At 53.7% G+C, this 57,671-nt stretch carries 31 protein-coding genes, 1 tRNA gene and 7 pseudogenes (1 of these 39 running past the window's edge); 21 read left to right on the top strand and 18 right to left on the bottom strand.

The features are described 5' to 3' along the window. The 8 genes from uca to AC1Z24_RS06075 form a co-directional block, all read left to right on the top strand. On the top strand, positions 1-87 hold the end of the coding sequence (gene uca / locus AC1Z24_RS06110) for an urea carboxylase (protein ID WP_483744937.1). The gene continues 3,579 nt to the left of window position 1, outside the view; only the last 87 of its 3,666 coding nucleotides appear in the window; the start codon falls outside the window, past its left edge; the stop codon is at positions 85-87. Positions 88-126: 39 nt separating this feature from the next. Beyond that, the gene (gene atzF / locus AC1Z24_RS06105) at positions 127-1,935 is read left to right on the top strand and encodes an allophanate hydrolase (protein ID WP_483744936.1); all 1,809 of its coding nucleotides are present in this window, start codon (positions 127-129) and stop codon (positions 1,933-1,935) included. 108 nt (positions 1,936-2,043) lie between these two features. Further along, positions 2,044-5,349 carry a dermonecrotic toxin domain-containing protein gene (locus AC1Z24_RS06100; RefSeq protein WP_483744935.1) on the top strand — a complete coding sequence of 1,102 codons (3,306 nt, stop codon included), beginning with the start codon at positions 2,044-2,046 and terminating at the stop codon, positions 5,347-5,349. Positions 5,350-5,482: 133 nt separating this feature from the next. Then, positions 5,483-6,964, top strand: coding sequence for a sensor domain-containing diguanylate cyclase (locus AC1Z24_RS06095; RefSeq protein WP_483744934.1), 1,482 nt, complete (start codon positions 5,483-5,485; stop codon positions 6,962-6,964). Continuing rightward, a complete protein-coding gene (locus AC1Z24_RS06090; protein ID WP_483744933.1) occupies positions 6,961-7,194 on the top strand; it encodes a cysteine-rich CWC family protein in 234 nt (77 codons plus the stop codon). Before AC1Z24_RS06095 ends, AC1Z24_RS06090 begins: the two co-directional genes overlap by 4 nt. A gap of 4 nt (positions 7,195-7,198) precedes the next feature. Beyond that, positions 7,199-7,891 (top strand): pseudouridine synthase, encoded by a 693-nt coding sequence (locus tag AC1Z24_RS06085; RefSeq protein ID WP_483744932.1) that lies wholly within the window; start codon positions 7,199-7,201, stop codon positions 7,889-7,891. 304 nt (positions 7,892-8,195) lie between these two features. Further along, complete coding sequence (locus AC1Z24_RS06080) at positions 8,196-9,089, top strand: alpha/beta fold hydrolase (protein WP_483744931.1); 894 nt, start codon at positions 8,196-8,198, stop codon at positions 9,087-9,089. A 244-nt stretch (positions 9,090-9,333) separates the two neighbouring features. Beyond that, positions 9,334-9,407: transfer RNA gene (locus AC1Z24_RS06075), tRNA-Gly, on the top strand. Positions 9,408-9,693: 286 nt separating this feature from the next. On the opposite strand, the gene AC1Z24_RS06070 is transcribed toward AC1Z24_RS06075, so the two are convergent. Continuing rightward, on the bottom strand, positions 9,694-10,521 hold the full coding sequence (locus tag AC1Z24_RS06070) for a hypothetical protein (RefSeq protein WP_483744930.1): 828 nt from the start codon (positions 10,519-10,521) through the stop codon (positions 9,694-9,696). 344 nt (positions 10,522-10,865) lie between these two features. Between AC1Z24_RS06070 and AC1Z24_RS06065 the strand changes: the two genes are divergently transcribed. After that, positions 10,866-11,513: a TetR/AcrR family transcriptional regulator gene (locus tag AC1Z24_RS06065; RefSeq protein WP_483744929.1), complete on the top strand. Its 648-nt coding sequence runs from the start codon at positions 10,866-10,868 to the stop codon at positions 11,511-11,513. Between the two features lie 103 nt (positions 11,514-11,616). On the opposite strand, the gene AC1Z24_RS06060 is transcribed toward AC1Z24_RS06065, so the two are convergent. Next, on the bottom strand, positions 11,617-14,490 hold the full coding sequence (locus AC1Z24_RS06060; protein WP_483744928.1) for an AAA family ATPase: 2,874 nt from the start codon (positions 14,488-14,490) through the stop codon (positions 11,617-11,619). A gap of 280 nt (positions 14,491-14,770) precedes the next feature. Here AC1Z24_RS06060 and AC1Z24_RS06055 point away from each other — a divergent pair, with 280 nt between their 5' ends. Then, complete coding sequence (locus AC1Z24_RS06055; protein WP_483744927.1) at positions 14,771-15,835, top strand: tyrosine-type recombinase/integrase; 1,065 nt, start codon at positions 14,771-14,773, stop codon at positions 15,833-15,835. A 109-nt stretch (positions 15,836-15,944) separates the two neighbouring features. Here the strand turns inward: AC1Z24_RS06055 and AC1Z24_RS06050 are convergent, their stop codons facing one another. Continuing rightward, a complete protein-coding gene (locus AC1Z24_RS06050; protein ID WP_483744926.1) occupies positions 15,945-17,195 on the bottom strand; it encodes an RES family NAD+ phosphorylase in 1,251 nt (416 codons plus the stop codon). 300 nt (positions 17,196-17,495) lie between these two features. Between AC1Z24_RS06050 and AC1Z24_RS06045 the strand changes: the two genes are divergently transcribed. The 4 genes and pseudogenes from AC1Z24_RS06045 (at position 17,496) to AC1Z24_RS06030 (ending at position 20,346) form a co-directional block, all read left to right on the top strand. After that, positions 17,496-17,990, top strand: coding sequence for a hypothetical protein (locus tag AC1Z24_RS06045; protein ID WP_483744925.1), 495 nt, complete (start codon positions 17,496-17,498; stop codon positions 17,988-17,990). A gap of 245 nt (positions 17,991-18,235) precedes the next feature. After that, positions 18,236-18,428: pseudogene (locus AC1Z24_RS06040) on the top strand (DUF7740 domain-containing protein). 261 nt (positions 18,429-18,689) lie between these two features. Beyond that, positions 18,690-19,112 carry a hypothetical protein gene (locus AC1Z24_RS06035; RefSeq protein WP_483744924.1) on the top strand — a complete coding sequence of 141 codons (423 nt, stop codon included), beginning with the start codon at positions 18,690-18,692 and terminating at the stop codon, positions 19,110-19,112. A gap of 301 nt (positions 19,113-19,413) precedes the next feature. Continuing rightward, positions 19,414-20,346, top strand: a complete 933-nt coding sequence (locus tag AC1Z24_RS06030; protein ID WP_483744923.1) for a hypothetical protein — start codon at positions 19,414-19,416, stop codon at positions 20,344-20,346. Positions 20,347-20,367: 21 nt separating this feature from the next. On the opposite strand, the gene AC1Z24_RS06025 is transcribed toward AC1Z24_RS06030, so the two are convergent. Continuing rightward, positions 20,368-22,458, bottom strand: coding sequence for an acyltransferase family protein (locus AC1Z24_RS06025; RefSeq protein WP_483744922.1), 2,091 nt, complete (start codon positions 22,456-22,458; stop codon positions 20,368-20,370). A 547-nt stretch (positions 22,459-23,005) separates the two neighbouring features. On the opposite strand from AC1Z24_RS06025, the gene AC1Z24_RS06020 reads away from it, so the two are divergent. Next, complete coding sequence (locus AC1Z24_RS06020; RefSeq protein ID WP_483744921.1) at positions 23,006-23,461, top strand: transcriptional regulator; 456 nt, start codon at positions 23,006-23,008, stop codon at positions 23,459-23,461. A gap of 240 nt (positions 23,462-23,701) precedes the next feature. Here AC1Z24_RS06020 and AC1Z24_RS06015 read toward each other — a convergent pair whose 3' ends face one another. Then, positions 23,702-24,166 carry a hypothetical protein gene (locus AC1Z24_RS06015; RefSeq protein ID WP_483744920.1) on the bottom strand — a complete coding sequence of 155 codons (465 nt, stop codon included), beginning with the start codon at positions 24,164-24,166 and terminating at the stop codon, positions 23,702-23,704. Beyond that, positions 24,163-25,299 (bottom strand): hypothetical protein, encoded by a 1,137-nt coding sequence (locus AC1Z24_RS06010; RefSeq protein ID WP_483744919.1) that lies wholly within the window; start codon positions 25,297-25,299, stop codon positions 24,163-24,165. The genes AC1Z24_RS06015 and AC1Z24_RS06010 overlap by 4 nt, the downstream gene beginning before the upstream one ends. Positions 25,300-25,562: 263 nt before the next feature. Here AC1Z24_RS06010 and AC1Z24_RS06005 point away from each other — a divergent pair. Together AC1Z24_RS06005 and AC1Z24_RS06000 are read left to right on the top strand one after the other, a co-directional pair. Next, positions 25,563-25,706, top strand: a pseudogene (locus AC1Z24_RS06005) (IS5/IS1182 family transposase); the annotation flags it as partial. Between the two features lie 424 nt (positions 25,707-26,130). Continuing rightward, positions 26,131-27,786 carry a tail fiber protein gene (locus tag AC1Z24_RS06000; RefSeq protein ID WP_483744918.1) on the top strand — a complete coding sequence of 552 codons (1,656 nt, stop codon included), beginning with the start codon at positions 26,131-26,133 and terminating at the stop codon, positions 27,784-27,786. Positions 27,787-28,219: 433 nt separating this feature from the next. Here the strand turns inward: AC1Z24_RS06000 and AC1Z24_RS05995 are convergent, their stop codons facing one another. Further along, a complete protein-coding gene (locus AC1Z24_RS05995) occupies positions 28,220-28,588 on the bottom strand; it encodes a histone-like nucleoid-structuring protein, MvaT/MvaU family (RefSeq protein WP_483744917.1) in 369 nt (122 codons plus the stop codon). A gap of 212 nt (positions 28,589-28,800) precedes the next feature. Further along, on the bottom strand, positions 28,801-29,976 hold the full coding sequence (locus tag AC1Z24_RS05990; RefSeq protein WP_483744916.1) for an AAA family ATPase: 1,176 nt from the start codon (positions 29,974-29,976) through the stop codon (positions 28,801-28,803). A gap of 396 nt (positions 29,977-30,372) precedes the next feature. On the opposite strand from AC1Z24_RS05990, the gene AC1Z24_RS05985 reads away from it, so the two are divergent. Beyond that, complete coding sequence (locus AC1Z24_RS05985; RefSeq protein WP_483744915.1) at positions 30,373-30,738, top strand: hypothetical protein; 366 nt, start codon at positions 30,373-30,375, stop codon at positions 30,736-30,738. Positions 30,739-30,967: 229 nt separating this feature from the next. On the opposite strand, the gene AC1Z24_RS05980 is transcribed toward AC1Z24_RS05985, so the two are convergent. Next, the gene (locus tag AC1Z24_RS05980; RefSeq protein ID WP_483744914.1) at positions 30,968-31,972 is read right to left on the bottom strand and encodes a hypothetical protein; all 1,005 of its coding nucleotides are present in this window, start codon (positions 31,970-31,972) and stop codon (positions 30,968-30,970) included. 146 nt (positions 31,973-32,118) lie between these two features. Between AC1Z24_RS05980 and AC1Z24_RS05975 the strand changes: the two genes are divergently transcribed. After that, positions 32,119-32,319: a hypothetical protein gene (locus tag AC1Z24_RS05975; protein WP_483746763.1), complete on the top strand. Its 201-nt coding sequence runs from the start codon at positions 32,119-32,121 to the stop codon at positions 32,317-32,319. Between the two features lie 42 nt (positions 32,320-32,361). Here the strand turns inward: AC1Z24_RS05975 and AC1Z24_RS05970 are convergent. Further along, a pseudogene (locus AC1Z24_RS05970) lies at positions 32,362-32,493 on the bottom strand (HAD family hydrolase); the annotation flags it as partial. A gap of 414 nt (positions 32,494-32,907) precedes the next feature. On the opposite strand from AC1Z24_RS05970, the gene AC1Z24_RS05965 reads away from it, so the two are divergent. After that, positions 32,908-33,249 carry a helix-turn-helix domain-containing protein gene (locus AC1Z24_RS05965; protein WP_483746542.1) on the top strand — a complete coding sequence of 114 codons (342 nt, stop codon included), beginning with the start codon at positions 32,908-32,910 and terminating at the stop codon, positions 33,247-33,249. Between the two features lie 137 nt (positions 33,250-33,386). Here AC1Z24_RS05965 and ltrA read toward each other — a convergent pair whose 3' ends face one another. The 6 genes and pseudogenes from ltrA to AC1Z24_RS05935 form a co-directional block, all read right to left on the bottom strand. Beyond that, positions 33,387-34,808 (bottom strand): group II intron reverse transcriptase/maturase, encoded by a 1,422-nt coding sequence (gene ltrA / locus AC1Z24_RS05960; RefSeq protein ID WP_483744913.1) that lies wholly within the window; start codon positions 34,806-34,808, stop codon positions 33,387-33,389. 482 nt (positions 34,809-35,290) lie between these two features. Then, positions 35,291-49,975: a calcium-binding protein gene (locus tag AC1Z24_RS05955; protein WP_483744912.1), complete on the bottom strand. Its 14,685-nt coding sequence runs from the start codon at positions 49,973-49,975 to the stop codon at positions 35,291-35,293. A gap of 101 nt (positions 49,976-50,076) precedes the next feature. After that, positions 50,077-51,003 (bottom strand): annotated as a pseudogene (locus tag AC1Z24_RS05950) (HlyD family type I secretion periplasmic adaptor subunit); the annotation flags it as partial. Between the two features lie 20 nt (positions 51,004-51,023). Beyond that, a pseudogene (locus AC1Z24_RS05945) lies at positions 51,024-52,238 on the bottom strand (cysteine peptidase family C39 domain-containing protein); the annotation flags it as partial. A gap of 269 nt (positions 52,239-52,507) precedes the next feature. Beyond that, positions 52,508-52,627: pseudogene (locus AC1Z24_RS05940) on the bottom strand (hypothetical protein); the annotation flags it as partial. Between the two features lie 42 nt (positions 52,628-52,669). Next, positions 52,670-53,026 (bottom strand): annotated as a pseudogene (locus AC1Z24_RS05935) (integrase core domain-containing protein); the annotation flags it as partial. A gap of 413 nt (positions 53,027-53,439) precedes the next feature. Here AC1Z24_RS05935 and AC1Z24_RS05930 point away from each other — a divergent pair. Further along, a complete protein-coding gene (locus AC1Z24_RS05930; RefSeq protein WP_483744911.1) occupies positions 53,440-53,964 on the top strand; it encodes a tetratricopeptide repeat protein in 525 nt (174 codons plus the stop codon). 71 nt (positions 53,965-54,035) lie between these two features. Here AC1Z24_RS05930 and AC1Z24_RS05925 read toward each other — a convergent pair whose 3' ends face one another. Both AC1Z24_RS05925 and AC1Z24_RS05920 read right to left on the bottom strand, forming a co-directional pair. Beyond that, a complete protein-coding gene (locus AC1Z24_RS05925; RefSeq protein WP_483744910.1) occupies positions 54,036-55,457 on the bottom strand; it encodes an HlyD family type I secretion periplasmic adaptor subunit in 1,422 nt (473 codons plus the stop codon). Beyond that, positions 55,450-57,606 carry a type I secretion system permease/ATPase gene (locus AC1Z24_RS05920; protein ID WP_483744909.1) on the bottom strand — a complete coding sequence of 719 codons (2,157 nt, stop codon included), beginning with the start codon at positions 57,604-57,606 and terminating at the stop codon, positions 55,450-55,452. The genes AC1Z24_RS05925 and AC1Z24_RS05920 overlap by 8 nt, the downstream gene beginning before the upstream one ends. Between the last annotated feature and the right edge of the window lie 65 nt (positions 57,607-57,671).

Genomic DNA, 57,671 nt, shown 5'->3' with positions numbered 1-57,671 from the left:
ATGGCCGGTGTGGTCCGGGAAATCCGGGTGCAACCCGGTTCGGCGGTGCGTGCCGGGCAACGGGTCGTCGTACTCGACAGCGAATGACACGGATTACTTCTTATGACTTTTCAACGGAATTTTGCCATGAGCCATGACTTGCCCAACCTGCAACTGGATACCGTGCGCGCCGCCTACCGGTCCGGCGAGCTGACCCCGCGTCAGTTGATCCTGGCCCTGCAGGAAAAAGCCGCAGCGCTGAACCCTGAGTACCACCTGTTTATCTACCTGCTCAGCCCCGCCGAGCTGGAGCCTTATCTCAAGGCACTGGAAGGCAAAAGCATCGATGATCTGCCGCTGTTCGGCGTGCCGTTCTCGATCAAGGACAACATCGACCTGGCCGGTATTCCTACAACCGCCGCGTGCCCGGCCTACGCCTACACGCCAGAACGGTCGGCCACCGTGGTCGAGCGCCTGCTCGCCCTGGGTGCAATCCCAATGGGCAAGACCAACCTCGATCAGTTCGCCACCGGCCTCAACGGCAGCCGCTCGCCCTACGGCGCATGCCCCAACAGCGTGCTCAAGGACTACCCGTCGGGCGGCTCCAGCGCCGGCTCGTCCCTGGCCGTAGCTCTGCAAGTCAGCAGCTTTGCCCTAGGCACCGACACCGCCGGCTCCGGACGCGTGCCCGCCGCGCTGAACAATCTGGTGGGCATGAAGACCAGTGTTGGCCTGATCTCCACCGGCGGCGTGGTCCCGGCCTGCCGCACCCTGGATTGCGTCACAACCTTTACCGCAACCGCAAGGGAAGCCAGCCAGCTTCTGGGCTTGACGGCGCAACCCGACCCGCGTGACGCCTACAGCCGGAGCAACCCGCTGTGGAACGCACCGTCAGCCTTCGGTGCACCCAAGCCGTTTCGCTTTGGCGTACCTCGTGATGAAGACCTGGAGTTTTTCGGTTGCACCGAAGGGCCACAACTATTTGCCGACGCCATCGCCCACTTAACTGCCCTCGGTGGCGAGGCCGTGCCCCTCGATCTGTCGCCGTTCCTCGAAGCCGCACGGCTGTTATACGAAGGCCCGTGGGTTTGCGAGCGCTACAGCGTGGCCGGTGAGTTGATGGAAAAAAATCCCGACGCCGTGTTGCCGGTGATCCGTGCGGTACTGGCCAAAGCCCCAAGCGTGACCGGGGTCGCCACCTTCCGTGCGCAATACCGTTTGCAGGAACTCAAGGCCATCTGCGACAAGGCCCTGCAAAGCCTGGATTGCGTCATCACCCCAAGCATCGGCCGCCCGGTCAGCTCCGCCGAACTGCAAGCCGAGCCTGTGCTGCGCAACTCGGAACTGGGCTACTACACCAACTTCGTCAACCTGCTGGATTACGCCGCCGTCGCCGTCCCTGGCGGCTTCATGGCCAACGGCCTGCCCTGGGGCGTGACCCTGTTCGGTCGGGTCTTCACCGATCAATACCTGCTCAGTCTGGCCGACGCCCTGCAACGCCAGACTGCCTTGCCGTTGATTGGCGGACAGGCAATCACGCTGAACAAACCGGCGACCGGCGCGCAGCATGACAGGGCTCGGCTGGTGGTCTGTGGCGCGCATCTGGATGGTTTGGCGCTGAACTGGCAACTCAAACAGCGTGGCGCCCGCCTGCTGGAAAGCACCCTCAGCTCACCCGACTATCAGCTGTATGCCCTGGCAGGCGGCCCGCCGCTGCGTCCTGGCATGGTCCGGGTCGATCAGGGCGGCGTCGCCATTGCCGTGGAAGTCTGGGAACTACCGAGCAGCGAACTGGGTTCGTTCCTCACCGGTATTCCTGCGCCACTGGGGCTGGGCAAGGTGCAACTGGCCGACGGCCGCTGGGAAACCGGCTTTATCTGCGAACCCTACGGCCTGCAAGGTGCAACCGATATCAGCCACCTGGGCGGCTGGCGTGCTTACCTGCAACAGCGCTGAGTCCTACGCGGCGCGTCCTTGGGCGCGCCGAACAAAATACATAATTAGCCTTTTTCGTGCGTGTCGAGCGCCATAGTTCAGGACCATTTCTCACCGTCATCGGCCACCATGCAAGAACACTGGAAACCCACGCCCAAGGATCGGGCACTGCACCTGCTTGGCGAACACAGCCTTGAACTCGACCCGCGGATCGACCCGTCAACCGCCCAAGGCCCAAGCACCGACGCACTTGACCCGGATCAGTTGCGCGCCCTGCAACGACTCAAATCCCTGCGCAAAAGCCCCGGTTTCAAGCTGATCGCCCACTCAGTGCTGTTCCTGCAGGCCTGGCAACTGGACATGGATTACCCACCGTCCCTGCGCGCCTATGTGCGCAAACGCCTGCGGCACATGCTCGAAGACCACAGCCCTGACTCCCCCTCGCCCGACGACACCCACATCACCTTCATCACTGAGGACGATCCGGCTATCAGCACCGACGGCAGCGAACAGTTCAGCCTGCGCCTGTCCCTGACCGAACTGGGCATGACCTGTTTCGACACGCCCAGCTTCGTCGCCCTGACCCGTTGCCCGGTCGAAACCGAAGACTTATCTCCTGCAATTCCTGGCCTGCCCGCCTCAAAACTGATCGAACTGCTGCGCGACAACACCTGGCAGGCCGACTATGAAACGTGCTTCCAGAACTTCTGGAACCACCATGAAAAGACCTACCGCGCGTTAAGCAAACTGGCATTTCTCGATCAACTGGCCCGCCAGCTCGCACGCAAAAGGATCAGTCGCGACGGTTACCTGCTGGCCCTGGATGCCATGGGCCTGAACAGCTTCCCGACCTCACCCGCCTGCCTGACCGAAGTCGCCCGCGGGCAATTGGCCGAACTGCACATGTTGTCGGTGAACGGCACTCCGGTGCCGGGCCTCTTCCAACTCAGGTCGAAAAACACCTCCCACTGCTTCATTCATGTACTTGGCAGCAAGAGCGTCATCGAATACATCAGCGACGACCCCAGGCAGATGGCCGCAAGGCTGCTTGAAGCCCTGCGAGCGGCACGCGGTCTCGTACCTCTGCCAGATGACTCAGCCATCACCGAATACCGCGCGACCCTTGTGCAGGGTGATCTGTTCGATAACCTGAGCCGCCTGCAGAAACAACGCTCACTCACAGAAGACAGCGGTGATTCCCTGGAACCGCCGAGCAGCGTCGAACTGCTCAGGCCCATCAAGCGCAGCATGGCTCTGATCAGCGCCGTCGATCTGTGGAATGTGCAGCCGGATATTCTCAGGCATCTTCCCGCTGTACAGCGCAGCGCCGCCAAGGCCATGCGCAGCGCCCTGTTTGATCGCTACGGCCTGCTGCTCAACCCCTATCATGTCTTTATCCGTTATCTGCCGGGCACCTCGACCACACCCCTTGGCAACGCGCGCCTGCCAAGCAACTTCGTGTATGTCCCCGATACCAAACCCATCAGCCTGGGCAGGGCGCTGATCAACAATTACCGGGTCGAACAACCCCTGGGCTACCTCGACAACGGCGGGCGCAGCGTGGTTTACCTCGACGCCACCGGCAAAGGTGAATGGGCGGCCGAGCGCGCCCTGTCGATCAGCCCCGAGGCCATAGAAGACACGGTCAAGAGCGTCGACTTTCTTGCCTTGATGTCCGCACAGGTCATTCACTTCTGGGAGCAGCACAAAGACAGTATCGAGCAGGCATTTCAGGCAGGACTTGTCGCCCAGGCGGTCATCGCACTCAAACGTGGCAATCTCACCCGCAGCGGATTCGACACAGTGGTCCAAGCCCTCGCAGGCAACGAAAGGGCGCAGTGGCAGGCACTAGGGTTCAACGTCTTCAGCCTGTTGTTTGAAGGCGTCGAACGGCAATACTGCGCCGGGTTGCTGGTTCTTGAAGAGCACGACAAACCGCGCAGAATTCTCTATCAGGCAGGCAGTGCCAAGGCGTTCATGGAATTCCAGAGCCCTGCACAACTTGTCGATCATCTACGCAGCAGTGCGGCGGACGAACAATGGCGGCAGTCGGTACTCGACTACATTCCCGCCCGCCATCACACACGCCTCGATTACCTGCTGAGGATATGGGGCGGTGTGCAGCCCTGCGACGATGCCGTCTCACTGCTCAGGCCCTGGGCCGAGGGTATCTACAACCCCGATGTGCGGGACGCCAAGGCGTACAAGCTGTATGAAACCACCCTTATTGATTCGCCCTTTGCCTTCATGCATCGGACGCTGAGGGACAACCAGTTGCAAGAAGCGCAGACGCAGATCGTTACGTCACGAGAATTGTCCCTGCGCTACTGGACCCGTCACCTCAGCCACCTGCAACTGTTGCTCGCGCCCATGTCGCTGCTGCTGACTCCAGTAGCGCTCGCGTCCCTGGCGATAGAGGTCGGGCTGCTGTCGCTGCATGCTGCTTCGGCTGCCCTGCCCGGCTATCGCGGCTCGGAAAAACAACAGGCGATATTGGCCGCACTGAGTCTGGGTTTACTGGACTTGTCACCGGCAACACCACGGCTGCTGCAAGCGCTAAGAAGGTTGCACCGGGCACCCGGCAGAACCTCCGTGGCACCGGCTTTAACCCGCAGATCACCCTCCCGGCTAAAGCCGGTCCTACAGAAAAACACCGACGAGCCCATTAGCCAGATTGAGAAGGGTGGCTTCACCGCCATCCTCAATCACTGGACGCACCCGCGCCGAACCCGCCTGGAGCGCTTCTTCCACACTGACAGCCTGCTCAAGAGCTGGACAGTTCCGGGCAATCCGTCCATACGGCGCTTGCCGGTAAAAGTCTGGAAGCTGGGGCGAAAATTTCTGCTCTGGACCTCAAACAAGCACCAGGCCACGACCCTGCTGGTCAGCACCCACGGTTACTACCTGCCCTGGAGCCGCACCGTCGCGCTGCCCAATGGCACTCATGTCTACACCTATGCGCCTCATGGTTCTGCCCTGGTCGACCCGGTCCTGCGTCAAGTCGCTCACCGCCGGATAAGGGCCTATGCGATTTCCAACAGTGCAGGCAATACGCCCTCGTCACTGCCACCGCTGGTCCTGACCGACAAAATGATGGCCGGCACAGCAAAGTCCGGCCATATGAAAAACTACGTCCTGGCGAAGTTTCAGGGCCGTTGGGAAACCTACGATGACATCAGTGATGTTGTCAGCAGCACCCATCAATCGCCGTTCAAAGGCCAGTTGCCAGCTACGCCGACGGATGTGCTGACAGTCAGAAACCGCTTCGGCATGACGGCGCCTGATCTGGAAGAGCTGTTCACGCTGCTGTTCGACAAAGGCATCCATTACGACAAGATCCTGCTGGTGCACTGCCGTTGTTCAGCGCTCGACACGCTGCTCAAGCAAGGACCGTCCTACACTGCGCCAAATCTGCCACCTCGGGTCATTCCATGATCTGGCAGGAATGCCGCCCATTATCGGATGTCATACGAAATATCGATCAACCGATAAGAAATGAGATGGCGCGAGGCGGTAGCGACGAGCTAGCATTCGCCCCTTCAAAAATGCTCACAACACCGGGTCCGTCATGCCTTTTCGCTCCTCGATCACATCACAACGCTCATTGATGCTGACGTTGCTGATTCTCCTGGGAAGCGGCTTCATGGCGACTTCGCTGCTCAGCTACAACGCTTCCCGCGACTCGATCCGCAACAACATCGTTAACACCGAGCTGCCGCTGACCTCCGATACCGTGTACTCGGAGATTCAGAAGGACCTGGTGCGGCCGGTGCTGATCTCCTCGATGATGGCACGAGACACCTTCATGCGTGACTGGGTGGTCAACGGCGAAAAAGACACCGACCAGATGACCCGCTATCTCAAGGAGGTCATGGATCATTACGGCGCCTACACCTCGTTCTTCGTCTCCAACGCCAGCCTGACCTACTACCAGGCCAAGGGCGTGCTGAAAAAGATCAGCGCCACCGAACCCCGGGACACCTGGTACTACCGCGTACGCGACATGGCCGCGCCTTATGAAATCAACGTCGACCCGGACATGGCCAACAAGGACAGCCTGACTTTTTTCATCAACTACAAGGTCATGGACTACAACGACAACTTCATCGGCGCCGCCGGTGTCGGTCTGACCGTGGATGCGGTGATCAAGCTGATCGACCGCTACCAACAGCGTTATCAGCGCAGCGTCTTCTTCGTCGACAATTTCGGCCGCCTGGTCCTCACCGGCGAAGAAGGCGGCCCCCAGGGCGCGACAGTGGGTCAGTCAATCTACCGACTGCCGGACATGCAGGACCTCAAGGACAAACTGCCCAAGCCCATCGGCGGCAGCTATGAGTATGAAAGTCAGGGCCAGAGCCATTTTCTCAATGTGCGCTACATCCCCGAGCTCAACTGGTATCTGTTTGTCGACAAGCGCGAAGACGGCGCGCTCACCGCAGTGCGGCAATCGTTGTACCTGAACCTGCTGATCTGCCTGATCGTGACTGGTGTGGTGATGTTGCTGCTGCACCGCATCGTGCGCCGCTTCCAGTTCAAGATCGCAACCCAGGCTACCCTCGACAGCCTTACCGGACTGCCCAACCGGCGCGGCTTCGACGTCATGGCCATGCGTGCGCTCAAGCAGGCGCAACGGGACGGCAAGCCACTGACCGCCGTGCTGCTCGACCTCGACAACTTCAAACAGTTGAACGATACCCATGGACATCTGGCGGGTGATGCCGTGTTGATGGGCTTTGCCGATGACCTGAAGAGCTGCCTGCGCCAGTCCGACATCATCTGTCGCTGGGGCGGCGAGGAATTCATCATCCTGCTCAAGGACAGCGACCGTGAAGGCGCCCGCCGGGTGGCAGAAAGTATTCGCGTGCTGGTCGAGCACCATGCCTACGCCTTCTCCGGCAGCACCCTGAACGTCACCGTCAGCCTGGGCCTGGCCCAGCTGCAAGCCGACGACAGCCTGCAAAGCCTGATCGCCCGCGCTGACAGAGCGCTGTACCATGCCAAGCAGAGCGGACGTAACCGCGTCAGCGACGATATTGCGCAACTGGCATGAGCACTCAAACGAGCCCTCCATCGAAGACCCCACAGAACTGCCCGGTCTGCGGTTTCAGCAACAGCTGCACCCTGGCCGACCCACGCACGGTGGCACAGCCCTGCTGGTGCTTTTCAGTCAGTATCGAGCCTGAGCGACTGGCCAGACTGCCCGCCGATCTGCGTGACAAAGCCTGCCTGTGCCCACGCTGCGCCGGCGTAGAGCAAGTCGCCGCACCGGTTGTCGAATAGCCCGATGCGCCTTGACCGCTTCCTCAGCAATCTGCCGCACATCAATCGTAAGGACGTGCGCCTGGCATTGGCCACCGGGCGTGTGCAGGTCGACGGGCAGCCCGTCAACAATCCTCATCACGAAGTGCGTGAGTTCAGTAGCGTTCAGCTCGATGGTGAAACCCTGCAAGCCGCAAAGGCCGCCCGCTACTTCATGCTGCACAAGCCCCAGGGTTGCGTCAGCGCCACCCGCGACCCTGTGCACCCCACCGTGCTCGACCTGCTCAACGAGCTGGATAAGGACGAACTGCACATCGCCGGGCGTCTGGACTTCAACACCACCGGGCTGATGCTGATCACCAACGACGGCCAGTGGTCGCGCCGCCTGACCCAACCCCAGACCAAACTGCCCAAGGTCTACTACGTCGAAACCGAGCAGGTGATCGATGAGCGCTACGTAGAAAAATTCGCCGAAGGGTTCTACTTTGCCTTCGAAAATCTCACCACCCAGCCTGCGCAACTGACCCTGCTCGGACCGTCCGTCGCCCGGCTGAGCATCGTCGAAGGACGCTACCACCAGGTCAAACGCATGTTCGGCCACTTCGACAACAAGGTCCTGCGCCTGCACCGCGAAAGCATGGGCCCACTGCTGCTGGACCCCGTGCTAGAGCCCGGGCAGTACCGAGCCCTGCACGCCGCAGAAATCCTGCTGGTCTGACGACTGGTGACCGCCCGGCAGAACGCGGCGGACAATGTACGAACGGCACTTGCGGGTTTGCAGTCCGACTGCTTGAATCCAATCGTCGGTCTCCATGTGACCGATGAGTCATGAGCACATTCTAAGAAATCCTTTTGCCACCCGAGACCCGGTCCGGATGGCAAATCGCCCGCCAATAACAATACCTGTCGGACAGCTTGTTCCGGATCGACACAGGGCCATTCCCAGGCGCATGCCTACCTGTCACGAAAAACCGTGCAATTTCGGTTGCGCGCTAATCCGTCCACGTCAGGAGACATACGATATGAGGCCAGAAATTTCTGTGCTTGATATACAGGGCCAGTTCCGGGTCTACACGGAGTTTTATCGCGCAGAGGCGGCGGAGAAGACCATTGTCATGGTCAATGGGTCATTGGCCACGACCGCATCCTTTGCCCAGACCGTCCGCAACCTGCATCCGCAATTCAACGTCGTGCTGTACGACCAACCCTATGCGGGCAAATCCAAGGCCCACAACCTGCACGAAAAGCCGCTGACCAAAGAAATGGAAGGCCAGATCCTGCTGGAACTGATCGACCACTTCGCCGCCGAACATGTGATGTCCTTTTCCTGGGGCGGCGCCGCCACCCTGGTCGCCCTGGCGAATCGCCCACGGCGTATCGAAAAGGCAGTGATCAGCTCGTTCTCGCCGGTGATCAACGAACACATGCGCGACTACCTCGAGCGTGGCGTGAAACACCTGGGCGCGCGGGATCGTTTTGAGGTAGGCAACCTGGTCAATGACACCATCGGCAAGCACCTGCCCTCATTGTTCAAGCGCTTCAACTACCGGCATGTAAGCAGCCTGGACCTGCACGAGTACGACCAGATGCACTTCCATATCAGCGAAGTCCTGACCCTCAATGAAAGCAACTACCTGAGCACCGCCAGCAACATCAACGTGCCGGTAATGTTCATGAACGGTGAGTGGGACGAATACACCGCCGCCCAGGACGCCCGATTGTTCGGGCAATGCGTGCAGAAGAGCACCTTCAGCACCATCCAGAGCACCGGCCACTTCCTCGACATGGAACACAAAGCTGCCTGCCGCGACTCACGCAACGCGGTACTGGACTTCCTTAAGACCGATCAACCCGGCAGCCAGCCAAGCCGCCACCGCCTCCATCAACCTCAGGAGCAACATGCATTTGCACTCTGAATCAACCGCCCGACCGAGCACCGGAATCATTCGCCAACGAGCCACCCAAGGCACTTGGCGAATGACTTCCGCGCGGAGGCGCCGATCAGGAGAGCGAAATTATCGCTTCAATTAACCGGCCGCTTCTGGTACAAAGTCAGCCGCTCAAAGCGGGTGTCGTATAATGGCATTACTCCAGCTTCCCAAGCTGATAACGAGGGTTCTTATTGGACACCCCCCGTTGGTGCACCGTGAAACGCGTAATGCGGGTATAGTTTAGTGGCAAAACGAAAGCTTCCCAAGCTTTAGTTGAGGGTTCGATTCCCTCTACCCGCTCCACCTTTCCTCCAGTGTTTTCGGGCATTTCAGCTCATCTCCTCTCTAATTTTCTCCTGTAAGAACCAGTTCACAGACGGCATTCCTAACGTCGCTAAAACCCTGAAAAGATCAAAAATTGGTGCACCGTCGGTTCTTTCTAATCTGACGCTTCGACAGATCACCCCCTCCTTGTAGTTATTCAATAAACGCCTAAAGGCTAAAGCCGCCTTCGTGGACAGTGGATAGGGGGTGAAAGGCATTGCCACCTCCCCCCTGCCGAAACCAAAAAGCCAGCCGCAGCAGATTCTCAATCGACCTTCACCTGGGCAGCCTTCTTTTCGCGCTCACGTTGACGAAATCGTTTCACAAAGCTGCCGTCGATCAGATCATCGACCTCCAACTCAAGTGCGCAATTGACCAGAGAAGCGGTTGAGTTATTCGACATCGAGAATGTATTCGGAATGAATCCGGATCGCCTCACTCTGTTGTCATCAAGAGCGGCCTCAAATGCTCTAAGGAAATCTGACAAGCCAGGGCGACGCGCATCAGTCGCTGCACTAGCAGCTAAAGAACGTGCGACTGTGGTTGCAGCTTGCGCATTGACTCCGATCGTCGAAACGACCTCGCTTATCGATGGCCAATATTTAAGATCATACTGATATGTTAGATTTTCCAGCTTACCTTCCACATGAGAAGAAAAGAGACCGTTATTCTCAGCGGCATCTCTTACAACATCAATAACATGGTAATAGGTATTGCTCCGAAAGCTAGATATTTCTTGAACCTCTGTTCGGCGAGAAATCAAATCGGAGAGTAGCTTTGAGGCCTCTGTAATTCGAATATTCAATTCAGTGAGTTCATCTCTGTCTTGGCGAGCATCTTTAATCTTTTCGGGATTCAATGAATAAACCGTTATGTTCAGCACATCGAAAAACGACTTGAGAGCTCTAGAATCCTCACCCAGCGACTCGTACAACTCAATGTAGACGTCAGCAAGCTCACTGGTTCTGGCGAGCAAACCTTCAATGCGCCTATTGATGGTGCTCCAGATCCCCTTCTCTACGTTGCTTTGATAGTCTTTACGAAGAATTCCTTCACATGACTCGATTGCTGCAGCGCGACTGCTACTGTCCATTTTATGCACCTGACGTATGGGATGGGTGAATGATAAGGGCTCCGTTGCCAAACGTCGGTACCTATCAGCAAATTTTTCACCGTGTTACAGGTACTCAAACCAAGAGCCTCATCCAACAATCCCATTCGCAATACCATCAGTCTGTTCACACCCTCAGGCAGCTACCGGTCAACAAGCCGCCCAGTCTCTCTGTCCAAATAACTCCTTATGCAACTAACCGCACCGAAAGTCAGCGACGAAAGGAGCCATTTCTTTACAAGTGCGTAAAGTTTATTTGCCGGAACATGGGTAGCGGATTGCAACTCTTTCAGTAACACTTAACCCACTCTGCACAGGTAAACAAAATGAACGTGGCAACCCCCTCCCCCGTCGACGACCTGCTCAATCCTAGCGAAACCGCGTCACGCCCGGTCAGGATTCTCGCGGCAGCAGGCAGGATGTTCATCGAGCATGGCTACGAGGGAGCGAGCATGGAGGATATCGCCAAAGCGGCAGCGGTCACCCGCCAGACCTTGTACAACCGGTACCCTGAAGGCAAGGAGTCGCTCTTCGTCGCCGTGGCGGAGCGGATGTGGAAGGCTTTCACAATCATGGATGTCGCAAACGATGAGCACGCACTGACCGATCCAAGGAAAGGACTCAGGCAGATCGCTACCGAGTTCGCTTGCTTCTGGTCTGGCCCGTCAGCAGCCGACTTCCTGCGCATGGTGATATTGGAGGGTCGACGCTTCCCCATGCTCGCTGACCGCTTTGACGAGGTTATCCAGGCGCCGGCTATGACCGTCATCAGCGATTACCTGGCTGAGCTGGCACGTCGCGGTATCCTGGCAGTTCAAGAGCCTGAGATCGCCGCTCGCGACTTCATGGGAATGATTGACGGTCGTGTTCTGTGGGCACAGGTGAGAGGGAACAGCGAACCGCTCGCCCGCGAAGAGATCGAGCAGATCGTAGACCGCACAGTGGACGTTTTCTTGAGATCACTCCGGCACTGAACTGAAGAACTCTCCATCCTGGTCAGGCGATTGGAGCCAGCCACTAGAACGAGATTAACACGGCCCCATAAGCGAGAGGCCCTCCCTCTGACCAACCCCGCCGCTAGCAAGCCGGCGATTGAGCGGATTGCTGCTCCCTGTTTAGCTCTCGTTGGGCGACGCTGACGAGGCAATGCTCAATGAACTGAAGCTCCTGACTGAGCTCAAAACCTCGATCCTCCAAAGCCTTCAGCCCGTCCTGGTGCGCCTTTTGAATCTCTTCCGGTGCCCTGGCCAGGCCTGCCAGCTTTCTGCGCCCCCTTTCGATTTTTTCGTTCACTTCGGCGAGGTACTTCTCACCGGACTCCTTTTTTCTTGCCGTGAACAGCTGGCATTCCAGAAAACGGACGGCATCGTAGATTTTCAAGACCTCGCTGCTGGTCTTCGAGTGCACGAAGTTCAGGCTGCCCTCATCGAAAGCATGGTGTTCTTGATTCTGACCGCCCCAGTTCACCAGATCATTCTTGATAAAGTCGAAATGTGATCGATCGTAGTCAATGAAGGGCTCCACCAACGTGAAGGTGTGCTCCAAACTGACCTGAAGGTACATGCTTTTTTTAAGCTGAGACTTGTTGAAGTTCGCGGTGACCTTGACACCATTCTCGATGCAGAACTCAAGCACCATCGACTCAAACCAGATGCGGCAGTAAAGCAGCGCCTGGCGGACGTCAAAGACCGACAACGCCACATGCACCTTCTTCTGGAAGCCACCTGCGTGATCGATGACCACGATGCCCTTGTTCGTATAGCTGAGCACCTGGCTCGTATGCTGCTCACACTGGGGATGGCGATCGGCAATGATGCAAAAACGCTCCCAGAAGAGACGATCATGGGTGGTGACCACCATCTGAATTCGACGCAGGTAGCCATCACTGAAAAACAGATCGATGATGTTGGATCGGTGATCCGTATCGATCGCGTTGACGACGTCGTCGAAGACGATGAGTGGAAAATTGTTTTTCTCGGCCATTGCCAAGAGGATAGATAAACCCAGTGCCCTCAGATGGCCCTCACTGAGTACTGCAAATGCATCGAGTGAGGATCCGTCCACATTGGTGATCTTGATCCGATAGTTGTCAGTGAGCTTCTCAAAGCTCAACGTCTCTACCTGCTCATGGTCATCGTCGTGGTTATTGATCGCTCGATAGTACTCGGCTGCCTTGGCTTCGATCCCGGTGATACGAGCTTTTTCCAACGCCAGCTTGTATTCCATAAGGTCTTGATAAAGCGTCCGGTATTCGACCTCAAGATCCTTCATCAACTGGTTGAAATGGCTATTGTCGACGACATCATTGAGAAGGATGATCTTCTGCTCTGCCAGGCGCACCGCCTGATCGTTGACGGTTTTGAATCCGGCAAGCGCGCGAGTTTTGCCGTCGAAATGCCGTTTCAGCGACTCATCAGTCACCTTCAGTCGTGCCACCATCGCATCGAGACGAGCGGCCTGAGCTTCTGCCTGGTCAACCTCTTTGAGCCTGCGATTACATGCGCGCAGGTAGACCTCAACGTCTTCCGAACCGTCAGCCCAGAAACTCAGGAGGGCGCCGAGAACAGACGGTGCCACTCCTGAACGGTCTGTAGCGATATGAAACTCCGCGAGCGCAGCCTCCAACTCATCCATTTTCAACGGGCACGGGACATCGGCATATGCGTTGCTTTTTACTGCACTAATCGCTGTAGAGATCCTTGAAGCCCAAAGGGCAATCCGGGCGTCATTTCTTTGCTTGGCATGCTTTAAGGACTCAAGAGCACCCAGCGCTTTGATCTGATCACGAGCCCTTTCGAATGGGTTCACGGCGACTTTGCTGAGCGGGGTTAGACAGGCTGGGCAATTTTCTCCCGACTGCAACTGCTCAATAGCTTCAAGCGCCTCAAAGACCGCGCGATAGTTAACGTCACTGGCCTTCAGCAGGAACGACTTCTCGATCACCGCTCTGCGGTTGAGCAACCTCTTGGCGATTGCACATACACGCCCTACCTGCTTCAACGGGATAACGACAGGGGCCTTGGCCGCCCGCAAGCGCGCAGCGCCACGGATATGCATTTCTATCGTATTACGCAGCCGTACGACCTTAGGGCGAATCTCAAAATCCTGGTCTGGCCTGAGCCCCAGCAACTGGCAGATTGCAGAGATCGCGTTGTGAAGATCCGTCCGATGCTTGTGCCGCAGCGGACTCAGGCCCATCCGGGTCTGCTCCAGGGCCGCAAGAGCCTCGGATTGGTCGGGACGCATGAAAGCTTTCAGCGTGAAACTTTCAGGACGGACGAAACGAGAGATGACTTCTTGGAGTTCTTCCAACCCAAACAAGGTGGCAAGGACGTCACTTTCGCCACTGCCTGTGTCCTTGGAACCCAGCAACGAAAACTCCTGAAGACGGTTCCGGTCGATGAAACAGCCCGACCAGCTAATGCTTGGAATGACTTTAAGCTTATCCTCTCCCATAAGCATAAGCTGGGGCTTCGACTCACCCCTTGCGATGTACTCTCTAACCTTGGTCTTGCGCCTGGCAGCTTCTTTGATATCCCCGGTCGTGGTGATCTCCAACGCCTCGCACAGGGAAGATTTTCCGCCACCGTTGGGCGCATAGAAGATGTTTTTCAGCTTACTGAATCGGATCAAGGTGCCTTTGTCGTCAGCACCAAACGCCCCAAAACCTCGAAAGTTTTTCACGCGCAGGTAATCCAACGCACCTAGACCAGACGGCGGTATCTGATCGAGTTCTGGCCTACTGTCCAGCACCTTTTTGAAACGCGCAGCAATGCGTTGGTAGTTGCGACCCAGCAACTGATCAGAGGCAGCCGTTATATGCGCTTTGATGTGGTCGGAGTAGCGCCCCTTGCTTAGGTTCGCTTGGTACATACACCAGAGAAGCGCGAGGTAAGCGTCGGTACGCCCTTCAAGGTTGTGCCTCGCAAAGCTCAAAAGATACTGACTCATCGTGCCTCCTCCCTGGTGCAGATCAGCGTATCTGGACCGCAATCACAATGCCATGACCACATAACGATCTGAGACCTGGAGAGCCCGGGATAAGCAATCGCACCAGGTGCGGCGGCTTGATCGGTTCTCTGTGCGCATGATAAGTTCTGCACATCGATTTACCTGGATCGAGCGGTCGGCCTGCATAGCCTTTGCGCGTTAGGTGTTTCTCCCCCGTATTCGCACGCACTTCGACAATAGTCAGCGGGCAGCCGACACCGCGACGTATTGGAGATTTGCCATGCGCGTCCCGATCTACCCAGACGATCTACTTCCCCAGGCAGCATTCAAAAGACTCGCGAAAAACATTCAGAAGAGGTGGCCAGGCCAGTCTGCCATCACGCTGTCTCGTGCGAGAGAAGTCCTGTCGGTCGGGCTCGGATATGCCGACTACAGAGAAGTCCGTCACTCGTCCATCACCTGCAGTCCAGAGGCACAGACGCCTTCTGAAGCGGACGTATACGTGGGCATTGCCTCTGCACTGTCCACCCTTCTTGAATCAGCAGCTGACAGTTCTGTCCAACCGAGAGCGTTGGAATCATTCGTCAGAACTCTTCCATTGAAGGCTCTCAGCACTTTCAAAGTGGCCAAGGGAGAGGCCCGATTGCTCAGTCCCAAGACAGCAAAAACCGACATCACACAGGATCAGCCGAGCCCGGTGAATGTCAGAGCTCACGACCGGGTACGCTCGGCCTCCATGGCCGCGACTATCCGCGTGAAAAAAGCCAAGAACCTCGAAAGCCCGCTGCGTTCGATGAGCGAAGACGAAATTAACGGTATGAGAAGGGTTGTCGAGGACTCAGCTAATCTTCGCGACCAGTGCATCTTTGCAATGCTGGAGTCCGGAATTCGCGGGAACGTCTTCCTGGGCGCGAAGGTTTCTGAAGTGACAGATCTCGTTGTTGAAAGTCAATTCACAGCGGTGGTCATGAAAAGTGGGCTACCGCTATTCGCTAACAAAGCGGAGGTTTTCAAACGCTATGTTAGCTCCCGAAATCTCTCCCCCACCGACTATCTCTTCCCGTCAAAACTTGACCCTAAGCACCCCATGCCTTCATGGGAATTGTTGATGATTTTTAGATCTTGGGAAAAGAAGGCGCAGTTGCCACCTGCTCAACGCACACCGCACAGCCTGCGCACTGGCTTCATCAAAAAACTCATGCTGGACGTCTCATCGCGGCCTTCAGCCTTTGACCTGATACAAGCGCAGATCGGGCACACATTCCCTTGGATGACACATTATTACGCCCAGCCTGAGGTGGCACCTTTGCAGCCGTCAGCGAAGATGAAACCTGAGGACGACTGACCAGACTGCATGTCCAAGCCCTGCCCTGCCTTAACGTGCAGGCGGGGCCCTGGCCGCTTCATAGGCACAGCGCCCATGATTATCGCTTGATCCTGCTCAACAGTCGTAGCTACCAGTCATTGTTAGCGGCCTCCTCGGCTTTAAGCGCGTCATCGCGCAACGACTGTTTACGATCGTCGTAGTCCACACCTTTGATCGAGTGATGGATCAGGCTCCCTGGCACATACTCAATACGCGGGGCATCCGAGGGCACAGGCCCCAAGATGGTGTGAACGCCATTGAACTGCCACATCATCGATTTCGGGGCACAGGCCACATGTGAGAACAAGACGATGTTGCTACCTGCGGAGTTCTGCACTGACTTGAAGATCAAGCCATCCATTTTGGGTTTGCAATAGGTGTACAGGTACTCGGCGATGACTTGCGAGATCAGATAGTTTCTCTCCGAGCCTGGCAACACGGGAGTGGTGATCTCGTCGTGCAGATATGTCAGAAAATTACGCCTACCCATCTTCTGAAAGGATTTGGGCTCGAAGAAGCTCGGCTTCGGCCCAAGGTCGGCTTTTTCAAACCTGCCGAAGTCCAGCACCTTCACCTCGTTGTTCAACCGGAACTCACCGCTCACCACAGTGCCTCCCACGGGAGGACGCAATTCGGCCATGCATGTTTTTCGATCAAAGGCGCCGTAGAACGCTGGCACACCCGCTGGGTTCATCCGCCCCTCCCCGGCTCTTTCTTTGGGCGGGGCTGCGAGATTGCGAGCAGGGTCAGCAGTAATTTCGCAGACGCTATCTGCGGTCATACAGGTGCGAGCGCGAAAGATCGGCGGAGCATTCTCTGGCGTCAGTACACGCACCACGGCATGCTCATCTGATGAGGCTGAATACTTGTCCAAACCTTCGAAGACCCAATCTAGGAAAGTCTTCGCACTCTCGTTGAAAAAGCGATTACCGTGCTTCATCCCCTCCTGAAATTTGCCCCACTCGTGGCCAAGGTCATCGGCCCTGAAAGGCGATTTCTGGTAGTTCAAGTCCCGGGAGTAGGCCGTCAGATTGCTGCACACCGCGCCCACAATGGGTTCGGCAATTTCACAAGTTAAAATTTCGCTGACCCAGTGCTCGATACTCTCATCTGACTGACCGTTAGTGACACCTGCGCTGTTCCAGTAGCACCAGGGTTCGCCCTGGTAGATGTACTTGTCCAGAATCTCTTCTGCCAAGGCGACGATCTCGGCGAGCGGTATGCACTTGCGCGTTGATTCACACAGGTCGCACGAAGTGGAGGTTCCACTGCGCTGGATTTTCCGACTCAGATAAGGATCGATCACGCATTTGAAACAGACATCAGATTTCACGGCCATGGAGGTCTCAACATATCTTCGAATAAGGTCGGCAAAGCACAGGCGCAGGTGGGGGCGTGGAATGATCGCCGAAGATCAGATGGGTACCAACGCCTGATTTGCACAAACTATTCCCCCGAGTGTCCAACAGCAAAGCAAGAACACAACGCCAGCCCAATCAAGCATGACCAGCCCACGAAGCCAAAAGGGCAGACATCCTCAGCTCGGTTAATCGACCAGTCAGCCCACGACCGTGCCGGTAGAGTTACAATCCACGATACAAGCTCCTGACGCCAAGCTGACTTGGAAACGGATCGCGGAATGGAAGAAACTATCAGCTACCTGCAAAATCGTTTCAAAGATGAGCAATCCCGGTTCGATCATTTCGAAAACAAGTGCGCAAAATTCCTAACTGCCGTCTCGATCGTGATCGCTGCACTGAGCGCATTGGCCGGCCTGAAAAATGGGCTTCTGTTTCAACTGTCTTCCCCGATCGCAGTAATGATCTTTGGCTCATTCGCTCTAGCTGCCATCTGCATCGGCTGTTCATGGGGCCACGCCTTCAGCGCCTTGCGGATCAGTGACTGCCCCGCGCTCCCATCGAGCAGAGTTACGGCTGAGTACCTCAGGATCGTTGATGCTGATCAGCAACAGCTCCACATTTACAACTGCTACATCGACACCCTGGAAAAACTCAAAGCTGCGATCGACGAAAAGTCCAAGCCGTTAGAGCTCGCCTATTCAGAGCTCGTATACGGTGCGGGTTTCATCGCCCTACTTGCAGCGCTCATTACTCTCAGAGAACTCAGCGCATGACCGATTCGAAGAAGCCTCAGAACAATCAGAAACAGACACCACCTCCGCCTCCTACGACCGAGTATCAGCGAAGATCCGAAGAGAAGGTGGTCAACCGCACCACACCGCCAGGGAAGCGTTGATAAAGCGTGCCGGCCCAGAAAAAGGCCGGCAATCTCAGACATCCAGTAACTCCTACCCTAGAGGGTTGAGGCATCTACCATGAAGAAAGCCTCTGAAACGCTCCCCAGTACCCCGGGCCCGCCATGAACCTCACCCACGCCACCCTCGTCTTGCTTTTAGCCGCAAAAATTCATGGCACAGATGCAGGTGTAAGCCGAAGCGAAAAATGTGGTCAATAAGCTGCCCCGAAGCCAGCGTGACCTCATCTGTCTGGTCATCGACAGCAAGCAGCCACTCGAAATGGTCAGGCAGATTGCATTGAATCTCGATGCCTGATCCTCTCGGCTCGCCTCAGCCATCGGGTGATCGCTGATGCAAAGCCAGCCTGCATCACGCCCCCTGTTCGCCCCCTGTTCGACCTCGACGCGATCAATCAGCTGTACAACCGAAACCTACGAAAGCGCTAGGTATGCCCTCAACGCGCGGGTGATCAATAACTCACCCAAGTTGAGTGGCGGCGAACCAGGAAGGCCGCGTACGTTAGTGAGACCGGACACTTCACGCCCGGATCAACCTCGGACAAGGGAGCAAAGACGTATGACGCCGATAAAAGGCTTCGACCCTCGCATCACTACACCTGACATGCAGATTGCGTATCGTTACATCAATAGGCTGGGCTCCCTCGGGGGCAAGATCCTGGGGCTTATCTGGGCATTGGCGACCATCAAAGTCACCCCATTGGTAGCCGTAACCGTAGGTGTCGGATTGGCGGTCTACATCGGGTACATCGGCTTTGATTACTTTCTGCGATACTCGCAGATCGCAAAGGCTTTTCCTGGGCGTCACCGCATGCGCCTTTTCATGAGTGCCTGGCCAATGCTCATCGTCATCGTGATCGTATCCGGGTTGATGTCAACAGGCCTTAGCTGGCAGCAGATCGGCGAGTACAAGCAACACGTGCTTGCCCTGGCGGCTTTTCCACTGCTCGCTTGGCTTACTCAGTTGTGGAAAGATCAGTAAACATCCTTTCGTCGGTCTAGGCTGGCATGACGTAAACAGGCCAGACATATTCTCAGATAGGATCAAAGCTGCTCTGCTGGAAGGTCGAACAAGGACGTTCGGCGTCTATCGGTCGACCCTTTCACAAGCCCTGTCACTCCAGATGCCTCACCTGAGAGCCTTGCCCTAGAACCTCCCCTCTGTACACTAGCCCCTTACCACGCATCCCGTGGAGGCTCACCGGGCAGGTACACATCTGAAAACAGCCTGCCGATTTTTGAAATCGAAATTCCGCTCAGGCAGAGACGGGTAAGGAATTCATATGGGCATTAAAATGGGCTACGCCCTTGATCAGAACGGGACTGAATGGGACGCGCAGACCTACCAAAAGGGTCAAGGCCCTGAGCCGCTCAAGTGCAAGCACTGTGGTGTCAACGTCACCCATAACCCTCCTTATCCCAAAGAGATTTACGACAAACCCGTGTTGGTGAGCGGGTATTTTCGGCTGTACCCCAAGCGCCCTCACGCTGCCGGCTGCCGGTTCGGCATCGACAGTGAAGTCGTCGAAATCGCCAAAACATCTGACGGACTCATTGAGAGCCTGCGCAACAACCGTTACCGAATGCGCCTGATCATGATCAAAGAGGCCTTGGAAGAAGCATCCAAACCCAAGAACAACGGCGGCGGCGACAACCGCGCAGGAGCTGGAAAAACTTACGCATCAAACCTTGGTCGACTGCCGGCCTATATCAACTCCGCTAAGAGAGCTCTGAAGCTGCGTGCCGCGTGTACAGATGATCAGGAGCTGCAGGAGCATTTGGAGTTGGTGTTTGAAGGAAGCGTGAACGTCGCCTGGAGCCAGTTCTATTTTGAAGCTGAGCGTCACATGGAAGCCTTCCATGCAGTCTCGCAAAATACGGTTCAGCATCCGATTGCGATTCAGGGACGGGTCAAGGAAGTGAAGTACGCGATCCAGGGCGTTGAATCCAAAAACGTCATCAATCTTCTTATGAACAAATTCCGGCCTGACCCGGACGATCCTGCTAACGGTATAGGCCTAGAGGTCAGCATCTGGGCAAGCGATGCATCGTGGTTCAAGGGCATCGAGAAGGATAACGAGATTATCGTTCTCGGCATGTGGCGGTCGAACACCAAAGCCCCTACGCCTGCCCCGCCGGGAGGGCGTTACAAGACCTTTACTACCCGCCGGCTCACTCTAACACTCGTTCTGAAGACCCAGGTCAGCAAGGTTTAATGAGGCAAGCTTGGGCCAGCATTACTTAAGTGGGTTCCCAAACGCCTGCAGATACTCCTCACCGAACCTATGAGACGCAAAATCTGTGATATGACCAATGTCCCGGTAAACCGGCGCCCCATCCAACACGGTCTTACACACGCCCTTTTCACACTGAACAGCCTTCGGATCGATGAACCTTATGCTCGGAAAATCGCGCTTCAGGTCAACGAATAGAGTTTCGAACCAATCAGCATCCTTGGGGCTTTCGGGCGTTGACACGCAGTTGGAAGATACTTCGGAGCTGCCCATCAGTTCTCGCATCTTCAGATGCTGCGACAAGCACTCGTTCACACCAGACGGCATCACTTGCACTGCCTTGACGATGACGGGGGTGGCTCCCGTTTGGATGATCAGGTCGAGCGCAGCACGCATCGAATCTTCGACTCTTTTCCTGGACAGCTCCAACGAACGCTCGTCCGTCAGGCTATACACGACGCTGTCGCCGGTGTAGTTGGGCCAGATCTGCCCAAGTATCAAGTACTTGTAGCCATTGGTTTTGACCAGGTTGAAGAACTCCACCGCTCGGTCATGGCAGGCTGTATAGATCGTGTCCTTGGACTTCCACCAGTTGTAGAGGTAGATATCTGGCAGCGCCAAGCAAGCCGAGGTGCTCAAAGCCGTCACCGATACCCCAGCGTCTTTGCCAAGCACGTCCATGAAAGCCATGTATTGATTGGAAAAAGAATCACCGATCATGAGCGCCCGATTCGCAGAATGGACGTCACCAATCACACATCGTGGATCGGACTCATCAGTTACGCCATCGATACAGTAGCGTCTGTTTTTGAGTTCATAGTCCGCCAGCTTTTTCTGGCTTTCTGCATATGCTTGGCCGAAGCGTTTAGGGAAGCCGTCTTTGGAATCAGCGATTTTATGGGCGACCGAAAACAACACTGCCGGCGTGATCACCAGGATCAGCAGCGTGGGCAGGAACCTAAGCTTTACCCTGCGCAGCGGCTTCTCGATTAATGCGTAGGAGACGAAGGCCAAAAAGAATGATCCGACGTAATACACCAGTTGCGAATACTTCGCCGAGGAAAGGCCAAGATATGCGGTCAGTGCCAGCAGCGGCCAGTGCCATAGGTACAGCGAATAAGAAATCTTGCCCAGCGTACGAGGCACCAGGCTCGAAATCAGCCATCCGTGAATGCCCTTCTCGCCGACATCCCTGATCAACAGGAAACCAGTGGCCAGGCAAACCAAAACGGCATGGTAATCCGGGAAGCCACGAAGGATCCCTGAGCGAGTGCCGCAAAACACGATGACACCCAGAGCGACGAGGCCTAAAAAGCTCGCCACGGCTCGACTTACTTTGAGCAGGTCAGCGCGCAGAATCACTACGCCAGAACCAATCGTAAGCTCAAAGATGCGTGAGATGAACGAGTAATAATTGTCGTCTGGCTGATGGGCAGAAAGCGTCAGCGCTACGCCGGCTGCAATCACAGCCGCCGAGGGCGCAATGATCTTCAAGGCAGAAGCCGAGACTCTTTTATGCAGTATCACCAGACACGCTGGGAGCAGGAAATACCACTGCCATTCGATGGCCAGCGACCACGTGTGGAGAAGCAGCAACGACGCACTGTCGTCGGCAGCGTAGGCCGTGGTCGTCCGAGCGAAATACTGGTTCGCTAGGAACATCGACGCGTACTTACCGCTTTTCAAATAGTCGGCAAAATCAGATGGCAGGTACACCAGCGCCGCAATTATCAATGTGACCACGTACACGGCGATCATCGCTGGTTGGAGTCTCCACGCCCGCCGCGCGTAGAACCGCCCAAAGCTGAATCGGTTTGCAGCCAAATCCTTGAGCACAATCGAAGTGATCAAATAGCCAGAGATGACAAAAAATACGTCGACGCCGACGAAGCCGGATGTGAAAACGGAGCTGCCGCCGTGGAAGAGCAACACCAGCAGGACTGCAATGGCTCTCAAGCCGTCGATATCGGCCCGGTATGACGGCGTTGCGTAGACAGCACGATCGTTCCCTAGCTTGTAGCTCGCTTCACCCCTGGCATTGTGACCGCTGTTCTTTACCTGAGATGGAATATACTCTTCAATTCTCGTTTCCAACGGTGACTTCCTTAATGACACATCACGAGCCTGTCCCAGGCAAAATTGAAACGAGGGAGCTCGCCGCCCAATAGAAAAATTGGCGGTTCAATATTTATCGAATACGACAAACGGATCTGTGAGCTCTAAGCCGTAGTAACTGCAAAACGACCTTTGTAAATAAATGAGAGCTGTGAGCTATTGCTAAGCAGCCTCTCTAAAATATCCAAGCGCACTGCCGCTCCCCCGTTTGAAAAAACGAGAGTTGCGCGATCCGAAAACTTAGGTGCTTAGGCTGAAAGCAGTCGCAAGTCGGTATCCTCTGTAGGTTTGTGAGCGAAAGCCAAAATGGCAGGTAGCCGAGGGGATGATTTCGTCAAGCCCATCGAGGGTAACGGCAATGCCAGCCAGCCGGGCTCGATTAGAGATGCAGAAATCGAAGGCTCGGATTGCGGTGGAACCCCTCTCTAAGCCGAAAACCACACGCTAGAACCATTTCAATAACTATATATGTTTGAGTGGATCTAATCAAACACGGCATACCGTCTCTTTTTGAAGAGACACTGAAATGTCGCTGCGAAGACCTTACGCCTCTGTCCTGCAGCTCCTGCGCACGTTAGGCAATCGCCCCCAGCATGCGATCGCTGGAAATGATGTCACTCAAGCGCATATCAGCCTGTTAGAAGCGTCGAAAGCTACGGCTACAGTCGACACGACAGCAGCGCTGGCAGACGCGCTTGGGGTTGGCGCTACGACCTTCCTGGGTCTTGTGATTGCTGCCCAGCAGCAACGAACGCCGAGAGAAGTCTTGATGGCAGCCATGCAGGATTTGGAAAGGCTGGAGCTCGCTGACAGGCTCTTGCCGGCTGAGCCTCAGAAGCTGGCACCGCCTCGTGTGACAGCTGCAAAAGAAAAGCAACTCTTGATCCAGGATCTCAAGGCTCAGGGACTTAGTCGCGGCCAGGTCGAGAAGGCTTTGGGGTATTCGAAGACCACGGTGGCGAGACTGTGGGAAGCAGAGTGAGGCACTGTGCTGGCGCCGATGCCGAGTTGACCCAGTGGCCGATGCCACACTGACCCAACCCCAATCGGCAAAAATCCAGCACTGGTAATGTTTCCCAAGTTGGGAGCCTGGGTCAGTGAAGTTTCGGTGACTGGGTCAAACCAGCTCTGGCGATAACCCCTTAAGCTAAGGAGCGGTCACATGATGAACAAGCTCCGCATACATCTGCGCAGACTGAAAATAGGTTTAGAGAAGCGTAATCTACATTTTTTGAATTTTTAGCAGATTCTCTCTAAGCTTGGACTGAAGATTAATATCATACACGAAGCGTGCATCACTCGGCCGTCCTATTACCCTCACAGATGTCAAATACGCTTTTACCGTTGTTGAGCTTTCAGGTGGAGAAAGAAAAAACTGTAACGTGACCACCCAATCAGCTAATCCGTCATTAAACGCAATAAACATGGTTTGCAACTCAGGGCTTATGCTGACTTGCGTAGGTTTATATCTTTCTAGAAAACCCACCTCAGATGATCCCCGCTCAAGCTTTTCCAGCAGTAATCGAATTGAACCTGTATCTGAACCTAACTTGAACTCACTGATCATGATGGGGGTCGGCAATGTGTACGTATCCAGGCTAAGCTCAGGAAAATTATTGAATGGAGAAGAGCAGGCAGTTAGCGCTATTAATAATGCAAGGACTGCTCCGAAACGAATATTACTCACTCATCCCCCTTACAGTTTTTATCTATTTGATTGTTGTAGTATGATTGAGCTTCGGCCACATCGATAAAAGGCGCGATTCTTTTGTAACAGTCATTTAATGCCTGAAGTAAGATATAAGTATTGTCCGAGCCTAGCTCTTTGGCCTCATTTGGATTGGCGAGAGTAAAAAGAATATCCTTAACATCTTTCTCGTTACGGTATTTTTCGAGCTTTTCGGTTTGCGCAAATGTTTTAACACTTATTGACAATCTCCTAGCAGCTTCTTCCAGCTGTTCTGCCGAGGCTTCGCCCCCACTCGAAGATAGAAGTGCAGTAAGTGCCGCAGAACGCTGCATCACTGAAGTAGGAACAATACTCTTGAATGTTCCAATCGTAATTAATACGCTAGGTACATTAACTAAGATATTCTTTGAGTAAATTCTTCTTGAGCGGGTGTTGTAGATCAAATCATCAGTTTCCCAAAAGCTCCTATCATTGCCTGCCGGACGACCTAGCACAATATATGAACCTTTCCTTAGTAGGCCAAGACCGCCTCCACCAGAATTTGTAATGGCTACCTGCGAGTAAAGCTGAACTGAGTAGTCAATGATTAACTTGTTATTTTTGTTTGAAAATACCAACTCGGCGGCTGTAAAAGCAACACCAACAAGTGGTGCTATCGCTGGATTGGATGCGAGACTACCTATATTGCCCGCAATATTGCTTGCTCTCTCCAGTGACTTCCGAGTCTCTTCATTCCGCTCTTTAGTTACATCCATGACGCGAATCCTAAAATAAGGTGCCACCCGTTCATCCCATTGAGGCTCGTAATAGATCAAGAGATTGGAAAAATTAAGCGACTGATCTGGCTGAACTCCTCGTTGATACCATACCACTATGGATTTTGTTGTACCGTCAACCGCAGACCCTACATCTAATATAACAGCATAGTCAGCTGCACCCTTGATGACGGGCTTAGTACCGTTGGACTCCTTTAATGATGCAGGCAGATCCACAGATCGCATGATTATTGATAAGGGTGAGTTCCGAGCTACAGCCTTGGCGCGTATATCTTTATTCTCAAGCGGCTCTTCAAGGGCGCTGAGCTTTTGAGCAAGATTTTCAATCTGAATAGGTTCTAAAAAAAAATACACGGTTATCCGCAAACAAAGGAGTATTTACCGCATTATTATCGCCAAATAAAGGGGCTTTTTCTGCGCAGCTAGCTAGCAAGCTTACCAATGATAGTATTGCTATATTTGTACTTATACCTTTGTTTTTTAGCATAATTGGCTCACATGATTAGCTAGCTATGGACACCGATTATCGTCTGATTTAGAAAACTAATATTGCTTTTCCAAAGTCAATATAGATGGGAATCCAACATTGTCCATCGCTGATGGCAGTTTTAGAAAATATATCGGCTCCGTACGAAATCCCCGACGCGGCGTGGGAACTGGCCGCGGATATCCTCCCGGAGCATCGGCGCACTGGCTGGCCCAAGACCGACGACCGCTTGCTGCTCAATGGTGTGTTGCGGATGCTATGCTCAGGCGCGTCCTGACGGGACTGCCCTAGCGTTTGGCCCCTGGTTAACGGTCTATGCTAGCGATCCGTCGTAATCAGAAAGGACTCTTCCTGCGGCAAAGCGCCCAGCATCCAGCAGCTCAATTTGTCCACCGATTTTGGGCTGTAAGCCTATAAACAGGGCATCGGTGTGGATGGCCTGCCACTCAGTGAGAGCTGCCAATTTTGAGATTTCCTCCACAGTGAAATCCCGGACACGTCCCCACGTACAGCTGGAAAAATCTTTTCAGCTACCTTGAATTATGGCAAAAGGCCACTATTCTGCTTTGGCCCTCCTCCATTCAAATGGATGCGAGGGGGCAAATCTCAAGTGCAAACAACCGTGATTTATAACTCCAGCTTGACTGCCATACTTGTGGCATCAAGCGCCTGAACGGAACATACGAAAAGGAAATTCTATGTCTACCTCACAGAACGCTAATCTCAGTGCTTTTCCTATAGGATCAATCGTTGCCTACGGCGGCGATTTGGCCAATTCTGCCACGCTTGCGAACCTCAACAATGAAGGTTGGCTACTGTGCGACGGCAAGTCCTACGACACCACGACCTTCGCACCATTGTTCGCCGCAATTGGCACCTCTAACGGCGGAAACGGAAACAACTTCAACGTACCAAATCTCACCAGCCGCTTTATGCGAGGTACTTCGGGCAGTGCAGCGGGTGTCGACCCAGATGCCTCCACTCGAACTCCAGCGGCGCCTGGCGGTAGCCAGGGCAACACAACCGGATCGCTTCAGAAAAGCGCAACAGCCCTGCCTAAAGCGCCTTGGACTGTTCAGCAGGCAGGATTGCACACTCATACCTGCACGCATTTAAATTCCGACATGCACATGGCATGGAGCGGTTCAACTTACACCATGGCTCGCTGGAATTCTCCGGCCCAGACCGAAAGCGCTGGTGCGCATGCGCATGACATGACGGGATTCGACACTGTTACCGCGCCAATCAGCGTTGCCTTGTTTTTCATCATCAAGGCTTCCGAGCCAAGCACGCCGACAGGAACTTTGCCAGCCGGCGCGGTCGCAGCCTATGCAGGCGTAATTTCCTCGCCACCAGGTAGCTGGCTTTTCTGTGATGGCGCGGCGTATGGTCAAAACCGGTTTCCGAACCTATTCGAGACCCTCTTCTATAACTATGGCGGTGACGGGCTCACCGTCATGAATGTGCCGGATTTTCGTGGGAACTTTCTTCGCGGCACCAATCACCTCACCAATCGCGATCCTAATGCGGCCACCCGACATGCCCTCAATACCGGAGGAAACCAGGGAGATGCGATCGGGTCGGCGCAATTCTATGCCTCAGGCAATCCCCCTGCGCTTGCGCTCGCGAGCGCTGGTGCCCACTCTCATAATATAACGCTCATCCCGCAGACAGATCATCACGCAGCGTGGGGGGCTTCAGGCTTCGCAGCCTTCAACTGTATGGTGTGGACGGGAGATAACACCACATCCTCTCAGTCCGGGGAGCATAGCCACTCGATTATTGGCGGGGACAAGGAAACACGACCAGAAAACATCTATGTTGACTTCCTCATCGCCAACGATAATTTGTCACAAGCAGCGCCCCCAATCGGCTCAATCATGAGCTTTGGCGGTGATATCACCGATCCTGGTGTCAGTGCGCAACTGATAGCTTCAGGCTGGATAGCATGCGATGGCGCTGCGCTGCGCATAGGTTCTTTCCAGGCATTGTACGATGTCATTTCAACGACTTTCGGCAGCGCGCCGCTCAAGTTTAACGTACCCGATCTGCGTGGCTATTTCGTAACGGGAGCAGGTGAGGTAGTACTTGGGACTACACTCAATACCTCCACTCTCGGAGCACCCGTCACAGCAATCACGACAAGCACCGATGGCGCGCACACGCACTCAATGCCCAATGTACCTACCGATACGCACGTGATTGATGTCGTGGCAGGTGTAGATTTGGCGGAGAATAATCCTAATGGCAGCCCTACTTCCACAGATGGTGCGCACACGCACACATTATCGGGTGGCGACAAAGAGTCTCGACCAGTAAACGTAAACGTCGACTATATCATTCGATTCAAGTGACAAAAAATCGAAGCCAACTAAAGCTTAAGTGAAAACCGATAATCCCAGGCCTCGTAATAAAAATGCAAGGCCTGGTGACTCGCTCCGTTGACCGAAAATAAAGTATACGTGACTCATTCGACCGTAAGGTATGTATGCGAAATAACACGTAGGGGATCTCGCGCCCTCCCGCGTATGTGATCTCACTCCGCAGCCTCAAAGGTCGGATTTCGATTTGCATAGAATGCATGACCCACGATGGAGCCCGACACACCCATCAGATCCAAATCTCTCGTGTTGGTCAACTCCACCTATGAAAATTTGGCAACCAGTGCCAGCTTCGAATGCCTCATTCACTATATTATACGTCTGTCTATAGCTTAAGACCATCGGCATAGCAGCCGAAACAGAAAAAGGCCGGTCTAAAGCGGCCTCTATCTATTGAAGCCGCAGACTACTGAGCGAGCCAGCTTTCAACAGTGTCAGACCCATGCTCAGCCTTCCAGGCTTTCAGCGTCTTGTGGTTACCACCCTTCGTTTCAACCACTTCATCTGTATGAGGGTTTTTGTAGACCTTCATCACACGGGCACGGCGTGTACCCTTTTCCGGCTTAGCGGCTGGTGCCGACTTACCAGCAAGCTGTGGGTCGATGACGTTGATAACATCACGCAGGCTGTAGCCGTATTCGTCGAGAAGCGAACGCAGTTTGCTCTCAAATTCCAGCTCTGTTTTGAAGCCAGAGTCGTCTTTCATGGCTTCGAGCTCAGCGAGCTGAGCGGCCAGCTGCTGTTCGAGTTTGCGGTATTCGGCTAAGCGAGACATTTAGAATCCTATTTTCGATTGGGTACACAGATCTACATATTAAGCGACGCAGAAGGGTTCGTCATTAAAGTTAGCCACGGTGTAGTGAATTTTTTTCTTTTAATCAGAGTGACACTTGTAGCCAAAACTCTTCAAAAAGACGGAAAAAATTGATCGACAACATCGCTCGCAAATCAGCTAGCCCACCTCCTAGCGAGCCCCTTAAGGCACCGTCAATGATTCGCAACAGTGGTGCTCGATGAAAGCATCCAGCAAAGCTCATCTGTTAACCTACGAATCTCATCACTCGCCACCGACTGAGGCGCAATCTCGACAAGTGAATTAAAGAAACAGAATGACTCTTCAAACACTCGACTTTGGTTATGGAGTTGAATCTCCATCAGATGCGATCGAGTCATGAAGGTTCGGAGCATTGGTAACTTCAATTTACTTATCGCTTGCAGAATCTCTGCTTGCTGCTCATGAATCATTATCGCGATGCTTCGGGCCTCATCCAACTTTTGAGAATCTTCGATATACTCTGCAAAGTCCGAAATCGCAGTGCAAGGTGCATGATTGGTGACCAGACCGCAGACCCTCGGAGCAGGCCGGTTCAGCACAGTTTTCATTAAGTCATTATAGAAATTGCGTGCGCTCCAGACCGACGCGGCGCAGCCGCTATCCAGTATTATCGCAACAAGATCAGACAGCAACTTTACTTTTTCCAAATCCCTATTCAAGTCAAGAAATATGTAGTCATACCTCATTCTGAGCTCTTCAAATGTTTTCGGTGCTACTCTTTTTGATAACAGTTTTTCGTGGGCCCTGTCTGGCAGCGAGTTGATAATAATAAAATCTGGATTATACAGGGCATACTCATATTCGTTTATCGCCTGCTCGATATGCTCTATCTCTCCAGGGTACATAAGCACATCGTCTTCTCCGATAAAATCAACCGAGCGCGCCCGTCCTTCCAGTCGAGCACGAATCCAGGGGTCTTCCTCCCCATGCATGTTGAAGACCCTATCGTTGGAGACGATGGCCACTTTTTGCCCCGTCGAGGCGAGAACCCCCGCAACCGCGACGGTGATTGGCGATTTTCCCACTCCGCCTTTGTAAGTAGTGATGCTTAAGACTTTGCAGCCTCCCGCCATAATTCTCCCATCTTGGTCAACTGGCGGATAAGGTAACCTGTGCCTCTCACAAAACGCGATCAAGCGCCCTTGAGGAATCGGGATGTGAGAAGCGTTCTCCACATCGGTTTCATAAGTTCGCCAGGTACGCTCATGGACATGCACCGACGAAGCCGCTCTACTTACGGTCAAACCACACGATTTACGAAGCTCTTTGAGCTGATGAGGCTGGATGAGGGACATAACAATATTTCCTGTTTTCGACAGGATATCCATGTGATCACACATGGCATAGACGGTATTTTCTTCCGGTTAGCGGTCATACCGAATGAAATCAGAGACCCGTTGAGTTGTTCACCTGCCCGGTATTTTGGATTCATACTGCTGGCAACAACCTAGCATCGCGGTGCCCCTCCCTGATGGCGCCAAGGAGCTGGTTTGGAATCATTGAGTCACACGAGCTGGGCCAAGCCGTGGCCCCCTAGGACGTAATCAATATCGCATCTCACGGCATAGGATGTGGCCAAAATCTCAGCAGGCTCGTGCATCGGCCCCGAGAAAATGTATTTTAGATGTTAAGAGGAGATCTCGGCTGCAGGAATGTCAAAAATGGAAGCAACCGGATCTAACGTGATAATCTGAGACCAATTTATAGCCACACGGAAGTTAGACATGATATCAAATTTTGACAGTGCACGGATCAACGATTTCAAAATAGCATTTCAGATCGGATGCTTGCTCGATGTGCGAAATAACCAACCTACTAAAACCATAGAGATCCTGAACAGGTTGATCCCATCCAACCAAAAAATCATTTTAGACATTATAGATTGGATACTAACCGACCCATTTATTCGCAGTAAATTTATAGATGCCATTTTAAAACCAAGAAAAACTGGCAAACCACCGCCAAGCCCAATTTCGATAATAGCAGGCATTATAAATGCCATCATAGATCTATCTGCAGAGCACTCTATACCACCATCCAAAGACGCCGAAGCCGAATTCTATGAATATCTTAAACTGCTGGGATATTGACATACCCCCCCCTAAATTCACGCCACATAGTCATAGCTATAGTATAAATTCCAAGTTCTCTTTCGAACCATCGAGCTCATTGATTAACAAGAAGTTGCCTAGGTAGCCCCTGCCCCGTTGATATAGAGCCTTTGCCAGCTTTAAATCATGACCGCGCTGTACGAGACAACAGCTTACTCAACATCAAAAAGCCAAGCCGACAGCCAGATTTCAGGCCGTCGGCATATCGTCACGCCCTGGATCTGAAACGATCAGGCTCGATCTGGAGTACGGGCGCAAAACCGGTGGTCTTTTTGAACGACATATTGTGGACAAAGTTTTGCATCGCATCCGAGGGGTCAATCGTGTCCATGTTCAACCTGTCGAGGGTCTCGCGAGAAAACGCAACGCTTAGGATCGGCAGCTCTTCAAGATGCCCTGTCGCAGTGTTCAGCACATCATCCAACGCAGTCACAATAACCAGGTTTTCAGGTAAGGCAGCGAGCAACTCGCGGCCTACCCTGAGCGCGCAGCTGCAGACATAATCCTGAAGCAGCTCGTTGAATTTACCTATCGGCATCTTCTTGCTGGAAAGCTTTCCACTTTGAAGCAGCGACTTGACCTCAGCGGAGATCACGCGTGTGCCATGGACGCTCAGGGCAGACTGAACCAACCCTGTCTCATCAACCGAGAACTTAATGAAACTGCCCAGATGAGATATGTCTGAGAAAGGATTTAGTAGCTTGATCGCGTCGAGCTTGGCCTGTCCCCTACCCTGCAATATGCCTTTGGCGACTTCAGACTCCTCTTGCCAGAAGTCATAGTCGGCATGCCAATCACGCGTAGCTTGCTCAAACAGATGCTTATCGTCAGCGATAGCCTTGTCGACAAGCACCTGCAGTTGATTTCGCTGATGTGCTTCCCCTCTGAATAATCGAGCAAAAAATCCCGGCCGATAACTAGCTTGCTGAAGTCGGGCTTGTGCGGCATGCGTATCTGAAAAAGTAGGTTGCCCAGGCGCTGCTCGGCTAGCCAAAGCTCTCCAATCGATAGACTCGCTGCTTTCCTTGTGTACAGAAAGCAAAAGATCGATCTGGTTTTCGTAAACTTCCACCTCATAGGCTGCCTGCTCAAGCGCCTCCATTTTGGCGAATTCTTTGTGACGTTTTTCAAGTTCGCGCTGCCGGCGCTGCGCGTTCCGTTCAGCTTGCCGCGCCGCTGCGCCCATTGAACGCAAAGTCCCTTTCCAACCCATTTCTCGATCCCTCGTAGTCGAATGGCTTCTCAATCGTGCAGGAAAGCAAGATTCGCCAGTAATGGCATATTAACGGCACAAATCAGGAAAAAAATGATTCGTAGGCTTGTGAGACGGGTTGGTGGTTAGAGCCGGAAGAGGCCGCTGTGGAACAACAGGCTACGGATGTAGCCCAACTTTCCTCCACCTATCGATTATTTTCAGGCATGAACCCGACAACACCAGATGGACGCTATTTTGTTGTCAAGGGACAGCTGTGGCGCTGCTCAAACCCGGCTTTGGACGAAGACGAACGTCAGCGTTTGATGAATGCGCTGATGGCTGCGCGCAGGGCAAAAACTCCTTGATGCCTGCCCTCTCCGTCGCTGAGCGTGGCTGCAAGTTATTGCTTATGGGCGAGAGGCGATTTCATCCAAATGAGCGAGCAAATCCAGCGGATCTTCATAGACCCGCAGAGCCCCTGCCCGCTCAAGCTCACCAATATCATAACCACCCGATAACAAACCGACGCCCGTCGCTTCGATCGTAAACGAAGATCAGGAGCTCCAGTTCTACTCTGTTGTGACGGCCTCGGCTTAGCCTGCGCGGCCATGGCACCTTGGTGGGCAACGTCATTTGCAACGTAGAATGAAAAAAAGGCGCCCACTGGCAAGCGGGTTCACTTAAGGCGTTGAAGAATCCCAGCCATCAGTGCCGGGACTTTTCGTCGTATCTTTAAAAACACTGAGAAAATGATCAGCGCATTTTAATGCGCTGCCACCCCTCATTCATCATGTATTAGTGCATTATATTGCGCTGCCGTCGTGTCTGGAGGCGGGCATGCGATGCGTTGGCAGGTAAGACATCCGTGAACCTGCCGGATAGGTTTCGCAATTCGAAGATTTTCCGTTCAATAATCTAGACTTGGCTGAAGGAATGGGGTTGATGTGAAAGAAATGACGCTTGAAGAGCGCAAAGCCTACATTCAAGCAGTGGCCGCTGAGGTCGCCCAGGGGAAATTGACGCTAGGCGGCGCCGTTAAACGTCTTCGTGAAAATCTTCTAGGCGTGAATCAAGAGCGGTTCGCGGTGGCCTGCAAAATTTCAAAGCGGGCTCTGTCGCAGCTGGAGGTCGATCGCGGCAATCCGACACTCGCGACCCTGGAAGCTGTATTCAAAAAGTTCGGTCTTACGATAAGCCTAGCTCACCTGAATCCAGCTGAGCTCAATGCCGCAGCCGCCCTAAAAAGCAAGGCTGGCTTTGGCATTCCCTTCCCTTCTCCTAGCAAACCGATTTAGACAGTTGTCGAAAAGAAGCTTTGGCGCTACTCGAACCAGCGACAAAACACGTCCTGGTTAGCGCAGATCGAGTAGGAGGCGGCTTTACAGCCGCCGTCCTCTCACACCACCGTACGTACGGTTCCGTATACGGCGGTTCAAGTTATGCGGCTAAGCCGGTTTATCGTATCCAGTACCGAGACTAACCCAAGTTGATCCCATAGCTTCTTCGGCAACGCCTGATTCATATGAGATGCTCCCGAGCTCCACCATGGGCCTCGGCCATTGAAGGCTGATTTACAGGCACGAGCTTCGCTAAGCCCCAGGCGCATCAAGTTACGCGCCCTCGTTGAGGGCCGCTTCCATTGACGCCAAAGGACGCAGCGGAGTTTGCGCCGCACCCAGCCGTCAATTTCCTCAAGTGGCCGTTTGCTCTGACTGAGCTTGAAGTAGCCTGACCACCCGCGCAGCACAGGGTTTATACGTCCGATGACAGTCGCCATCTTGCGGCCCCGCGCCCCGCGCAGCAGCTCCATGAGCCGATCGCGCAAGCGAGCCAAACTCATCGTTGCCACTCTCAATCTCGGCTGCTGATGCCAGCTCATCCCATAGCCCAAGTAATCACAGAACCACGGACGTGCCACACGGCTCTTTTCCCGATTCAGCGTCAGTTTTAGGCGCTGATTCAGGAAGCGCTCAACACCGGCCAACACTCGCTCGCCCGCACGACGAGTGCGCACATAAATGTTCGTATCGTCGGCATACCTCACGAAACGATGTCCCCGTCGTTCCAGCTCGCGGTCGAGTTCGTTAAGCAGGATGTTCGACAGCAACGGCGAGAGCGGGCCGCCTTGCGGCGTCCCCTTCTGTCGTCGGCTGACGATCCCGCCCGACATCGCTCCGGCTTCGAGGTAACGACGGATCAGTCTAAGCACGCGCTTGTCTTCGACGTGACGCTCGATCTTGTCCATCAATACGTCGTGGTTTACTCGATCAAAGAACTTTTCAAGATCAAGTTCCACACACCAGCGGTTGCCCGCTCCTACGTGGTCACGGGCCTTTTCGATGGCTTGATGAGCGCTTCTACCCGGACGAAAGCCGTAGCTATAGTCCGAGAACAGAGGATCGAAGATCGGCGTGAGCTGTTGCAGCAGTGCCTGCTGGATCAGGCGATCCACGACGCTGGGAATACCCAGTTGTCGTGTTCCGCCTTTGGGTTTGGGGATGTCAACGGCGCGCACACCCTGCGGGTGATACTCGCCGACCAGCAACCGAGCCTTGAGGATCGGCCAATACTGTTTCACGTAGCCCGCCAATTGCTCGACCGTCATACCATCGGTACCCGGCGAGCCCTTGTTGCTGACCACGCGTTGATAAGCACGCCTAAGGTTAGCGGGTGCAAGCACCCGTTCCATCAGCGTGTCCGGCTCCGCGTTCGTCCACGTCACAGACGCCGCCGATACCTGTGCGCTGTCAGCCGTCATCCTCGGATACTGTCCGGGACTCGGAGTAACAGTCTTCTCTGGGAGAAATTTCTGCATTTCGGTATTCAACGAGACTTTGACGCCTACTGGCGGCATACCTTGTTCGGCCCTTGGTGACGGGGTTATTCGCCACTTACTACGGCCTCGGCTGACTTCTGCACGCTCATCCCGTCGCCTCTCGACGCTCGGTAGCACAGTGGCAAACGCGCAGATCTCCCAGGGTAATTCGCGCGACCTTCCTGCTTATGCCTGTCGGATCTACGTCACAGCGTTCCGTGCAAGTATCGGGCTTTGGGAAAATACGCCCCCTTACCCCGCTGTGCCGCCTCATCCGCTTCCTGTTCGTCAGGCCAGCATTTTGCCTCGGGCTTCCTTCAGATTCGCAGTCACCCGCGACACCCTTGCCTCTGGCTAACACTTCCCCTTGCCGGGTGTGTAGAGGACTTTCACCTCCCAGTCACCAGCATGGCCACCACAGCCAAACTGGTTGCGCTACGCGCAACGCGCCATGCCTGGCGCACATATAAAAACGCCCCGGTAAACCGGGGCGCCTTTTACAGCTTCAAGTTAAGCCAACCCTATTTCCAACTCGCGACCAGAACCGCATCCAACTGACTCTGCTGCGTTTGAGTCAAACTACTTTCTGCACCAGCGCTTACGCCGAAAGACGCCATGGTGTCGACCAGGCTTTGCACCTGGCTGTCCAACAAGGTTTTCCCGTCTGCGGTCTTGAACTGATCCACATGGTAGTCATTGGAGGAGTACCAGTTACTGACGACGACCTTATCAGGCGTATCAACAATGCTGACTTCCAGGTCGTTGCTGCTGCGACGGAACCAGAGATCCTCAAGACTGACGCTAGCGTCGAACTGAACGGTATCAGTGCTGGCGCTCGTGCCGTAGTTGTTGATTGAGTCCTTCCCTCCACCGACGCCGAACGCGTAGGTGTCGTTGCCTTCACCGCCAGTCAAGGTATCGTTGCCCGTCCCGCCATCAAGCAGGTCATCACCGTCACCGCCAGAGAGCGTGTCATTACCCGCATCGCCCAGTAAATGATCATTGCCCCCGTCACCAAGCAGCGTATCGGCACCATCGCCACCGGACAGTGTGTCGTTACCATCTGCACCATACACAACGTCATCCCCCAGTCCGGCGCTGATCACATCGTCAGTGGCAAATCCACGCAAGGTGTCATCCGCGTCAGTACTGCGAACCACATTCGACTTGATCGTCGTTTGATCCCACTCACTACCATCAGCGAATTGAATGCGATCAACCTGATACCCAGCCGTTGCATCCCCAGTAAAATGAGACGCCACGCGCAAGCTGTCAGAGCTCCCAATGACCTGGATAAGCAGGTCATTGTTCTCACGTTTTATCTGCACATCTGCGGCGTTCAGGTCGGTGAGTTTAACCGTGTCAGTTTTTCCGACGCGAACCTCACCACCGTTATTGACGGTATCCTGACCAGAGCCTTTGCCAAACAGGTAGGTATCGTCGCCGTTACCACCGCTCAGCACGTCATTGCCTGCTCCGCCATCAAGAACGTCATTACCGTCACCACCATTAAGGGCATCGTTGCCAAAACCACCTTGCAGCAGGTCATTTCCATCGCCACCGTTGAGCGTATCGGCGCCGTCGTTACCCTTGAGGGTATCGTCCCCGCCTCCACCGTTGACAATATCGTCGCCCAAGCCGGCATCGATGACGTCGTTACTGCTAGTGCCTGAAAGCGTTTCGTCGCCTTCCGAACCTTGCAGTACCTGGAACTTGATCGCGGCCTGATCCATGAAGCTTCCGTCAGCGAACTGAATACGATCAATCTGATATCCGGCAGTCGCATCTCCCTGGAAGTGAGACACCACTCGCAGGCTGTCAGTCGTGCCGTTAACCCGAATAACCAGATCCACTCCGTCGCGAGTGACGCTCACATCAGAGGCATTCAGGTCAGTTAGCTTGACAGTGTCCTGCTTGCCTGCCCGGTTCTCATAGGCGTAGTAGATCGTGTCCTGCCCCGCGCCTTTACCAAAGATATAAGTGTCGTCTCCGGCACCACCGTCCAGGCGATCATTACCAGTCCCGCCATCAAGCACATCATTGCCATCTCCGCCGTAGAGGATGTCATTGTCTGCGCCGCCGAGCAGGGCGTCATTGCCTTCGTTACCGTTTAGTGTATCGGCACCGGCACCGCCCGAAAGCGTGTCGTTGCCAGCCATACCATTAACAGTATCGTCACCTGCACCTGCATCGATGGTGTCGTCAGTCGACGTTCCAGACAGCGTTTCATCCGCCGCAGTGCCTTGCAGAATCTGCGTCTTGATTGCGGTTTGATCCCAGAAACTACCATCGGCAAACTGGATGCGATCAATCTGGTATCCAGCCGTCGCATCGCCCATGAAGTGGTAAACGACCCTGAAGGTGTCGGTTGTTCCGTTGACCCGGATAACCAGATCATATCCGTCGCGTGACAGACTCACATCGCTGGCGTTCAGGTCGATCAGTTTCACGGTATCGATCTTGTCTGCCCGGGCTTCGTTGGCGTAATAGACACGGTCTTGGCCAGAGCCTTTGCCGAACAGGTAGATGTCGTCACCATTCCCACCATTTAACAGGTCATTACCTGCCCCACCATCAAGAAGGTCATTACCATTCCCGCCGTTGAGCGTGTCATTGCCAACTCCACCTTGCAGAAGGTCTTCACCATCATCACCGTTGAGGGTGTCCGCACCGCTGCCGCCGATTAGAGTGTCGTTACCTGCACCACCACTGATGGTGTCGTCACCGGTCTCACCAGACAACGTGTCATTACCGCCACCACCACTGACATAGTCATCACCAGCACCGGCATTGATCACGTCGTCGGTTTCGTAACCAGTCAATGACTGATTAGCGTCCGTGCTTCGCAATACTTCGGTCTTGATAAACGTCTGATCCCAGTAGCTGCCGTCGGCAAACTGAATACGATCTATCTGATATCCCGCCGTCGCGTCACCCATGAAGTGGTAATAAATACGCAAGCTATCGCTTGTGCCATTCACCTTGAGAATGAGGTCATAGCCCTCACGAGAGATGGTAACGTCACTCGCGTTTAGGCCGAGTAGTTTCACGGTATCGAGCTTGCCTGGACGTGACTCGTTAGCGTAGTAAATCGAATCCTGGCCAGAGCCCTTACCGAACAGGTAAGTATCATCACCAGCGCCGCCATTGAGGTAGTCATTACCTGCACCGCCGTCGAGAACGTCATCGCCCGCGCCACCGTTAAGGGTGTCATTACCGGCGGCGCCGTTTAGCTTGTCATCACCATCATCGCCGTTAAGCGTGTCCACACCGCTACTGCCGGATAGCGTGTCGTTACCCGCTCCGCCGTAAACGGTGTCATCGCCAGCACCTGCATCGATAACGTCATCTCCGGCGTATCCCGTAAGATACTGATCCGAATCCGAGCCTTTCAGCACCTGTGTCTTGATGTTCGATTGATCCCAAAACGAACCGTCAGCGAATTGGATGCGATCCAACTGATAACCGGAAGTCGCATCGCCAATGAAGTGATTCGAAACACGGAAACTATCGGTTGTGCCATTGATACGGATGATCAGGTCATTGCCATCGCGGGCGAGGCTAATGTCTGAGGCGTTCAAGCCATTCAGTTTCAACGTGTCTACTTTGCCCGCACGGCTTTCGTACGAAGACAGCGTGTCCTGGCCCGAGCCTTTGCCGAAGGTGTAAGTATCGTCGCCTGCACCTCCATCCAGACGATCATTGCCTGCGCCACCATCGAGAGTATCGTTACCAGCACCGCCGTTGAGAACGTCGTTGCCTGTGCCACCCTGAAGTAGGTCATTGCCGTCGTCACCGTTAAGGGTATCGGCGCCAGCGCCACCCAATAGCGTGTCATTACCGCTGCCACCACTGACCGTATCGTCACCAGCCCCGGCATCGATAACATCGTCTGTGCTGTAGCCTGTCAGAGATTGATTGCCGTCCGTTCCTTGAAGTACGCGAGACTTGATAACGGATTGATCCCAGAAGCTGCCATCGGCAAACTGGATTTGGTCAATCTGGTATCCGCCTGTGGCATCACTCTGGAAATGGTTCATGACTTTGAGGCTATCGGTTGAGCCGTTAACGCGAATAACCAGGTCAGCACCTTCTTGTGAAAGGGTAACGTCAGACGCGTTGAGATCAGTCAACTTGACGATATCGAGTTTGCCGACGCGGTTTTCATAGGCGTAGTAGATCGTGTCCTGGCCAGCGCCCTTACCGAACAGATAAGTGTCATCACCTGCCCCGCCATCAAGGCGATCGTTGCCAGCGCCACCATCAAGTGTGTCGTTTCCTGCGCCACCGCTCAGGATGTCGTTCCCGATACCGCCCTGCAGAACGTCGTTGCCCTCTTCGCCACTCAGCGTGTCAGAGCCACTTCCCCCTTTGAGCGTATCGTTACCGGCTCCGCCACTGACGATATCGTCACCTGCACCCGCGTCGATTTGATCATCCGCTTGGTAGCCAACCAGCGTCTGGTCAGCCGCTGTGCCACGCAGGACTTCAGACTTGATCGTACCTTGATCCCAGAACGTCCCGTCCGCGAACTGAATACGATCAACTTGATAACCTGAAGTGGCTTCACCAATGAAGTGATTCGAGATGCGCAAGCTATCAGCTGTGCCGTTGATATTAATGACAAGGTCACTAGCATCGCGAACCAACGTGACGTCAGAGGCATTCAACTCCGTCAGCTTTACGGTATCTAGCTTACCCACTCGCCCCTCGTAGGATGAGATCGTGTCCTGGCCAGATCCTTTACCGAACAGGTAGGTGTCATCACCTGCACCTCCGTCCAAGCGATCATTTCCGGCCCCGCCATCCAGCAAGTCATCACCGGCGGCGCCACTCAAAGTGTCATTGCCTGCGCCACCCGTAAGAACATCATTCTCACTCGTGCCTGTGAGGTTTAACGGGTCAACTGAGGTCTGGCCTGCCAGGTTGGAACTGATATCGGTTTTGTTCCAGATCGTGCCATCTTCAAACTGAAGTTGGTCAATCGCATAACCCGATATCGCATCGGTACTGAAATGCGAAGCCACTTTAAGCGTTTCACCGGTAGCTTTGATCTGGATGATCAGATCATTTGCCTCCCTGCGTAGCAGGACGTCCGCTGCATTCAATCCGTCCAGTTTCACGACATCCAGCTTACTAGCCGTCGTGTCGTTGTAGGCAGAGTTGGTAACGGTGTCTTGCCCAGACCCTTTGCGGAAAACGTAGGTATCTGACCCATAACCACCGCTCAGCGTGTCATTGCCAGCACCGCCGTCCAGCGTATCGTTACCATCTTCGCCATTGAGCGTGTCTTTGCCTTCTCCACCGAGGAGTACATCATCTCCGGCTCGGCCACTTAAAGTGTCGTTGCCGCCGGCACCTTTAAGAACATCCGCCGACTCATAACCGAAAATGGTGTCGTCGCCCTCAGTCCCGGTCAGCAGGGCGGTTGTGATCTGATCAGTTGTCAGGAACGAGCCGTCACTGAACTGGAGCTGATCAATCGCATAACCGTAGATCAGGCTGGCGTTAAAATGCTGAGTCACTCGCAGAGTCTCACCGGTTTCCTTGATCTGGATGATCAAATCGTCCGACTCGCGCCGTAGCGAAATATCCGAGAGGTTCAGCCCATCCAGCCTGATAACGTCGAGCTTATTAGCCGTCGTGTCGTTATAGGCCGAGTTGTTGATGGTGTCCTGGCCCGAGCCTTTTCGGAAGGTGTAGGTATCTGAACCGAACGCACCTGCCAAGGAATCGTTACCAGTACCGCCATCCAGCAAGTCATCTCCGCTGCCACCGTTTAATGTGTCGTCATCCGCGCCCCCTCGCAGGACATCATTACCTTCATCGCCATAAAGGTTGTCCTTACCGTCGCCACCTTCGAGGGTATCGTCACCTGTGCGACCGCTAATGGTGTCATTGCCCGCGAAGCCTTTGAGCACATCATCGGTTTCATAGCCGACCAGGGTATCGTCACCCTCCGTCCCACCTAGCATGGACAGTTTAATTTGCGAATTATCCATGACCGTCCCATCAGCAAACTGGAGCTGATCGATGGCGTATCCGGAAATAGCACTGGTGCTAAAATGAGAAGTGACTCGGAGAACTTCACCTGTCTCCTTGATCTGAAGAATCAAATCGTCGGACTCACGACGCATAAGCACATCATCAGCGTTGAGCCCCTCGAATCGAATGACGTCGAGCTTGCCTGCTGTCGTATCGTTGTAGGCAGAGTTGTTGATCGTGTCCTGGCCTGAGCCCTTGCGGAACACATAGGTATCGGAGCCAAACCCACCGCTCAGCGAGTCGTTACCCACGCCGCCGTCAAGAGAGTCATTTCCGTAACCACCATTCAGACTGTCGTTGCCAGCACCGCCGAGTAGCGTGTCATTACCCTCATCGCCGGAAAGCGTATCTTTACCATCGCCCCCATCCAGAACATCGTCGCCGCCGCGACCGCTGATGGTGTCATTCCCACCCAGCCCGTTAATTACATCTGCTGAGTCAAACCCCGTGAGGGAATCGTCCTCTTCGGTTCCGCCGAGCATTGCCGTTTTGAGTTGGTCAACGTTCAACGTTGATCCATCTGCGAACAGCAGTTGATCGACCGCGTAACCAGAAATGGCACTGGCGCTGAATTGCGAGGTAATGCGCAGTGTCTCTCCCGAGTCGCGGATCTGGATAATCAGATCGTCCGACTCACGACGCAGGGAAACGTCAGCCTGGTTAAGCCCTTCAAGCCTCACCACATCAAGCTTATTGACCGTGGTGTCGTTATAGGCCGAGTTATTGATAGTGTCTTGTCCAGAGCCGTGACCAAAGACGTAAACGTCCGAGCCATAGCTGCCGGATAGGGTATCGTTGCCTGAACCGCCATCCAGCAGATCATCACCATAACCGCCATTCAGAGAGTCGTTGTCCGCTCCGCCTTTCAACGTGTCGTTGCCATTCCCGCCCGAAAGCGAATCGTCGCCCGAACCGCCCAAGAGAAGGTCATCGCCATCATCTCCAGAGAGCGAATCCTTGCCATCCCCCCCGTCGATCTTGTCATTCCCTGCACTACCACTAAGAGTATCGTTGCCACCCTCACCGGTAATGACATCATCAGTGCTGTACCCCGTCAGAACGTCGTCAGCATCAGTTCCCAGGAGCAATGCGGCTTTGATTTGTGCATTGTCCAGAACCGTCCCGTCGGCAAATTTCAGCTGATCAATCGCATAGCCGGAAATCGCGCTAGCACTGAAATGAGAGGTAACACGTAACGTTTCACCAGACTCTTTAATCTGAATCAGGAGGTCGTCCGATTCACGTTTGATAACCACGTCCGAGACGTTCAAGCCTTCAAGACGGATGACATCCAGCTTGTTTTCAGTCGTATCGTTGTAAGCAGAGTTATTGATCGTGTCTTGACCGTAGCCTTTGCGGAAAATGTAGGTATCAGAGCCCTTGCCCCCGGCAAGCGAATCCGTACCGTCGCCTCCGTCAAGGAGATCATTGCCGTCACCACCACTCAGGCTATCGTTCCCTTTACCTCCCAGCAGAGTGTCGTTGCCGTCCTCTCCGTTAAGAGTGTCATTACCCTCTCCGCCATCCAGCGTGTCGTTGCCCGCTCGCCCACTAAGCGTGTCATTACCGGCCAACCCGCTCAGTTTGTCATCGGTGGCGTAGCCGGTGATGGTGTCATCCCCAGCGGTACCCACCAGCAAGGCAGCAGTGATTTGGGTCTTATCCCAGAAAGTGCCATCGCCGAACTGCACTTGATCAATGGCATAGGCGTCGTTGCTGAAATGCGACGAGACACGAAGGGTTTCGCCCGTTTCAGTGATCTGGACAATGAGATCGTCCCCCTCACGACGGATGCTAACTTGAGACGCAGTCAGCCCCTCCAGCTTCACAACATCGAGTTTGTTCTGATTTGCGTCTGGGGAGGCGTAGTTCGAGACGGTGTCCTGACCGGAGCCTTTGCGGAAAACATAGGTATCCGAACCACTGCCACCGCTCAATGTGTCGTTTCCTGAACCGCCATCAAGGACATCGTCACCATTGCCACCGGAGAGCGTGTCGTTGCCAGCGCCGCCAAGCAGAGTGTCGTTACCTTCCTCGCCATTCAGCGTATCTCGGCCTTCCCCTCCGTCAAGAACATCGTCGCCAGCACGACCACTGATGGTGTCGTTGCCACCAAGCCCCTTTAGCGTATCTGCAGTCTCATAGCCCGTGATGTTGTCGTCACCGGCAGTGCCTGTCAGCAACGCAGAGCTGATGAAGGATTTGTCCCAAACGGATCCATCCGCGAATTTCACCTGATCGATTGCGTAGCCATATGCAACGTTCGAGCTGAAGTGTCCGCTTACACGAACAAAGTCGTTTGTATCCTTGATTTGGACAATTAAGTCATCGCCTTCGCGCCTCATCACTACATCTGCGGGTTTGAGTCCCTCTAGAAGAAGCGTGTCCTGTTTGTCTGGATTAGTCTCGTTGGAGACGCCATTGTTAATCGTGTCCTGACCCGCCCCGCGACGGAAAACATAGGTATCCGATCCAAGCCCACCCGTTAGCGAATCATCGCCCGTCCCACCGTCGAGGCGATCGTTGCCCTCTGCACCACTTAGCGCATCGTTATCTGCGCCGCCGAGGAGCGTATCGTTACCTTCCTCTCCGTTGAGGGTATCCCTGCCTGCACCGCCATCCAGAACATCATCACCACCACGACCACTGAGTGTGTCGTTACCAGCGAGCCCGAAGAGTTGGTCGGCAGTCTGATAGCCAATGAGCGTATCGTTATCGCCAGTCGCCTTCAGCGCTTCTGTTTTTAGTTTCGCACCATCCCAGACGGTGCCATCCGCGAACTGAAGCTGATCCACCGCATAGGCGCTGTCACCATCCTGGTTGAAGTGATAATTAACGCGGATCGAATCACCCGTCGATTTTATCTGGATAACCAGATCGTTAGACTCTCTGCGCACCGAGATATCGGCAGGATTCAAACCGTCGAGCTTGACCGTATCGATTTTGTTGGCTGTGGTGTCGCCCGAGGTGTAGTTATTAATCTGATCCTGGCCCGATCCTTTACGGAACACATAGATATCAGACCCAATGCCGCCATCGAGCGTATCGTTTCCACTGCCGCCATCGAGGGTGTCATTGCCATTGCCGCCGTAGAGCAGATCGGCGTCGGCGCCGCCATTGAGGGTGTCGTTACCTTCTTCACCGTACAGCGTGTCGTTACCAGCATCGCCTGACAGCGTGTCATTCCCGGCCCGACCATAAATTGTGTCGTTACCCAGGCCACCACTGATGCTGTCGTCGGATGCATAACCCGTCAGGACATCATTACCATCAGTGCTTTTGAAGGCCGCCATGGTTTTGACTTGATCCGGCGTCCAGGTTGTCCCGTCGGCAAACCGAATTTCATCAAGCTTGTAGGCGTTATCACCATCGTTACTGAAGTAACTGGAGACGGTTATTTTGTCGGTACCTGTGCCCAGCGTCAGAACCAGATCATCGTAGGAGCGAGTGACGACGATATCGCTAGGCAAGATGTCAGATGCAAATTCGATGGCATCTGTTTTGTTGGTGCTGGTGTCATAGTTGTTGATCGAGTCCTGACCCCAGCCACGGCTGAAGCGGTAGATATCGGAGCCTGCACCACCTGTCAGCGAGTCGTTACCGATGCCACCATCCAGCACATCATTGCCGGCCTCGCCATAAAGGTTATCGTTGCCGCTGCCACCCTCAAGCACATCGTTGTCGGCACCACCGAAGAGATAGTCTTGCCCGTCGCCACCCGACAATGTGTCCGAGCCGGCATCGCCATACAGCTGATCGGTGCCCGCACCGCCATTCAGCACGTCATCGCCGGCCAGGCCATGCATTGTATCGTCGCCCAGGCCGCCGCTCAGGGTGTCGTCGGACGCATAGCCCCAGATCGAATCGTTACCATCGGTCGACTGTATGGCCATCGACTTGATCTGATCCAGAGACCAGTTAGTGCCGTTGGCAAACTTGATCGACTCAAGTTTGTAAGGAGTGTCACCATCGTTGGAAAAATAGCTATTAACGGTGATGCGGTCGGCTGTTCCACTTAATGTCAGAACCAGATTGTCCGAAGAGCGGCTGACCACAATATCATCCGGCGAAATATCCGCCGCGAACTCAATAGAGTCAGACTTATTGATGCTCGTATCGTAGTTACTGACAGTATCATCGCCCCAGCCTCGGCTGAATCGATAAGTGTCCGAACCTTCGCCGCCCGAAACAGTGTCATTGCCGGCACCGCCGTCGAGCACATCATCGCCAGCATCGCCGGTCAAATAATCGTTCCCGCTGCCACCTACCAGAGAATCGGCTCCGGCACCACCATACAGCGTGTCCTGGCCGCCGCCGCCCGACAGGCTGTCATCGCCCTCTTCGCCGGTCAGGTAATCGTTGCCGTCGCCTCCCGAAAGCGAGTCATTACCCGCGCCGCCACTCAGGGTGTCATTGCCAGCATCGCCGTTCAGAATATCGTTGCCAGCAAGGCCGTAGAGTGAGTCATCTCCCAACCCGCCGCTAATGGTGTTGTCACCAGCATCACCCCAGAGCTGGTCATTACCATCGGTTGATTGCACCGCCATCGACTTGATCGTATCCAACGACCAATTAGTGCCATCAGCAAACTTGATCGACTCAAGCTTGTACGGGGTATCGCCGTCGTTAGTGAAATATCCCGTGACCGTTATGCGATCAGTCGTGCCTTTGAGCGTGAGGACAAGATCGTTGGAAGAGCGAGTGACAACGACATCCCCTGGCAGGATATCGGCTGCAAACTCGATAACGTCCGACTTGTCGGTACCAGTGTCATAGTTGCTTACAGTGTCCTGGCCCCAGCCCCGGCTAAAGCGATAGGTATCGGAGCCTGCCCCACCTGAAAGCGTGTCATTACCGACGCCGCCGTCGAGGACGTCGTCGCCCGCATCACCAATCAGATAATCGTTGCCGCTGCCACCTGATAGAGAATCGGCCCCGGCACCACCATACAACGTGTCCTGGCCGTCGCCGCCCAATAGGCGGTCATCGCCCTCCTCGCCAGTCAGGTAATCGTTGCCGTCGCCGCCCGAAAGCGAGTCATTACCCGCGCCGCCACTCAGGCTGTCATTGCCAGCATCGCCGTTCAGAATATCGTTGCCAGCGAGGCCGTGGAGTGAGTCATCTCCTAGCCCACCACTGATGGTGTTGTCCCCTGCATCCCCCCAGAGTTCATCGTTACCATCAGTTGATTGCACCGCCATCGACTTGACCTGGTCGAGCGACCAGTTGGTGCCATCGGCAAACTTGATCGTCTCCAGCTTGTACGGAGTGTCGCCGTCGTTTGTGAAATAGCCAGTAACCGTGACGCGATCAGTCGTGCCTTTGAGGGTGAGGACAAGATCGTTGTAAGAACGAGTGACAACGACATCCCCCGGCAGGATATCGGCTGCAAACTCGATAACGTCCGACTTGTCGGTACTAGTGTCATAGTTGCTTACAGTGTCCTGGCCCCAGCCCCGGCTGAACCGATAGATGTCCGAACCCTCGCCACCTGACAGCGTGTCATTGCCAGCGCCGCCGTCGAGGTCGTCGTCGCCCGCATCACCAATCAGATAATCGTTTCCGCTACCACCTGCCAGAGAATCCGCTCCGGCACCACCATACAGCGTGTCTTGGCCGTCGCCGCCCGACAGGCTATCATCGCCCTCCTCGCCGGTCAGGTAATCGTTGCCGTCGTCTCCCGCAAGCGAGTCATTACCTGCGCCGCCACTCAGGGTATCGTTGCCAGCATCGCCATTCAGAATATCGTTGCCAGCAAGGCCGTAGAGTGAGTCATCTCCCAGCCCGCCGCTAATGGTGTCATCGGAGGCATAACCCCAGATGGAATCGTTGCCGTCGGTGGACTGCGTTGCCATCGACTTGACCTGATCGAGCGACCAGTTGGTGCCGTCGGCGAACTTGATCGATTCCAGCTTGTACGGGGTATCGCCGTCGTTAGTGAAGTAGCTACTGACCGTTATGCGGTCAGTCGTGCCTTTGAGAGTGAGAACAAGATCGTTGGAAGAGCGAGTGACAATGACATCCCCTGGCAGGATGTCGGCTGCGAACTCAATAACGTCCGACTTGTCGGTGCTGGTGTCGTAGTTGTTGATCGAGTCCTGGCCCCAGCCTCGGCTGAAGCGATAGGTATCCGAACCTGCTCCGCCTGTCAGCGAGTCGTTGCCCGCTCCGCCATCAAGGACATCATCACCGGCATCGCCACTGAGGCTATCGTTGCCATTGCCGCCTTCGAGCAGATCCGCTCCGGCACCGCCGTACAACGTGTCCACGCCGTCGCCACCTGCCAGCGAGTCGTTGCCATCATTGCCGTACAAAATGTCGTTGCCAGCATCGCCTGTCAGCGTGTCATCGCCGGCCTGACCATAGAGAGTATCGTCCCCCAGTCCGCCACTCAGGGTGTCATCGGAGGCATAACCCCAGATGGAATCGTTGCCGTCGGTGGACTGCGTTGCCATCGACTTGACCTGATCGAGCGACCAGTTGGTGCCGTCGGCGAACTTGATCGATTCCAGCTTGTACGGGGTATCGCCGTCGTTAGTGAAGTAGCTACTGACCGTTATGCGGTCAGTCGTGCCTTTGAGAGTGAGAACAAGATCGTTGGAAGAGCGAGTGACAATGACATCCCCTGGCAGGATGTCGGCTGCGAACTCAATAACGTCCGACTTGTCGGTGCTGGTGTCGTAGTTGTTGATCGAGTCCTGGCCCCAGCCTCGGCTGAAGCGATAGGTATCCGAACCTGCTCCGCCTGTCAGCGAGTCGTTGCCCGCTCCGCCATCAAGGACATCATCACCGGCATCGCCACTGAGGCTATCGTTGCCATTGCCGCCTTCAACGATATCATTACCTACTCCGCCATAAAGTAAGTCATTGCCTTCGTTACCACGTAAAATATCATCCCCAGCTTGGCCAGAAATTGTATCATCACCCTCCCCACCATCTAAACCATCACCATCCAAAGTACCTCTAATATAGTCATCACTGGAAGTCCCCAACAACACAAGACTATTAATATCCGAAACCTCCAAAACCGAGTCATCAGAAAAAATAACTCGATCTATTTGATCTCGAGACTCTTTAAAATCATTAACATCAAAGTGACCGCGAACAACAATGGCATTGGATCCACCATCAATAGTTATAACCAGATCAAACCCGTTACGCGAAAATTTAACATCATCACGCAAAAGCCCTTCCAGCGACAAAACATTCAACGAAGACGACAAAGAGTCATCATTCAAAATTGAAATACTTCCCTCTCCCTTTTCATAGATGTAAACATCATTACCCTCACCACCACTGAGAACTCCGCCCCCCTCACTAAAAAGCACGTCATCACCGCGACCACCATATAAGTAGTTATATCCATCGCCCCCATCCAAAACATCATTACCATCATCTCCGTATAAATAATCATCTCCCTCCTCGCCATATATCAAATCTTGACCATCACCTCCACGCAAGACATCATTACCTACTCCCCCTTTTAAGAAATCATCTCCAGCATCACCATAAAGCTTATCACTCCCCACTCCCCCATAAATAACGTCATCCCCATCAGCGCCGTGAACGATATCATCACCAGCCCAAGCATTTATCGAGTCATCAGAACCACTACCAACTATATTGTTATCGATAGACCTTATTGCGCGCTCCATGGTGACATCGAATTCAGGCATAGCTAACTGCTTTGCTTTAAGGCTAGCATCGAGAGTTTGAGAAAACGAATCAACAAGGGTAGTATCATAAGGATTCATTCCCGAAATTGTAGACTCAAACTCTGAAATCTTTGATGCTAAAGAACTATCACCTTGGAGGGCTAACCCTATAAAATAATCAGAAACTTTAGAAAAATCAGCAGTCCAAATGCCATTATTTTGACTAAAGTCAACCATGTTAACATAGAAACCCTCATGGCTATTCACCATCAACTGCGAGTAAATAGACTTGTAGAGGGCCTGATAGGAATTTTCCACACTAATTGCAAAAGCTGGGCTTGGTGTAGTAACCCCTAGTGGCTCCCCCCAAAAAACCTCCATGACTCCAACATGGCGAGCATCTACATACTCACCACGAGATTTAGGATCTGTATTATTTTGCGCAGCCCATGCATAAATAATGTCAGTAACCAACTCTCTTCTTGAGTCAGCGTTATCCGCATCTACAAATTTCTTAACTAAAAGCTTTAACTGACCACTCGAATCTAATGCCATCATTTGATGGAGAGAATAAGCATTCCCAAAGCCAACAGCATCTGGCAGATCTTCGACATCAGGCGGAATATAAATCCCACCTCCCGAATGCACTTCCACAGGAATAGTATCTCGATGATTAGCCTCAAACCATAAGCTTTCAGTTAAAGCCCTACGCCCATCATCAAACGACAAACTACTATACTCAACATGACGAACATTATTTGCATCTGAAAAATTTTTTGTATTATAAGCCAAATCGATTGATTCTACAGACAATTGCGAGAGCTTCTTTATTTCATTGGACTGCGAAACACCATCACTATTTAAATCTTGCCAGATAGCTAAGCTTTCAAAGTCCCCATCATTAGAATCAATTCTCCCATCACCATTGGTATCCATGCCACCCAATGCCTCATATCCACCAGTTGCTTTTCCTGAAGCAATTAGCGTATCACTTCCGAATAGCTCGCTGCCATCATCAATAGCTCCATTATTATTGATATCCCTTACTAGGAGCCCATCTTGAGACCCGACCCAACTCGTTGCCTCTGCAAAATCATTGTTATCCATATCAAAATGGACACCAGAGGAAATAGCCAAAGTACTAATTACACCATCACCATCTAAATCGATTGCAAAGGGATCTACAGGCCGCGGCTTACCGGGAAGAAATGGCGTTGGAGTAGGCCTTAATGATTTTTCGACCTTCGGGTCAGAAATTGGAGTGCCACCACCCGGTTCCAAGCCATACTTAGCCATCTCTCGATCAGTCTTACTGTATGCCTTACCGAACGTATCTACCATTTGGTCGCCATCAATCATCCCTTTACCGAACGGCAAGATACCAGCTAAGTCATTAATAGTTTTACCAGCATTCTCCTTGTTTTCCGGTGAGAAGGGCTTCGTCCCATCACTAAATGCGTGCGCTTCTGCCTGAGCACCATTTTTTACTATTTTGAAAAGTCCCATAAAAAATCCCCTTTAAACTTATGTTAAACCTAGAAAAGCCTGTAACCATTCAGAGTTAGAAAGCATTATCGTTCAGTCAGGCTTTCAGCTATGTATTGCCTCTAAAGCCTTAAGAAATAATCTACGACCCTCCTGCTGCCGATCTTAATTTCTGCAGTCACAGACATCACAGGAGTCAAATCAAACTCTTTGCCATCAATTGATAAGTGATTTTTCCTCAACCGAATTTTGCTGCTATAAAGCAGACCGCGCTTCTCATCCTCAATAGCATCTCTTGAAACACTAACGACCTCTCCATCGATGGTTCCGTATTGGGTAAAAGTAAAAATCTCCACTTTCACCGTGACATGCTGTCCCACATGAACAAAACCAACGTCCTTGTTTTCCAGCATTGCCTCACCTTCTACAGAGACATCGGAAGACACCAGCATCATAAGAGGTTGCGCGGGTGTAACGACCCTACCGACGGTATGGACATTCACTTGCTGGACGGTGCCATCAACTGGCGCCTCGATAGTCGTCAGATCTTCTTGATATTTAGCTTTCGCTAATTCCTGGTTCAAGGAAGCGACCTTCTGATCTGCCTGCTGCAACAGGTCAAGCATCGCTCTCCTAGTCTGAGCGACAACACCTTCACTTCTCCGCTCTGCCTGTTGCCGTACGGCATTTGACTGTACAACGCTCACTTGCTGAACAGTAAGCTGGCGCTCCAAATCCAGTCGGGCCTGTTCCTTTTCCAGATATGCGTGGCGGGCGATGTATTGCTTCTGCAGCAAATGCTCGTAGTCCTGGGCAAGCTTTGTCGCAATGGGCAAAGTTTTTTGCAAACTCGCAACCTGGGTGCGGGGAGCCTGGATGTCAGCTTGGCGCTGCAGTATCTCCGCCTCCCCCTGATCCAGGTTACTGCGGTATTCCTGATACTGCCCCTGGAGCCATCGCTCGGCAGCCAGGACATGCTCTGGATCGCCACCGATAATAGTGTCCGCAAGAGATTGCGGCGTGTGGTTACCGTTAATGGCATCTAGCATTCAGGAAGTTCCAGAATGAACTCGTGCGCCCCCGCTAACCGTGCGACTTCAATCACTGCTTCTAGTGGAACGCCTGGATCACTTAAGGCGATGTTTTCCTGGATGCTTCGGTTGAACAGCATGTTGTCCTGCAACACCACACCAATCTGCCGGCGCAACGAAGAAACATCAGCAAGAGCTAAGTCCATCCCATCGACAAGAACGCGCCCCCACTCAGGTACATAAAGGCGCCGCAGCAGCCTTGTCAGCGTGCTTTTACCCGAGCCGGATCTTCCGACGACACCAATGACCTCGCCGGCCTCAATAGCGAGGCTGATACCTCTGAGGATCTCAGAGCCATCTGCGCGATAGCGAAAATGAACTTCATCAAACTCGATACGCCCCTTGATAGGAGGGAGTGTGCTGCGGGTCGCTTGTGTTAATTCAGTCCGTGTATTGAGGATGTCACCCAGCCGCTGCACGGACACACCAGTTTGCTGAAAGTTTGTCCACAACTGAGCCAGGCGCATGATCGGCTGTCGGAACAACTTGGAACCCAGCTCAACATCGATTCGGCTGGCGGTATGCGCAAATACATAGGATCGCAAGCCCGATAAACCGGACTCAAACAGCATCACGCCGGCCAGGCCAATCGCAATGACATCGAGCGTGGTCAATCCATAGTGCACCAGCACCTTGTCCATAACGACTTGAAAGAAAAGCGGGGTGATCAGCGAGAAAATCTGTAGCACGAAAGAAACCAGTAATACCTCGCCTAGAAGCTTTCGGTATTTAACGACCGCCGGGATGAACCAGGTGAAATCGAAGCGCGAGGACTCACCAGTATTTCCTGCACCCGTTCTGATGAATAGCAGCCGCCCAGCCCAACGAGCAACCAGATCCTCAATAGTAATGATCTCAGGGTGCTGAGAGCGAGGATCATGAATGAGTACCTTGCCCTGATCGAGACGCGCAACGATAAAAAACTGCCCGTCTGCGCCTTGTGCAATTGCAGGCAAAGGCGTGCTATCCAGCCTATCGACAGCCACTTTTGCGAACTTGGCTTTGAGACCTAGTTTTTTTGCAGCAAGAAGAAGCTCAGACGGCTGGAGGGCATCGCCTGACGAGAATTCATGGGCTAATTGTTCAGGGGATGCTGATACCTGATGAAAACGAGCCAGCATCACGAGCGATGCGAGTCCGGTGTCTATCGGTGAGGCGTCATTAGACGCTGCGCCTGGATCCGTGGCGGTCATGAAGCATCCCTGCAAAATTGAGGTCAAGCACGCCAGAGTCATTGCTGGCGGTTAGCTATCACAATATATCTGAACAGTACCTGAACCGATACCAAATATTACACAATGCGACGATGCGCTGATGCCCATCAAAAATGACGGGCACCGCCGCAATGGACGTCGATAGAGACGTGATGAGAAAAGGGCTAAGCGCAGGCAGAGTTGGTGGTCAGAGCATGGAGCGCGAAGGTATCTGACCGTCCAATTGGCAGCGGCATACTGGAGGGAGATTAAAGATCCGGAGGAAGGAAATCCCGGCTTGGATCGTAGTCCTGCTTAAGGTAAACAGACAGAGACTTGAGATCGTCTGGACTGAGAGAGCCCGTAGCTTGTTTGAGCTTCAGGTTGTCTGGACTTGCCCCTTCAAAACCGGACACCAACTCCCTGTTAATTTAATCGACTGCCAAGCGCCTGAACTCCCTCGGTGAGCGGTAGTTCAAGGCGCTGTGCGGATGCTGCTCGTTGTAATGCTCGAAGACAATTGCCAGGTTACGCAACGCCGTTTCCCGATCCGGCTTGGGCATGTGCGCCACGTAATCACGTTTGATCGTCTTCACGAAGCTCTCTGCCATGCCATTGCTCTGCGGGCTGCGCACTGGAGTAGTCACCGGCTGCAAGCCGATCTGTCGAGCAAACAGGCGCGTCTGTTCGGCGGTGTAGGCCGAACCGTTATCGCTGAGCCACTGCGGCGTTGCAGGCAGTTGATGACCGAAGCGCTTCTCCATGCTTTCCAACATCAAGTCGCGGATAGCCGTAAACCGCAGACGCACCGCAAAGAACTCAAGGAAGCAAACTGACTGATGAAGCGCCGTTACCCGATAGGGAAAGGCATTGGGAGTGTGCGCACGCTTATCGAGCCTATCGCCCTTCCCTCCGAAGTTGAAACTGAAAATCCACTTCACTGCCCACATGCGGTGGGGCTTTAATGCCTCTTCCACCGGGACACGACTGCTAAGCTTATCCACAATTGCTGATGCCAAAATCAGCAATCCGCCCTGGGTCAATTTTCAATCGGCAGGGTGGGTCAGTTTTCAATCAGCGCCGACAGCTGGGCATCAAACAGAGCTCCGAGGAGGCGGTAAAATGGCTAACCCGATCCTCGGATAACAACTTCCCAGCAGCTCAAAATCTTCTAGCTTCCCTGTATGCTGCTGGAGACGGCGTGGAAAAAAGTGACGAAACCGCTTTTAATTTATACAAACAATCCGCAGCACAAAAATACCCTCAGGCAATGTTTGAGCTATCCCTAATACTTCAAAACGACCAAAGCCCTCACAAAAACTTTTCTAAAGCAGCAACACTCTTAGAAGAACTTTCCGATCTTGGTTTTAGCGAAGCACAAGCAGAACTCGGCAAGCTATATGAGCGAGGCCTGGGGGTCGAAAGAAACTATGGTCGCGCTATTTCCCTCTATCTCTCATCCACAAATGAGAAAGACAAGCTAGGGAATGGCCTAGAGTATCTAGGGCTCGCATATCAGAGAGGGGTAGGAGTGGAAAAAAATCTCGTGACTAGCTATGCGCTTCTACAAAGCGCATTAACAAAAGCACCAAATAAAGACCACCTCAAAGACACACTATTTGAGATCTCAAGACAATTACACGACAAAGACATTGAGAGAGCGAAATCTCTGTCAACTCAAATACTTCAATACGGCACAACCGTTTTAACTGCAAAAAATATTTAACCATATCTAATATACGCTGTTAAAGCTCTCGACTTTGCAGCGCTACTACTCTCATGCTGCCCAATCCGAAGTTACCTTTCACGAAGTGACTCAGTCATGTGTTGTTTCAGAGGACTCAAGAAATACTCAATGATAAACCGCTTATCAGTCTTAACTTCTGCAGTCACTGCCATGCCTGGCGTCAACTCGAACTCTTGACCATCAATTGACAAACGATTCTTTTTCAAACGAATTTTGCTGCTGTAGAGTAGACCGCGCTTTTCATCCTCGATAGCATCTCTTGAAACGCTAACGACTTCTCCATCGATGGTTCCGTATTTGGTAAAAGTAAAAGTCTCTACTTTCACTGTGACATCCTGCCCCACATGAACAAAACCAACGTCTTTGTTTTCCAGCATTGCCTCCACTTCGACAGAAACATCTGACGGTACCAGCATCATCAGAGGTTGGGCAGGTGTAACCACACCGCCGATGGTATGGACATTCACTTGCTGGACAGTGCCATCGACTGGCGCTTCGACGGTGGTCAAATCCTCCTGGTAGCGAGCCTTGGCTAATTCTTGGCCCAAGGAAGCGACTTTCTGATCAGCCTGCTGCAACAGATCAAGCATGGCTCTCCTGGTCTGAGCAACAACACCTTCCCTTCTCCGCTCTGCCTGTTGGCGTGCAGCGTTGGACTGAACAACACTCACCTGTTGAACGGTAAGTTGACGCTCCAGATCCAGTCGGGCCTGCTCTTTTTCAAGGTATGCATGACGAGCGATATATTGTTTCTGTAGTAAATGCTCATAATCCTGCGCAAGCTTTGTCGCGATAGGCAAAGTCTTTTGCAAACTCGCGACCTGGGCGCGGGCGGCCTGAATATCTGCTTGGCGCTGCAGGATTTCAGCCTCGCCCTGATCCAGGTTACTGCGGTATTCCTGATACTGCCCCTGAAGCCATCGCTCGGCAGCAAGAACATGTTCTGGATCGCCGCCGAGAATGGTATCTGCCAATGATCGCGGTGCATGGTTACCGTTGATGGCGTCCAACATCGCCCCGGCTCGGGCGCTATCGATACGAGCAGCCAAGAGGTCGCTCTTGATACGCCCGACATCAGCGTCCGCTGACGTAGAGTCCAATTCGAGCAGAAGCTGGCCAGCCTTGACCACTTGCCCATCGCCCACATAAATCGCCTTTACCACTGCAGTCTCACTCGACTGAATGATTTTGGTTTTGCCGCTCGGTATAACTTTCCCGCTGGCCGTGGCCACGATGTCGATTTTTCCGACACACGCCCAAATTAATAACAGGCTGGCAAAGCTGATGATCACCCAGATAAATATACGAGGCGCTGGATGCACCGGCTGGTCTTGTAGCTCAAGCGCTGCTGGAAGGAATTGAACCTCATGCGCCAAACGCTTGGGCGCGTCCATCTCCTTGCGGCGGCGCCAGGAGTCGCGCCAAGCTCTGCGGTAGCGCTGACCCAATCCAGACTTTTGCAAGTCAGCCATGGCCACCTCCCTGCTGCAACCGATGGAGACGGGAATAGTGTCCGGCCTGGTGAGTCAACAGCTCAGCGTGGGTGCCCTGTTCTACGATTTGCCCTCGATCAACGACAACGATGCGATTCGCATCGCGAACCGCTGATAGACGGTGGGCAATAATGATGACCGAGCGCCCCTTGCAGATGGACTTCATGTTCTGCTGAACAATCCGCTCGGATTCGTAATCCAGAGCACTGGTTGCTTCATCGAAAATAAGAATGCGGGGATTACCCATCAACGCCCGGGCGATGGCGATACGCTGACGCTGCCCACCCGACAGCGAGGCGCCATGCTCACCAACCATGGTGTCGTAACCTTCAGGAAGCTCCAGGATGAAATCGTGAGCGCCTGCGAGCTTCGCGACGTCAATCACTGCTTCCAACGGAACGCCGGGATCACTCAATGCGATGTTTTCCCGGATGCTGCGGTTGAACAACATGTTGTCTTGCAGCACCACACCGATCTGCCGGCGTAACGAAGAAACGTCCGCCAACGCCAAGTCCATCCCATCAACCAGTACGCGTCCCCGCTCGGGCACGTAGAGGCGCTGGAGTAGTCTTGTCAGCGTGCTTTTGCCGGAACCAGAACGCCCTACAACGCCGATCACCTCACCGGCCTCAATGGCGAGGCTGATGCCTCGGAGGATTTCAGAGCCATCCGGGCGGTAGCGGAAGTGAACCTCATCAAACTCGATACGGCCTTTGATAGGCGGGAGCGCGCTACGAGTAGCCTGAGTCAGCTCAGTCCTGGTATTGAGGATGTCGCCCAACCGCTGCACGGACACGCCGGTTTGCTGAAAGTTTGTCCACAACTGAGCCAGGCGCATGATCGGCTGCGCGACTCGACCAGCAAGCATATTGAAGGCAATGAGTTGCCCGACTGAAAGCTGACCGTCGATAACCAGTCGAGCGCCCACCCAAAGCGTGGCCACTGTGACCAATTTACCAATCAAAGAAACGCTTTCGTTAGCGATGGTCGACAAGGTCTGAGTTTTGAAACCTGCCGCCACGTACCCCGCTAACTGGTTGTCCCATTTACGAACGGCTTGAGGCTCTACAGCCATCGACTTTAGGGTGTCGATACCGTTAACCGTCTCAACCAGAAACGCCTGATTTTCAGCGCCCCGAGCAAAACTGTCATTCAGGCGTGCCCGCAATACCGGGGTAATGAAAACCGAAACCAGGATGTACATAGGGAGTGACAAGAGAACGATCAGCGTCAGCCAACCGCTGTAATAGAACATCACCGCGATGAAGACCGCCGAGAACAAGACATCGAGAAACAAGGTGATGGCGTTACCGGTGATGAAGCTACGGATGTTTTCGAGTTCCCTCATCCTCGCTACTGAATCCCCGACCCTTCGCGCCTGGAAATAGGAAAGCGGCAGAGTGATCAGGTGTCTGAATAACTTGGAGCCAAGCTCAACATCGATTCGGCTGGCGGTATGAGCGAAAACGTAGGATCGCAAGCCTGATAGACCAGACTCGAACAGCATCACACCCGCTAGGCCAATTGCGATCACATCAAGGGTGGTCAACCCATGATGTACCAGTACCTTGTCCATGACGACCTGAAAGAAAAGCGGGGTGATCAGCGAGAAAATCTGCAGCACGAACGAAACCAGCAGTACCTCGCCGAGAAGTTTTCGATACTTAACGACCGCCGGAATGAACCAGGTGAAATCAAAACGCGAGGACTCCCCCGCATTCCCCGCTCCCGCTCTTATAAAGAGCAATCGCCCAGCCCATCGAGCAGCGAAGTCCTCGATCGTAATGATCTCGGGACGCTGAGAACGAGGGTCGTGAATAAGCACCTTGCCTTGGTCTAGGCGCGCCACGATGAAGAATTGCCCGTCTGCACTTTGAGCAATTGCAGGCAGCGGCGTGCGATCTAACCGGTCGATAGCCACCTTGGCGAACTTGGCCTTAAGGCCTAATTTTTTTGCAGCTAGGAGCAGCTCGGATGGCTGGAGCGCATCGCCTGACGAGAATTCGTGGGCTAATTGTTCAGGGGATGCTGACACCTGATGAAAACGAGCCAGCATCACGAGCGATGCGAGTCCGGTGTCTATCGATGAGGCGTCATTAGACGCTGCGCCTGGATCCGTGGCGGTCATGAAGCATCCCTGCAAAATTGAGGTCAAGCACGCCAGAGTCATTGCTGGCGGTGAGCCAGCACAAT

Source organism: Pseudomonas sp. JL23, from assembly GCF_056933585.1.
This window is presented reverse-complemented; position numbering and strand designations above follow the sequence as displayed.

Coding starts and splice junctions, on each gene's coding strand:
- atzF (WP_483744936.1), top strand. CDS start 127: ATGAGCCATGACTTGCCCAACCTGCAACTGGATACCGTGCGCGCCGCC.
- AC1Z24_RS06100 (WP_483744935.1), top strand. CDS start 2,044: ATGCAAGAACACTGGAAACCCACGCCCAAGGATCGGGCACTGCACCTG.
- AC1Z24_RS06095 (WP_483744934.1), top strand. CDS start 5,483: ATGCCTTTTCGCTCCTCGATCACATCACAACGCTCATTGATGCTGACG.
- AC1Z24_RS06090 (WP_483744933.1), top strand. CDS start 6,961: ATGAGCACTCAAACGAGCCCTCCATCGAAGACCCCACAGAACTGCCCG.
- AC1Z24_RS06085 (WP_483744932.1), top strand. CDS start 7,199: ATGCGCCTTGACCGCTTCCTCAGCAATCTGCCGCACATCAATCGTAAG.
- AC1Z24_RS06080 (WP_483744931.1), top strand. CDS start 8,196: ATGAGGCCAGAAATTTCTGTGCTTGATATACAGGGCCAGTTCCGGGTC.
- AC1Z24_RS06070 (WP_483744930.1), bottom strand. CDS start 10,521: ATGGACAGTAGCAGTCGCGCTGCAGCAATCGAGTCATGTGAAGGAATT.
- AC1Z24_RS06065 (WP_483744929.1), top strand. CDS start 10,866: ATGAACGTGGCAACCCCCTCCCCCGTCGACGACCTGCTCAATCCTAGC.
- AC1Z24_RS06060 (WP_483744928.1), bottom strand. CDS start 14,490: ATGAGTCAGTATCTTTTGAGCTTTGCGAGGCACAACCTTGAAGGGCGT.
- AC1Z24_RS06055 (WP_483744927.1), top strand. CDS start 14,771: ATGCGCGTCCCGATCTACCCAGACGATCTACTTCCCCAGGCAGCATTC.
- AC1Z24_RS06050 (WP_483744926.1), bottom strand. CDS start 17,195: ATGGCCGTGAAATCTGATGTCTGTTTCAAATGCGTGATCGATCCTTAT.
- AC1Z24_RS06045 (WP_483744925.1), top strand. CDS start 17,496: ATGGAAGAAACTATCAGCTACCTGCAAAATCGTTTCAAAGATGAGCAA.
- AC1Z24_RS06035 (WP_483744924.1), top strand. CDS start 18,690: ATGACGCCGATAAAAGGCTTCGACCCTCGCATCACTACACCTGACATG.
- AC1Z24_RS06030 (WP_483744923.1), top strand. CDS start 19,414: ATGGGCATTAAAATGGGCTACGCCCTTGATCAGAACGGGACTGAATGG.
- AC1Z24_RS06020 (WP_483744921.1), top strand. CDS start 23,006: ATGTCGCTGCGAAGACCTTACGCCTCTGTCCTGCAGCTCCTGCGCACG.
- AC1Z24_RS06000 (WP_483744918.1), top strand. CDS start 26,131: ATGTCTACCTCACAGAACGCTAATCTCAGTGCTTTTCCTATAGGATCA.
- AC1Z24_RS05995 (WP_483744917.1), bottom strand. CDS start 28,588: ATGTCTCGCTTAGCCGAATACCGCAAACTCGAACAGCAGCTGGCCGCT.
- AC1Z24_RS05990 (WP_483744916.1), bottom strand. CDS start 29,976: ATGGATATCCTGTCGAAAACAGGAAATATTGTTATGTCCCTCATCCAG.
- AC1Z24_RS05985 (WP_483744915.1), top strand. CDS start 30,373: ATGATATCAAATTTTGACAGTGCACGGATCAACGATTTCAAAATAGCA.
- AC1Z24_RS05980 (WP_483744914.1), bottom strand. CDS start 31,972: ATGGGTTGGAAAGGGACTTTGCGTTCAATGGGCGCAGCGGCGCGGCAA.
- AC1Z24_RS05965 (WP_483746542.1), top strand. CDS start 32,908: ATGACGCTTGAAGAGCGCAAAGCCTACATTCAAGCAGTGGCCGCTGAG.
- ltrA (WP_483744913.1), bottom strand. CDS start 34,808: ATGCCGCCAGTAGGCGTCAAAGTCTCGTTGAATACCGAAATGCAGAAA.
- AC1Z24_RS05955 (WP_483744912.1), bottom strand. CDS start 49,975: ATGGGACTTTTCAAAATAGTAAAAAATGGTGCTCAGGCAGAAGCGCAC.
- AC1Z24_RS05925 (WP_483744910.1), bottom strand. CDS start 55,457: ATGGCTGACTTGCAAAAGTCTGGATTGGGTCAGCGCTACCGCAGAGCT.
- AC1Z24_RS05920 (WP_483744909.1), bottom strand. CDS start 57,606: ATGACCGCCACGGATCCAGGCGCAGCGTCTAATGACGCCTCATCGATA.